The organism is Polynucleobacter sp. P1-05-14 (genome assembly GCF_018881675.1).
In the GTDB taxonomy this organism is placed as follows: domain Bacteria; phylum Pseudomonadota; class Gammaproteobacteria; order Burkholderiales; family Burkholderiaceae; genus Polynucleobacter.
The window spans coordinates 82,181-138,070 of record NZ_JACVPV010000006.1; the positions used below are offsets into that span (position 1 = coordinate 82,181).

Annotated in this window: 63 protein-coding genes (2 of these 63 only partly in view); 29 read left to right on the top strand and 34 right to left on the bottom strand. The window is 44.4% G+C overall.

Translation table 11 applies throughout. From position 1 onward, the window contains the following. Positions 1-226, bottom strand: the start of a protein-coding gene (gene ubiA / locus ICN37_RS04375; RefSeq protein WP_215320947.1) for a 4-hydroxybenzoate octaprenyltransferase. It extends 638 nt beyond the left edge of the window; 226 of the gene's 864 nt are visible here — the first part of the coding sequence; it begins with the start codon at positions 224-226; the stop codon falls past the left edge of the window. Between the two features lie 10 nt (positions 227-236). Continuing rightward, positions 237-2,324: an ATP-dependent DNA helicase RecG gene (recG, locus tag ICN37_RS04380; protein ID WP_216155154.1), complete on the bottom strand. Its 2,088-nt coding sequence runs from the start codon at positions 2,322-2,324 to the stop codon at positions 237-239. A gap of 30 nt (positions 2,325-2,354) precedes the next feature. On the opposite strand from recG, the gene queA reads away from it, so the two are divergent. From queA to secF, 5 genes are all read left to right on the top strand, one after another. After that, the gene (queA, locus tag ICN37_RS04385; RefSeq protein ID WP_216155156.1) at positions 2,355-3,401 is read left to right on the top strand and encodes a tRNA preQ1(34) S-adenosylmethionine ribosyltransferase-isomerase QueA; all 1,047 of its coding nucleotides are present in this window, start codon (positions 2,355-2,357) and stop codon (positions 3,399-3,401) included. Next, positions 3,398-4,555, top strand: coding sequence for a tRNA guanosine(34) transglycosylase Tgt (gene tgt / locus ICN37_RS04390; RefSeq protein WP_216155158.1), 1,158 nt, complete (start codon positions 3,398-3,400; stop codon positions 4,553-4,555). The genes queA and tgt overlap by 4 nt, the downstream gene beginning before the upstream one ends. A 134-nt stretch (positions 4,556-4,689) precedes the next feature. Next, a complete protein-coding gene (gene yajC, locus ICN37_RS04395; RefSeq protein ID WP_216155160.1) occupies positions 4,690-5,016 on the top strand; it encodes a preprotein translocase subunit YajC in 327 nt (108 codons plus the stop codon). Positions 5,017-5,041: 25 nt separating this feature from the next. After that, complete coding sequence (gene secD / locus ICN37_RS04400) at positions 5,042-6,901, top strand: protein translocase subunit SecD (protein ID WP_215320957.1); 1,860 nt, start codon at positions 5,042-5,044, stop codon at positions 6,899-6,901. Positions 6,902-6,904: 3 nt separating this feature from the next. After that, the gene (gene secF / locus ICN37_RS04405; RefSeq protein WP_072582798.1) at positions 6,905-7,879 is read left to right on the top strand and encodes a protein translocase subunit SecF; all 975 of its coding nucleotides are present in this window, start codon (positions 6,905-6,907) and stop codon (positions 7,877-7,879) included. Positions 7,880-7,894: 15 nt separating this feature from the next. On the opposite strand, the gene ICN37_RS04410 is transcribed toward secF, so the two are convergent. After that, positions 7,895-9,250, bottom strand: coding sequence for a 3-deoxy-D-manno-octulosonic acid transferase (locus ICN37_RS04410; RefSeq protein WP_216155162.1), 1,356 nt, complete (start codon positions 9,248-9,250; stop codon positions 7,895-7,897). Then, positions 9,247-10,626 (bottom strand): adenylosuccinate lyase, encoded by a 1,380-nt coding sequence (purB, locus tag ICN37_RS04415; protein ID WP_215320961.1) that lies wholly within the window; start codon positions 10,624-10,626, stop codon positions 9,247-9,249. Before purB ends, ICN37_RS04410 begins: the two co-directional genes overlap by 4 nt. 95 nt (positions 10,627-10,721) lie before the next feature. Here purB and ICN37_RS04420 point away from each other — a divergent pair, with 95 nt between their 5' ends. After that, complete coding sequence (locus ICN37_RS04420) at positions 10,722-11,336, top strand: glutathione S-transferase N-terminal domain-containing protein (RefSeq protein WP_216155164.1); 615 nt, start codon at positions 10,722-10,724, stop codon at positions 11,334-11,336. A gap of 75 nt (positions 11,337-11,411) precedes the next feature. Here the strand turns inward: ICN37_RS04420 and mnmA are convergent, their stop codons facing one another. Beyond that, on the bottom strand, positions 11,412-12,524 hold the full coding sequence (mnmA, locus tag ICN37_RS04425) for a tRNA 2-thiouridine(34) synthase MnmA (protein WP_216155166.1): 1,113 nt from the start codon (positions 12,522-12,524) through the stop codon (positions 11,412-11,414). Positions 12,525-12,701: 177 nt separating this feature from the next. Here mnmA and ICN37_RS04430 point away from each other — a divergent pair, with 177 nt between their 5' ends. The 4 genes from ICN37_RS04430 to ICN37_RS04445 all read left to right on the top strand — a co-directional run bounded on the left by ICN37_RS04430 (position 12,702) and on the right by ICN37_RS04445 (position 16,491). Then, positions 12,702-13,832, top strand: coding sequence for a Re/Si-specific NAD(P)(+) transhydrogenase subunit alpha (locus ICN37_RS04430; RefSeq protein WP_215320967.1), 1,131 nt, complete (start codon positions 12,702-12,704; stop codon positions 13,830-13,832). Positions 13,833-13,857: 25 nt separating this feature from the next. Continuing rightward, positions 13,858-14,196, top strand: a complete 339-nt coding sequence (locus ICN37_RS04435; RefSeq protein WP_011903634.1) for a proton-translocating transhydrogenase family protein — start codon at positions 13,858-13,860, stop codon at positions 14,194-14,196. Positions 14,197-14,229: 33 nt separating this feature from the next. Beyond that, positions 14,230-15,597: an NAD(P)(+) transhydrogenase (Re/Si-specific) subunit beta gene (locus tag ICN37_RS04440; RefSeq protein WP_216155168.1), complete on the top strand. Its 1,368-nt coding sequence runs from the start codon at positions 14,230-14,232 to the stop codon at positions 15,595-15,597. A 102-nt stretch (positions 15,598-15,699) separates the two neighbouring features. Beyond that, positions 15,700-16,491, top strand: a complete 792-nt coding sequence (locus tag ICN37_RS04445; protein ID WP_215320970.1) for a hypothetical protein — start codon at positions 15,700-15,702, stop codon at positions 16,489-16,491. Between the two features lie 10 nt (positions 16,492-16,501). Here ICN37_RS04445 and ICN37_RS04450 read toward each other — a convergent pair whose 3' ends face one another. From ICN37_RS04450 to ICN37_RS04460, 3 genes are all read right to left on the bottom strand, one after another. Next, entirely contained in the window at positions 16,502-17,236 is a 735-nt protein-coding gene (locus ICN37_RS04450) for a hypothetical protein (RefSeq protein WP_216155170.1), read from the bottom strand. Positions 17,237-17,357: 121 nt separating this feature from the next. Then, positions 17,358-19,007, bottom strand: a complete 1,650-nt coding sequence (groL, locus tag ICN37_RS04455; protein WP_215320974.1) for a chaperonin GroEL — start codon at positions 19,005-19,007, stop codon at positions 17,358-17,360. Between the two features lie 28 nt (positions 19,008-19,035). Next, complete coding sequence (locus ICN37_RS04460; protein WP_072582790.1) at positions 19,036-19,326, bottom strand: co-chaperone GroES; 291 nt, start codon at positions 19,324-19,326, stop codon at positions 19,036-19,038. 316 nt (positions 19,327-19,642) lie between these two features. On the opposite strand from ICN37_RS04460, the gene ICN37_RS04465 reads away from it, so the two are divergent. The 4 genes from ICN37_RS04465 to dacB are packed head-to-tail and all read left to right on the top strand — an operon-like array spanning position 19,643 to position 25,102. Further along, the gene (locus ICN37_RS04465) at positions 19,643-20,485 is read left to right on the top strand and encodes a diguanylate phosphodiesterase (RefSeq protein ID WP_216155172.1); all 843 of its coding nucleotides are present in this window, start codon (positions 19,643-19,645) and stop codon (positions 20,483-20,485) included. Next, complete coding sequence (locus ICN37_RS04470) at positions 20,485-21,108, top strand: response regulator transcription factor (RefSeq protein WP_072582788.1); 624 nt, start codon at positions 20,485-20,487, stop codon at positions 21,106-21,108. Before ICN37_RS04465 ends, ICN37_RS04470 begins: the two co-directional genes overlap by 1 nt. Before the next feature lie 6 nt (positions 21,109-21,114). Further along, positions 21,115-23,541, top strand: coding sequence for an ATP-binding protein (locus ICN37_RS04475; protein WP_216155174.1), 2,427 nt, complete (start codon positions 21,115-21,117; stop codon positions 23,539-23,541). A 31-nt stretch (positions 23,542-23,572) separates the two neighbouring features. After that, a complete protein-coding gene (dacB, locus tag ICN37_RS04480; protein WP_216155176.1) occupies positions 23,573-25,102 on the top strand; it encodes a D-alanyl-D-alanine carboxypeptidase/D-alanyl-D-alanine-endopeptidase in 1,530 nt (509 codons plus the stop codon). Here dacB and ICN37_RS04485 read toward each other — a convergent pair. The 7 genes from ICN37_RS04485 to ICN37_RS04515 all read right to left on the bottom strand — a co-directional run bounded on the left by ICN37_RS04485 (position 25,048) and on the right by ICN37_RS04515 (position 32,578). Beyond that, positions 25,048-26,154 carry an L-threonylcarbamoyladenylate synthase gene (locus ICN37_RS04485; protein ID WP_216155178.1) on the bottom strand — a complete coding sequence of 369 codons (1,107 nt, stop codon included), beginning with the start codon at positions 26,152-26,154 and terminating at the stop codon, positions 25,048-25,050. The two genes, dacB and ICN37_RS04485, sit on opposite strands and share 55 nt — an antisense overlap. A 2-nt stretch (positions 26,155-26,156) precedes the next feature. Beyond that, the gene (locus ICN37_RS04490) at positions 26,157-27,341 is read right to left on the bottom strand and encodes a 5-(carboxyamino)imidazole ribonucleotide synthase (RefSeq protein WP_216155180.1); all 1,185 of its coding nucleotides are present in this window, start codon (positions 27,339-27,341) and stop codon (positions 26,157-26,159) included. Positions 27,342-27,345: 4 nt separating this feature from the next. Beyond that, complete coding sequence (gene purE / locus ICN37_RS04495) at positions 27,346-27,840, bottom strand: 5-(carboxyamino)imidazole ribonucleotide mutase (protein WP_216155182.1); 495 nt, start codon at positions 27,838-27,840, stop codon at positions 27,346-27,348. Positions 27,841-27,889: 49 nt separating this feature from the next. Then, entirely contained in the window at positions 27,890-28,789 is a 900-nt protein-coding gene (locus tag ICN37_RS04500) for a phosphoribosylaminoimidazolesuccinocarboxamide synthase (RefSeq protein ID WP_215320987.1), read from the bottom strand. 7 nt (positions 28,790-28,796) lie between these two features. Further along, positions 28,797-29,861, bottom strand: a complete 1,065-nt coding sequence (fba, locus tag ICN37_RS04505; protein WP_215320989.1) for a class II fructose-bisphosphate aldolase — start codon at positions 29,859-29,861, stop codon at positions 28,797-28,799. Positions 29,862-29,927: 66 nt separating this feature from the next. Then, positions 29,928-31,364, bottom strand: coding sequence for a pyruvate kinase (pyk, locus tag ICN37_RS04510; protein ID WP_216155184.1), 1,437 nt, complete (start codon positions 31,362-31,364; stop codon positions 29,928-29,930). A 2-nt stretch (positions 31,365-31,366) separates the two neighbouring features. Continuing rightward, positions 31,367-32,578 carry a phosphoglycerate kinase gene (locus ICN37_RS04515; RefSeq protein WP_216155187.1) on the bottom strand — a complete coding sequence of 404 codons (1,212 nt, stop codon included), beginning with the start codon at positions 32,576-32,578 and terminating at the stop codon, positions 31,367-31,369. Between the two features lie 209 nt (positions 32,579-32,787). On the opposite strand from ICN37_RS04515, the gene ICN37_RS04520 reads away from it, so the two are divergent. From ICN37_RS04520 to ICN37_RS04540, 5 genes are read left to right on the top strand one after another with little or no spacing between them, the layout of a single operon-like run. After that, positions 32,788-33,711: a branched-chain amino acid transaminase gene (locus ICN37_RS04520; RefSeq protein ID WP_215320994.1), complete on the top strand. Its 924-nt coding sequence runs from the start codon at positions 32,788-32,790 to the stop codon at positions 33,709-33,711. 23 nt (positions 33,712-33,734) lie between these two features. Beyond that, positions 33,735-33,923 (top strand): zinc-finger domain-containing protein, encoded by a 189-nt coding sequence (locus ICN37_RS04525; RefSeq protein ID WP_072582777.1) that lies wholly within the window; start codon positions 33,735-33,737, stop codon positions 33,921-33,923. Between the two features lie 46 nt (positions 33,924-33,969). Further along, positions 33,970-35,010 (top strand): lipopolysaccharide heptosyltransferase II, encoded by a 1,041-nt coding sequence (gene waaF / locus ICN37_RS04530; RefSeq protein WP_216155189.1) that lies wholly within the window; start codon positions 33,970-33,972, stop codon positions 35,008-35,010. A gap of 17 nt (positions 35,011-35,027) precedes the next feature. Further along, positions 35,028-35,462 (top strand): nuclear transport factor 2 family protein, encoded by a 435-nt coding sequence (locus ICN37_RS04535; protein WP_216155191.1) that lies wholly within the window; start codon positions 35,028-35,030, stop codon positions 35,460-35,462. A 5-nt stretch (positions 35,463-35,467) separates the two neighbouring features. Continuing rightward, the gene (locus tag ICN37_RS04540) at positions 35,468-36,094 is read left to right on the top strand and encodes a DUF2946 family protein (RefSeq protein WP_216155193.1); all 627 of its coding nucleotides are present in this window, start codon (positions 35,468-35,470) and stop codon (positions 36,092-36,094) included. Here the strand turns inward: ICN37_RS04540 and ICN37_RS04545 are convergent. Further along, on the bottom strand, positions 36,091-37,782 hold the full coding sequence (locus tag ICN37_RS04545; RefSeq protein WP_251368463.1) for a M48 family metalloprotease: 1,692 nt from the start codon (positions 37,780-37,782) through the stop codon (positions 36,091-36,093). The genes ICN37_RS04540 and ICN37_RS04545 overlap by 4 nt on opposite strands. A gap of 32 nt (positions 37,783-37,814) precedes the next feature. Between ICN37_RS04545 and moaC the strand changes: the two genes are divergently transcribed. Next, positions 37,815-38,291 (top strand): cyclic pyranopterin monophosphate synthase MoaC, encoded by a 477-nt coding sequence (moaC, locus tag ICN37_RS04550; protein ID WP_216155195.1) that lies wholly within the window; start codon positions 37,815-37,817, stop codon positions 38,289-38,291. 55 nt (positions 38,292-38,346) lie between these two features. Here moaC and ICN37_RS04555 read toward each other — a convergent pair whose 3' ends face one another. From ICN37_RS04555 to dcm, 10 genes are all read right to left on the bottom strand, one after another. Continuing rightward, entirely contained in the window at positions 38,347-38,859 is a 513-nt protein-coding gene (locus tag ICN37_RS04555; RefSeq protein WP_216155196.1) for a pilin, read from the bottom strand. Positions 38,860-38,986: 127 nt separating this feature from the next. Then, positions 38,987-39,688, bottom strand: coding sequence for a TerC family protein (locus ICN37_RS04560; protein WP_216155198.1), 702 nt, complete (start codon positions 39,686-39,688; stop codon positions 38,987-38,989). Positions 39,689-39,777: 89 nt separating this feature from the next. Continuing rightward, positions 39,778-40,671, bottom strand: coding sequence for a succinate--CoA ligase subunit alpha (gene sucD, locus ICN37_RS04565; protein ID WP_011903666.1), 894 nt, complete (start codon positions 40,669-40,671; stop codon positions 39,778-39,780). 15 nt (positions 40,672-40,686) lie between these two features. Continuing rightward, positions 40,687-41,856: an ADP-forming succinate--CoA ligase subunit beta gene (gene sucC / locus ICN37_RS04570; RefSeq protein WP_011903667.1), complete on the bottom strand. Its 1,170-nt coding sequence runs from the start codon at positions 41,854-41,856 to the stop codon at positions 40,687-40,689. A 188-nt stretch (positions 41,857-42,044) separates the two neighbouring features. Beyond that, entirely contained in the window at positions 42,045-42,566 is a 522-nt protein-coding gene (gene recX / locus ICN37_RS04575) for a recombination regulator RecX (RefSeq protein WP_216155200.1), read from the bottom strand. 4 nt (positions 42,567-42,570) lie between these two features. Next, the gene (recA, locus tag ICN37_RS04580; protein WP_370623815.1) at positions 42,571-43,656 is read right to left on the bottom strand and encodes a recombinase RecA; all 1,086 of its coding nucleotides are present in this window, start codon (positions 43,654-43,656) and stop codon (positions 42,571-42,573) included. A 114-nt stretch (positions 43,657-43,770) separates the two neighbouring features. Continuing rightward, entirely contained in the window at positions 43,771-44,313 is a 543-nt protein-coding gene (locus ICN37_RS04585) for a DUF2878 domain-containing protein (protein ID WP_215321011.1), read from the bottom strand. A 224-nt stretch (positions 44,314-44,537) separates the two neighbouring features. Next, a complete protein-coding gene (locus tag ICN37_RS04590; protein WP_215275645.1) occupies positions 44,538-44,888 on the bottom strand; it encodes a hypothetical protein in 351 nt (116 codons plus the stop codon). After that, a complete protein-coding gene (locus ICN37_RS04595) occupies positions 44,888-45,781 on the bottom strand; it encodes a group I intron-associated PD-(D/E)XK endonuclease (RefSeq protein WP_215275647.1) in 894 nt (297 codons plus the stop codon). The genes ICN37_RS04590 and ICN37_RS04595 overlap by 1 nt, the downstream gene beginning before the upstream one ends. A 46-nt stretch (positions 45,782-45,827) precedes the next feature. Next, the gene (gene dcm / locus ICN37_RS04600; RefSeq protein WP_215275648.1) at positions 45,828-46,778 is read right to left on the bottom strand and encodes a DNA (cytosine-5-)-methyltransferase; all 951 of its coding nucleotides are present in this window, start codon (positions 46,776-46,778) and stop codon (positions 45,828-45,830) included. Positions 46,779-46,860: 82 nt separating this feature from the next. Between dcm and ICN37_RS04605 the strand changes: the two genes are divergently transcribed. The 4 genes from ICN37_RS04605 to ICN37_RS04620 all read left to right on the top strand — a co-directional run bounded on the left by ICN37_RS04605 (position 46,861) and on the right by ICN37_RS04620 (position 49,237). Next, positions 46,861-47,433, top strand: coding sequence for a hypothetical protein (locus ICN37_RS04605; protein ID WP_215275649.1), 573 nt, complete (start codon positions 46,861-46,863; stop codon positions 47,431-47,433). 198 nt (positions 47,434-47,631) lie between these two features. Then, the gene (locus ICN37_RS04610) at positions 47,632-48,075 is read left to right on the top strand and encodes a hypothetical protein (RefSeq protein ID WP_216155202.1); all 444 of its coding nucleotides are present in this window, start codon (positions 47,632-47,634) and stop codon (positions 48,073-48,075) included. Next, positions 48,072-48,548 (top strand): hypothetical protein, encoded by a 477-nt coding sequence (locus ICN37_RS04615; RefSeq protein ID WP_215275653.1) that lies wholly within the window; start codon positions 48,072-48,074, stop codon positions 48,546-48,548. Before ICN37_RS04610 ends, ICN37_RS04615 begins: the two co-directional genes overlap by 4 nt. Positions 48,549-48,562: 14 nt before the next feature. Beyond that, complete coding sequence (locus ICN37_RS04620; RefSeq protein ID WP_215275654.1) at positions 48,563-49,237, top strand: hypothetical protein; 675 nt, start codon at positions 48,563-48,565, stop codon at positions 49,235-49,237. On the opposite strand, the gene ICN37_RS04625 is transcribed toward ICN37_RS04620, so the two are convergent. After that, entirely contained in the window at positions 49,238-49,519 is a 282-nt protein-coding gene (locus ICN37_RS04625) for a hypothetical protein (RefSeq protein ID WP_215275656.1), read from the bottom strand. A 58-nt stretch (positions 49,520-49,577) separates the two neighbouring features. After that, complete coding sequence (locus ICN37_RS04630) at positions 49,578-50,153, bottom strand: site-specific integrase (protein WP_215276079.1); 576 nt, start codon at positions 50,151-50,153, stop codon at positions 49,578-49,580. A 526-nt stretch (positions 50,154-50,679) separates the two neighbouring features. On the opposite strand from ICN37_RS04630, the gene ICN37_RS04635 reads away from it, so the two are divergent. Then, positions 50,680-51,201: a hypothetical protein gene (locus ICN37_RS04635; protein WP_216155204.1), complete on the top strand. Its 522-nt coding sequence runs from the start codon at positions 50,680-50,682 to the stop codon at positions 51,199-51,201. Positions 51,202-51,294: 93 nt separating this feature from the next. On the opposite strand, the gene ICN37_RS04640 is transcribed toward ICN37_RS04635, so the two are convergent. The 3 genes from ICN37_RS04640 to ICN37_RS04650 are packed head-to-tail and all read right to left on the bottom strand — an operon-like array spanning position 51,295 to position 52,693. Further along, the gene (locus ICN37_RS04640; protein WP_215275660.1) at positions 51,295-51,843 is read right to left on the bottom strand and encodes a hypothetical protein; all 549 of its coding nucleotides are present in this window, start codon (positions 51,841-51,843) and stop codon (positions 51,295-51,297) included. After that, entirely contained in the window at positions 51,840-52,355 is a 516-nt protein-coding gene (locus tag ICN37_RS04645; protein WP_216155206.1) for a hypothetical protein, read from the bottom strand. Before ICN37_RS04645 ends, ICN37_RS04640 begins: the two co-directional genes overlap by 4 nt. Positions 52,356-52,360: 5 nt before the next feature. Then, complete coding sequence (locus tag ICN37_RS04650; protein ID WP_216155208.1) at positions 52,361-52,693, bottom strand: MarR family transcriptional regulator; 333 nt, start codon at positions 52,691-52,693, stop codon at positions 52,361-52,363. Between the two features lie 775 nt (positions 52,694-53,468). On the opposite strand from ICN37_RS04650, the gene ICN37_RS04655 reads away from it, so the two are divergent. The 4 genes from ICN37_RS04655 (at position 53,469) to ICN37_RS04670 (ending at position 54,788) form a co-directional block, all read left to right on the top strand. Next, positions 53,469-53,912, top strand: coding sequence for a DUF6641 family protein (locus ICN37_RS04655; protein WP_216155210.1), 444 nt, complete (start codon positions 53,469-53,471; stop codon positions 53,910-53,912). Positions 53,913-53,978: 66 nt separating this feature from the next. Further along, on the top strand, positions 53,979-54,125 hold the full coding sequence (locus ICN37_RS04660; RefSeq protein ID WP_215275667.1) for a hypothetical protein: 147 nt from the start codon (positions 53,979-53,981) through the stop codon (positions 54,123-54,125). A 1-nt stretch (position 54,126) separates the two neighbouring features. Then, positions 54,127-54,297, top strand: coding sequence for a hypothetical protein (locus ICN37_RS04665; protein WP_216155212.1), 171 nt, complete (start codon positions 54,127-54,129; stop codon positions 54,295-54,297). A 20-nt stretch (positions 54,298-54,317) separates the two neighbouring features. Further along, positions 54,318-54,788 (top strand): polyhydroxyalkanoate synthesis regulator DNA-binding domain-containing protein, encoded by a 471-nt coding sequence (locus ICN37_RS04670; RefSeq protein ID WP_216155214.1) that lies wholly within the window; start codon positions 54,318-54,320, stop codon positions 54,786-54,788. On the opposite strand, the gene ICN37_RS04675 is transcribed toward ICN37_RS04670, so the two are convergent. The 3 genes in view from ICN37_RS04675 to ICN37_RS04685 are tightly spaced (at most 58 nt apart) and all read right to left on the bottom strand, a layout consistent with a single transcriptional unit that may run on beyond the window. Continuing rightward, entirely contained in the window at positions 54,738-55,133 is a 396-nt protein-coding gene (locus tag ICN37_RS04675; protein ID WP_216155216.1) for a hypothetical protein, read from the bottom strand. The two genes, ICN37_RS04670 and ICN37_RS04675, sit on opposite strands and share 51 nt — an antisense overlap. Beyond that, positions 55,133-55,459 (bottom strand): hypothetical protein, encoded by a 327-nt coding sequence (locus ICN37_RS04680; protein WP_216155218.1) that lies wholly within the window; start codon positions 55,457-55,459, stop codon positions 55,133-55,135. Before ICN37_RS04680 ends, ICN37_RS04675 begins: the two co-directional genes overlap by 1 nt. A 58-nt stretch (positions 55,460-55,517) precedes the next feature. Further along, positions 55,518-55,890: the 3' portion of a site-specific integrase gene (locus ICN37_RS04685; protein WP_216155220.1), read on the bottom strand. Its footprint extends 929 nt past the window's final position; the window shows 373 of its 1,302 coding nt (coding positions 930-1,302); the start codon falls outside the window, past its right edge — the gene reads right to left on this strand; it ends in the stop codon at positions 55,518-55,520.

Below are 55,890 nucleotides of genomic sequence, written 5' to 3' on the forward strand. Positions count from 1 at the left end.
TAACATGACGATCAAAATCACGATCAGCATAGTCGTTGATTGCACAACCCGCACTACGCATTAAAAATGTGCCGACAGTAAAGATCAACAAAATAGATAAATCAGGCACACCACTGCTTGCCAACCAAAGAGCCCAGAGCGTAGGCCATAACAGTAATAGCGTACCAATCGGCTTATCTAGCCTGATTAGATGGCCATAAGAAATAAAACGATCTTTTACATTCATAAGGTAATTATCAAGCCTTTAGAAATTCCGCTCGAGATCCGAGCCAGCGCTCTAAATGACGCTCCACCAGATCTGCATGCTCAGCGAGCAAGCGCTCGGCCGCCTGTTGGGCTAACCCAATTAACCAGGCATCGCGTTGCAAATCGACAAAGCGCAACATAGCATCTCCTGATTGCTTCGCGCCTAGCAATTCACCCGGACCACGCAGTGATAAATCTCGCTCAGCAATCACAAAACCATCTGAGGTCTCACGTAAAGTTTGTAGACGTTCCTTGGCAGCCATTGAAAGCGGCTCGGCGTACATCAAAATACAGACCGAATCCGCAGAACCCCTGCCCACGCGCCCGCGCAATTGATGGATCTGGGCATAACCAAAGCGCTCAGCATGCTCAATCACCATTAACGCCGCATTAGGTACGTCTACCCCAACCTCAATTACCGTAGTCGCAACTAAAAGCTGAACCTCATTTGCCTTAAAGGCGGCCATGACTGCTGCTTTTTCTTCTGCTTTTAATCTGCCATGCACTAAGCCAACCTTAAAGTCAGGTAAAGCCTGAGTCAGTTGCTCGAAGCTCTCAACTGCTGTTTGCAATTGCAGTACTTCAGATTCTTCAATCAGAGGGCAAACCCAGTACGCTTGCAAGTCCTTGGATAACCAACTTTGCAAACCACCGATCACCTCATCACGGCGGCCGGCTTTAACTACCTTGGTAGCAATCGGTTTTCGACCAGGAGGCAATTCATCGATGACAGAGACATCTAAGTCAGCATAGTAGGTCATCGCTAAAGTGCGTGGTATTGGTGTCGCAGACATCATTAATTGATGGCAGTAAAACAATTCCGACCCAACGCGCTGCTGAATCTCTAAACGCTGCCTCACTCCGAAGCGATGTTGCTCATCAATCACTGCGAGGCCAAGTTTGGCAAAGCTCACGTTTTCTTGAATAAGAGCATGCGTACCAATAATGAGTTGGGCTTGCCCATTTTCGATTACCTCTTGTGCCAATCTTTTTTCTTTGGCTTTCAGACTCCCTGACAGCCAAGCGATTCGTACCCCTAAAGGCTCAAACCATTCCTTCATTTTGAGATAGTGTTGCTCAGCCAATATTTCCGTAGGCGCCATGATGGCAGCTTGATAGCCATGATCCATTGCCCGCGCTGCAGCCAAGGCCGCTACTACAGTCTTGCCGCTACCTACGTCCCCTTGTAAAAGGCGATTCATCGGGAATGATTGAGAAAGGTCATGACTCATTTCAGACCAAACACGATCTTGAGCATTAGTTAATTTAAAAGGCAACACTTTCAGCAAGCCCGCTTCAAAGCTTTGCCGCTCTTTCTTGCCCTTACTCTCATCTTTATTTTTTACAAAACTAGGTGCATGCCGCTCCCGACGAATCGCATGCGCACGCTTTAACGAAATTTGCTGAGCAAGGAGTTCCTCAAACTGCACTCGACGCCAAGCAGGATGAGTACGCTCTAGCAATGCCTGAGTATTGGCATCGGCAGGCGGTTGATGTAAATAGATAATCGCCTCTTGCAAGTTTGGCCAATCATGACTAGGCAGTAGCTCTGCCATCAGCTCTTTGGGCAAGAACTCAGCCAGACTATCTTGCAGGCTTGGGTCACGTAAGGCTTGTGACACTGCTTTACGAATAATGGTTTGCGAGACTCCAACACTTGCTGGATAAACTGGAGTCAAACTAGCAGGTAAAGGTGTATCTGGAGCGACAGCTCTCACCGTAGGGTGCACCATCTCTGGACCCTGAAAACCTTCACGCACTTCACCGCGGACTCGAATATTGACCCCGACAGCCATTTGTTTTTGCTGGCTAGGGTAGAAGTTCAGGAAGCGTAGATTTAAGGTTTTAGTCTCATCCTCGATGGTCACCACCATCTGCCTTCTGGGCCTAAATAAGACCTGATTGCGAATAACTACACCCTGGGTCTGGGCTGAGTTAAATCTACCCTGATGTATGGCCTCCTCGATCGTGAGCAGCTCGGTCTCATCCTCATAACGGGATGGCAAGTGCAAAGCAAGGGCCATAGGGCTGTCTAAACCCATCTTTTGGAGTGTACTTGGCGCTTGTTTAGTAGTCATCGTTAAAATCTAATACCTGATGGTAATGCTATGCAACTCTCCGACTTTAATTACGAACTCCCACCCGAACTAATCGCCCAACATCCTTTGGCGAATAGAACCGATAGCCGCCTCTTAGAGGTCAAGGCTGATGGGCCAAATCACGTCCAATTGGTAGATCGACAGTTTAAGGACATTCTGAGCATTGTTCAGCCCGGGGACTTATTAGTCTTTAATGACACCAAGGTTATTCCTGCGCGCTTACACGGCAAAAAGGAGACTGGCGGGAACGTGGAGCTGCTCATTGAACGCATTAGCGGCGAAAAGCAGGCCTGGGTTCAAATTAGAGCCTCCAAGGTACCTAAGACTGGAACCACTGTTCATATTCACAATCAGGCTGGCGAAACCTTTCCTGTAGAGATGATTGGGTATGACGGACGTTTTTATGAGGTTCGCTTTCCGGAAAATGTATTTTCCTTGCTTGAACGTTTTGGTGAGCTCCCATTACCGCCCTACATTGAGCATCAACCTGATGGAGAAGACGCGCAGCGTTATCAAACAGTCGTCGCCAAAAATCCAGGGGCGGTAGCTGCCCCAACAGCAGGCCTACATTTTGATGAATCTATCTTGCAAGAACTTAAGAAATTAGGCATTCAACAAGCAGCTGTCACACTACATGTGGGGGCAGGAACATTTACGCCCGTGCGCGAAGAAGATCTTTCAAAACATAAGATGCACTACGAATGGTTCTCCATTCCCAATGAGACATTAGAAGCTATTGAGGCCACCAAGAAAAATGGTGGCAGAGTTGTTGCGGTAGGCACTACCAGTCTGCGCGCACTCGAGAGCCAGGCTGCTAGCGGGCAAAGTAGCGGCGAGACCAATCTCTTTATTACCCCAGGCTACCAATTTAAAACTGTAGATTGTTTGCTTACCAACTTTCATCTGCCAAAATCTACCTTATTAATGTTGGTCAGTGCTTTTGCGGGAATGGAAAACATTCGCGCCGCTTATCAACATGCCATTCATCAGAAGTATCGTTTCTTCAGCTATGGAGATGCGATGTTTCTATGTCGACTCGAGAATCCAAAGTTATGACCAAACCTGTTCACTTCAATATCCTGGCACGCGACTCGCAAAGCCCAGCTCGCCTTGGTCAGCTTGACCTTCCACATGGCAGCGTGCAAACACCAATCTTCATGCCCGTGGGAACGTATGGCACCGTCAAGGCAATGACACCGCGTGATTTGAATGAAGCCAAAGCCCAAATTATTTTAGGCAATACCTTTCATCTCTGGTTAAGGCCGGGATTAGATGTGATTAAAAAACATGGTGGCTTGCATCGTTTTATGGGTTGGGACAAACCGATCCTCACTGACTCTGGCGGCTTTCAGGTATTTAGTTTGGGCGCGCTGCGCAAGATCTCTGAAGAGGGCGTGACCTTTGCATCTCCAATCAATGGCGACAAATTATTTATGTCTCCAGAAGTGTCAATGGAAATTCAGGCGGTTCTCAATAGCGATATCGCGATGCAGTTTGATGAATGCACTCCTTATGAAATCAAAGGTCAACCTACCTCGGAAAAAACAGCCCGTGCATCGCTAGAAATGTCTTTGCGCTGGGGTGATCGCTCCATTAAGCGTTTTCGCGAACTAAATACAGGCAACGGACTCTTTGGCATCGTTCAAGGCGGCATGTTCGAGAATCTTCGTGAATTTTCTTTAGATGCCGTAAGTCAGCAAGGTTTTGATGGGATTGCTATTGGTGGCTTATCAGTTGGAGAGCCTAAACCCGAGTTTGAGCGGATTCTCAATTTCACTGCACCCAAATTGCCAGAACATATGCCTCATTATTTAATGGGCGTTGGCACTCCAGAAGATCTGATATTGGGCGTTAGCCTAGGCATTGATATGTTCGATTGCGTGATGCCAACCCGCAACGCCCGCAATGGCTGGCTCTTTACCCGCTTTGGCGACCTAAAGCTCCGTAATTCTGGGTACAAGGACGATGATCGCCCAGTAGACCCTACCTGCGCCTGCTATACCTGCCAAAACTTCACCAGATCCTATTTAAATCACCTCCAAAAGGCGAATGAGATCCTAGGGTCCCAGCTAAACACCATTCATAACCTGTCCTACTACCTCCAGCTGATGACTGAGGTCCGCGAGGCTCTCAGCAAAGACCGCTTTAGCGCCTATCGTGAGGAATTTCATAGCAATCGCCAGCGTGGTGTTGAGCCTGGACAGGACTAATAGCCCTACAGGGGGCAAAACCCCCTGTAAATCACCTCCAAAGCCCCACACAGTTTAGAATTGCGGGTTACGGCCATCGGTTTAAAGGTCGAAAAATATCGCAGTTTTTAATTGGTAATTAACGGAGGTTTTGTATGTGGATTAGTAACGCTTTTGCCCAAGCTCCTGCAGCGGGCGCAGATTCCAGTGGCTTGATGAGCTTTCTCCCTTTGATTTTGATGTTTGCAGTTTTGTACTTCATCATGATTCGCCCACAAATGAAGCGTCAAAAAGAAACTAAGGCAATGCTCGAGTCATTAGGCGTTGGTGATGAGGTTGTTACTGTTGGCGGCATCATGGGCAAAGTAACGGCATTGAAAGACCAAATAGTTACCGTTGAAATTTCTGCTGGCACTGAAGTGCACATGCAAAAAGGTGCCATCACTACAGTATTGCCAAAAGGCACTCTGAAGTCTGCTTAATTTATTTGTTTAAAAGTATCTCAATATGAATCGCTACCCTCTCTGGAAATATCTAGTCATTGCCGTTGCATTACTGATCGGCGGACTATATTCATTGCCCAATTTCTATGGTGAGGCTCCAGCGGTTCAAGTCTCGTCTGCCAAGCCAACCATCAAGGTTGACTTGGCAACGCAGGCTCGTGTCGAAAAAATTCTGACGGAAGCCAACATTAGTAATACCGGTCTCTTCTTCGAAGTCGCTGGCAATGTAGGCTCTATCAAAGTTCGCTTCAATAACACTGACATTCAGTTGCGCGCACGTGATCTCTTGCAACAGAAATTAAATGTTGATCAAAATGATCCCAACTACACCGTTGCCTTAAACCTGCTATCCAATACACCGGGCTGGTTAAGTGCAATCAACGCATTACCAATGCCACTAGGTCTTGATTTGCGTGGCGGCGTCTATTTCCTCTTGCAAGTGGATATGAAGGGCGCAGTCCAGAAAAAAGTGACTTCCTTGGCAGGCGATATTCGCAGTCAATTACGTGACAAGAGCATTCGCCATCAAGGCATTGAGCGTGGCGCTGATTCCATATCGATCAATTTCGCCAATGTCGAAGATGCTGAACAGGCACGCTCATTGCTAACAACGGCACAACCTGAACTAATTTGGCTTATTAAATCAAATGGCTCGTTACCTAAGCTAGTAGGTGAATTTAAACCATCCGCCCTTAAAGCCATCCAAGATAACGCCGTTAAGCAAAATATCATTACCCTGAATAAGCGTGTGAACGAATTGGCGGTTAAAGAACCAGTGATTCAACAACAAGGTGCTGAGCGCATTGTGGTGCAGTTACCTGGCGTACAGGATACCGCTCGTGCCAAAGACATCATCGGTCGTACAGCAACTCTAGAGTCTCGCTTAGCTGACCCCTTGGCGTCTACCATCGGCTTAGGCGAAACTCCTCCTCCAGGCATGGATACTTTCCGCTTTGGTGAAAATCGCTTGGGTGTATTTAAAAAATCAGTGATCTTCAGTGGAGATCGCATTACGGATGCTAGCGCTGGCTTTGACCAAAACCAACGTCCTGCTGTAAACATCTCCCTAGATGCTGCTGGTGGTCGCGTTATGCAGGAAGTGACTCGCGAAAATATCGGTAAGCCGATGGGCATGATCTTGTTTGAAAAAGGTAAAGGTGAAGTACTCACAATCGCTACCATTCAAAGTGAGTTTGGCTCTAAGTTCCAAATCACTGGTCAACCAACTACCGAGAGCGCTAATGACTTAGCCCTCCTCTTGCGCGCTGGATCATTAGCAGCACCAATGGAAATCATTGAAGAACGTACTATTGGACCAAGCCTTGGAGCAGAAAATATTGAGAAGGGCTTTAAGTCGCTCTTGATCGGGTTTACTGCGATCGCGATTTTTATGATGGTCTACTACTTACTGTTTGGCACTTTCTCCGTTGTCGCTTTAGCGGTGAACTTGTTCTTACTCATCTCAGTGCTATCGATGCTGCAAGCCACACTCACTTTGCCGGGCATCGCTGCAATGGCCTTAGCTCTGGGTATGGCGATTGACTCCAACGTGTTAATTAACGAGCGTATTCGTGAAGAGTTACGTAACGGAGCTTCACCACAAACAGCCATTTCTGTCGGCTTCGACAAAGCCTGGGCAACGATTCTGGACTCTAACGTAACGACTTTGATTGCTGGTCTAGCCTTATTGGCATTTGGATCAGGCCCCATCAAAGGCTTCGCAGTAGTTCACTGTTTAGGTATTCTGACTTCAATGTTCTCGGCTGTCTTCTTCTCACGTGGCCTTGTTAACCTCTGGTATGGCAGACATAAGAAGATTCAAAAACTCGCTATTGGCCAAGTTTGGCGTCCACAGGAGAAATAAGCCATGGAATTTTTCCGAATCAAAAAAGATATTCCCTTTATGCGCCATGCATTGGTGCTTAATGCGATTTCTTTAGTTACTTTTTTAGCTGCAGTCTTTTTCCTCTGGCATAACGGCCTGCATCTCTCCATCGAATTTACTGGTGGAACGGTGATGGAAGTCAGCTATCCACAAACTGCACCCTTGGACTCTATTCGTACCAAGGTTGAGAAGTTGGGCTATGCAGATACTCAAATTCAGAACTTTGGTAGCTCACGCGATGTCATGATTCGCCTACCATTACAAAAAGATGCTGAAGGCAAATTGATTTCTTCTGCTGATCAGAGCACGGCAGTAATGCAAGCGCTTGAACCAGCAACGACTGGCGTGAAATTGCAGCGCGTTGAGTTTGTTGGCCCACAGGTGGGTCAAGAGTTGGCTATTGACGGCTTAAAAGCACTCATCTTTGTAATCATTGGCATCGTGGTGTATCTATCCTTCCGTTTTGAGTGGAAGTTTGCGCTTGCCGGCATCATTGCAAACTTGCATGACGTTGTCATCATCTTGGGTTTCTTTGCCTTCTTCCAGTGGGAGTTCTCCCTCTCAGTATTGGCAGCCGTTCTTGCGGTTCTTGGCTATTCAGTAAACGAATCCGTCGTGATCTTTGACCGTATTCGCGAGAACTTCCGCAAATATCGCAAGATGAATACCCGTGAAATCATTGATAACGCGATTACGAGCACCATTAGCCGTACTGTTATTACCCACGGCAGTACTGAGATGATGGTCCTGGCAATGCTGGTCTTTGGAGGCCCAACACTCTTCTACTTTGCATTAGCACTGACCATTGGTATTTTGTTTGGTATCTACTCTTCAGTCTTCGTGGCTGCAGCATTAGCCATGTGGCTCGGTGTTACACGTGAAGATTTGGTGAAGGGCGATAAAAAGCCAGATGATGATGCCCGCAAAGATGATCCGAACTACGGAGCGCGGGTCTAACTCAGTCTTTTTAGTTCAGCGACAGTTTTGTTGATCAAGGGCAGCTAAAATTCTGTTAGTTGCACCTTGGTGTTCAGTTGAATAAGCCTGAGCAGCGGCACCCATCTGTGCCAATTCATGAGTATTTAGAAGCAATTCTTTCAATGCATCCATTAAGGCTATTGGCTCTGTTAAAAGCAATTCACCATGAATGCGTTTAGCAGCGCCACTATCAATCGCATCTAAGGCAGCTTGTTGAAAGTTATAGGTATGCTCGCCCAAGAGAACAGGGCAGCCGGCTGCACAAGCCTCAATCAAGTTTTGACCTCCAAAGGGCAGCAAGCTTCCACCCATAAGTACTAAGTCAGAGGCGCTGTAATACATCGGCATCTCGCCCATGGAGTCGCCCAGAACAACATCCAATCCGGCACACTCACTCGGAATCCCGGCCCACTCGCTACGACGGCGAAACTTGAAACTAGCATTGTTAATTTGATCTGCTACCTCTGCGAAGCGCTCGGGATGGCGCGGGACCAAACAAAGTAATGGAGGAGTTTCAAATGCATTACTTAAGAGCAAATCTTTCCAAGCCTTCAGAATGATGGCCTCTTCTCCATCGCGCGTGCTGGCTGCACACACCATCAAGCGATTTCCTGCATGTAGCTCCCTCTGCCATTCTTTACCCTCAGCAAGCAGTTTTGGATCGAGTGGAACATCAAATTTCAGATTGCCAGTAATAACGACATTTTTAACACCTAGGCTACGGTAACGCCCAGCATCAAACTCAGTCTGTGCCAGGATTCCTGTAAAGGCCTGAAATAATGCGCGCCCCGCTTCACCAAATCGATTAACACGTCGGGCACTTCTCTCGGAAAGGCGAGCATTCACTAGAAATAGGGGTAAGCCAATTTCTTTGCAACGAAAGACCGCAGTTGGCCACGCCTCGGTTTCCATGAAAAGGCCCAGCTTTGGTTTAAAGGTCTGCAAGAAATGCTCCACAGCCCAACATATGTCATAAGGCAAATAGACTTGTCGAATTTGCCCAGCAGCAATCTCTTTAACAAATAACTGCTTGCCAGTACGGCGGCCATTCAAAGTCATGTGGGTGAGCAAAATAGATTCGCCCTTAGCTAAATAAGCCTCAATCAATGGTTGAGCCGCACGCGTCTCGCCTACCGATACCGCATGAATCCAAATAGAGCCTTGAGAAATAGGCTTGCTGTAGCCAAAGCCCAATCGCTCAGGAATGTGATGAAGGTAGGGGAAGGCGTGACGTGCACGCCAAGCCAGACGAATGAACGCTAAAGGCAATAAGAGATGCCATAGCAATTGATAAGCAGCAAACCAGATCCGGGGACGTACCCCGTATTCTGAATTGGGAGTCAAACTCACTTTTTGAGACGTTCGGTCAACTCGACCGCCTTACCTAAGTAAGAAGATGGTGTCATCTCCAACAAACGTGCTTTTGCATCCTCAGGAATCTTCAAACCACGAATAAAGGTTTGCAGGTCTGCTTGATTAATCCCTTTGCCGCGAGTCAATTCTTTTAACTGCTCATAGGGATTCTCAATGCCGTAACGACGCATCACCGTTTGCACTGGCTCAGCCAACACTTCCCAGCATGCGTCTAAGTCAGCAGCAATGGCAGCGTGATTTACCTCTAACTTACCAAGGCCGCGCAAGGCGCTGTCATAAGCCAGTACGCTGTGGCCAAAAGCAGGGCCTAGATTGCGCAAAACAGTGGAGTCAGTCAAGTCGCGTTGCCAACGAGAGATTGGTAATTTTTCAGCAAGGTGACGCAGCAACGCATTGGCCACGCCCAAGTTACCTTCGGAGTTTTCAAAATCAATCGGGTTGACTTTATGCGGCATCGTCGATGAACCGATCTCGCCTGCTTTAGTGCGCTGCTTAAAGTAACCAACGGAGATGTAGGCCCAGAAGTCGCGATCCATATCCAAAAGAATCGTATTAGCGCGAGCAATCGCATCAAAGAGCTGAGCCATACCGTCGTGTGGCTCAATTTGAATGGTGTAAGGATTGAACGTTAAACCTAGACGCTTTTCAACCACACTCTTGGAAAAATTTTCCCAATCAAAATCAGGATAGGCTGACATGTGAGCATTGTAATTACCCACTGCGCCATTCATCTTGCCTAGCAAAGGAGCGGCGGCGATAGACTCGATCGCACGTTCTAAACGCTTGGCAATATTGGCAATCTCTTTACCCAAAGTGCTTGGTGAAGCTGGCTGGCCATGAGTGCGAGAGAGCAATGGCACTTTAGCGTTCTCAATCGCGAGATCAGTCAACACTGAAAGTACTTTTCTGAGTTGGGGCAAGAGCACCTCATCGCGGGCACCACGCAACATTAAACCGTGAGAGGTATTGTTGATGTCTTCCGATGTGCAGGCAAAGTGAATAAACTCACTTGCTTTCAATAAATCTGGTCGTCCAGCAACTTTTTCTTTCAAGAAGTATTCAACTGCCTTTACGTCGTGGTTCGTTACTGCTTCGATATCTTTGATGCGCTGAGCATCTGCATCAGAAAAGTTTTCTGGGAGCGAAAGGAGAAAGGCTTCGTCAGCAGCATTAATTTTTGGGACATCAGGCAAGCCTGCAGCAGCCAAAGCCAAGAGCCAATGAATTTCCACAAAAACACGTTGGCGCATAAAAGCGGCTTCGGAAAGCCAGGGACGCAAGGCATCCAGTTTTCCGGCATAACGGCCATCTAGGGGGGAAAGGGCATTAAGGGTTGAAAGCGGCTGACTCACGAATATTGCCTTTGCATTGAATATGTCAATAAAAGCTGATTTTAATGCGTTCTGGAGTACAGCAAAGCCCAAATAGGATGGCTATACTTGAGCCCATGAAACTTATCGGATCCCTAACCAGCCCCTATGTACGTAAAGTACGCATTGTTTTTAACGAGAAAAAGGTCGATGTTGACCTCGAATTAGAGAATGTTTGGGCTGCAGACACCAAAATAGCCCTTAACAACCCCCTAGGGAAGGTTCCTTGCCTTATGGCTGACGATGGCGAGGCCATTTATGACTCCCGCGTCATTGCCGAATATGCCGACGGCCTCAGTCCAGTAAGCAAGCTTATTCCTACTGATAACCGTGAACGTGCTGCCGTGAAAACCTGGGAAGCACTAGCAGATGGAATTGTCGACGCGAGTATTTTGGCTCGTCTAGAACTTACATGGCGCCCAACTGAACAACAAAGCCAGGCATGGGTTGATCGTCAGATGAGCAAAATTGATGTGGGGCTGCGTCACATGTCCGAGCAACTGGGTGGAAATGCCTGGTGTCATGGCAATCAACTTACATTGGCAGATATCGCCGTAGGTTGCGCAATCGGATATTTATTATTTCGCTTTCCGGAAGTGAAATGGCAAACCCAGTATCCAAATTTAGATCGCCTGTATCAAAAATTATTACAGCGACCTTCCTTTATTGAAACTGAACCACCGGCCGCCTAATTCACTTACCGCTTAATTAAAAAATGCCAATCAAAACTGATTGGCATTTTTGTATCCGCTGCTTGCTGATTAAAATTATGAAGAAATAATTCCACCACCTAAACAAACGTCTCCGTCATAAAGAACAGCGGATTGTCCAGGTGTAACAGCCCACTGCGCTTCTGGAAAACTCAAGTCAAAACTCAGCGCTTCATTACCAGAACTCAATATACAAGCAGAATCTGCTTGCCGATAACGAGTCTTAGCAGAATAACTTCCAGGTGTTGGTACCACACCAGAAACCCAACTGGCATCCATGGCAGCAAGCTGATTAGCCAATAGCCACGGGTGTTCGTGGCCTTGGGCCACATACAAAGTGTTATTAGGAACGTCCTTGCGCGCCACATACCAAGCGTCACCATTGCCGTCTTGACTGCCACCCAAACCAATGCCCTTGCGCTGACCTAAGGTAAAGAAGGCTAAGCCCATATGCTCACCAACCGTCTTACCTTCGGGAGTTTTAATCGGGCCAGGTACGCGCGGTAAATAACGATTTAAGAATTCTCTAAAAGGACGTTCACCAATAAAGCAAATACCGGTGGAGTCTTTCTTTTTAGCGTTGTGCAAACCAATTTGCTCTGCAATTTTTCTGACTTCCGTTTTGGGAATTTCTCCAAGCGGGAACATCACTTTTGCTAATTGTTGCTGCGTTAAACGATGCAAGAAATAACTTTGATCTTTACTGGCATCAACAGCTTTTAACAACTGCACCCTGCCACCTTCATGCCGCACGCGCGCATAGTGGCCAGTAGCAATCGCATCCGCACCCAAACTCATGGCGTGATCTAAAAAAGCCTTGAACTTAATTTCGGCGTTACATAAAACATCGGGATTGGGTGTTCGCCCTGCGGCGTACTCACGCAAGAAATCAGCAAATACACGCTCACGGTATTCGGCAGCAAAATTGACTGCTTCGACGTCTATTCCGATCATATCGGCGACCGAGACCACATCGAGCCAGTCTTGACGAGCAGAACAGTACTCGTCGTTATCGTCATCTTCCCAATTTTTCATAAAAAGGCCAATAACTTCAAAGCCTTGCTCATTTAGCATCCAGGCAGCAACTGACGAATCTACCCCTCCAGACATGCCAATAACGACTTTCTTGGGCTGTGAGGGCGGGATTGAGGAAGAATTGAGCGGGATCATCAAAAAATGCGAGAATTCAATATAAGCTTACAGACCATATTGTAGAAGTCTTAGCCTGATTCCACAGAATTTCGGGCAAAAACCAAGCAAAAGGACTTAGGGGTGAGTAAATAGGCGCAACAAGCCCTATTTAACTAAAATAGATTTTTTATAAATTTTTGCTTTTGGAGACATGCCATGCGCATAGGAGTGCCACTGGAAACAAGGCCCGGGGAAACTCGAGTAGCCGCCACACCAGAAACCGTTAAAAAATTAATTGGTCAAGGTCATACCGTCGTGATTCAAAAAGACGCCGGGGTAAAAGCCAGTCAACCTGACTCTGCATTCGAGGCTGTCGGCGCAACCATTGGCAGCGCTGCAGATGCATTCGGTGCTGAGATTGTGCTCAAAGTACGTGCGCCTGAGGCGGCTGAACTCAAGCAAATTAAATCCGGTGCCGTGCTCTTAGGCATGCTCGATCCGTTTGATAACGACATGATTGCAGCCATGGCAGCGCAAGGCGTTACTGCATTCTCCTTGGAGGCTGCACCACGCACAACCCGCGCACAAAGCATGGACGTTTTATCTTCGCAGGCAAATATTGCTGGTTACAAAGCAGTATTGGTTGCCGCAAATGAATATCAACGCTTCATGCCAATGCTGATGACTGCTGCGGGAACTGTTAAAGCGGCTCGCATACTAATCCTGGGTGCTGGTGTTGCAGGCTTACAAGCAATCGCTACAGCAAAACGTCTTGGCGCTGTGATTGAAGCATCTGATGTTCGTCCAGCCGCTAAAGAACAAATTGAATCATTGGGCGCCAAGTTTGTTGACGTTCCTTACGAAACTGATGAAGAGCGTGAAATTGCAAAAGGCGTTGGTGGCTATGCCCGCCCAATGCCTGAGGCCTGGATGAAGCGTCAAGCGGCCTTGGTTGCAGAGCGTGCGCAACAAGCTGACATCGTGATCACAACCGCATTGATTCCTGGACGTAAACCTCCAGTCCTATTACATAGCGACACTGTTGCCAATATGAAGCCAGGCTCGATCGTGATTGATTTGGCCGCTGGCAAAGGTGATAACGGTTCAGGTAACTGCCCGTTAACGCAAGCAGACAAAGTAATTGATGTAAATGGCGTGAAAATTGTTGGCTACACCAACTTAGCTAGCATGGTTGCCGCAGATGCTTCTGCACTGTACTCACGTAACTTGCTCGATTTCATGAAACTCATTGTGGATAAAGAAGCCAATTTAGTTATCCCAAGTGATGATGACATCGTTACTGCTTGCTTAATGTGTCGTGATGGCCAAGCCGTCCGCAAAAACTAATAGTAAAAAATACTAAGGAAATACTATGGATCTCGCTGCCTTTCAAAGCATCCTCACCGTTCAAAACATTACCGTGTTTGTATTGGCCATCTTTGTTGGCTATCACGTCGTTTGGAATGTTACGCCAGCATTGCATACGCCTTTAATGGCGGTGACCAATGCCATCTCCGGCATCATCATTGTTGGCGCATTGCTCCAAACTGAAGTTATCGGTGGCGATGAAATCACCCTCACCAGCATTATTGGTGCAGTAGCGGTATTCCTCGCGTCTATCAATATTTTTGGTGGCTTTATGGTCACCCGTCGCATGCTTGAAATGTTCAAGAAAAAAGCTCCCAAAGCTGATGCGGCTGGAACCAAATAAACCTAGAACAAGACCTATATAGAGACCAAAACTATGTCAAACATAACCGCTATTTCTTATCTCATTTCATCGGTGTTGTTCATCCTCGCTTTGCGTGGCTTGTCTTCACCAACCACTTCACGTCAAGGCAACACCTTCGGCATGATTGGTATGTTGTTAGCAGTCATCACCACTTTCTTCATTCCTGATTTCAAACCAGTCATCTCTTTGATCGGCGTTGCCATTGTTGGTGGCGCGATTATTGGAACCATTGCCGCTAAGCGCGTGCAAATGACTAAGATGCCTGAGTTGGTTGCTTTGATGCACTCCTTCGTAGGTTTGTCAGCTGTGTTAATTGCGATCGCTGCTGTATTTAATCCAGCGCATGACCATACTGGTGCACAGAAGATTGAGCTCTTCATCGGCGCATTCATTGGTGCTATTACCTTCACTGCATCCGTGATTGCATTCGGCAAGCTATCTGGCAAGGTCAGTGGTAAGCCAGTGACTTTTGCTGGTCAACATTTGCTGAACTTGATTTTAGCTATTTCGATGGTTGGTGCCGGCGTTACTTATTACATGGGTGACAGCCACGCAGCCTTCTTGGCAATGTGTGCCATTGCCTTGATATTGGGCGTAACCTTAATCATCCCTATCGGCGGTGCTGATATGCCGGTGGTTGTATCCATGCTGAACAGCTATTCAGGTTGGGCAGCGGCCGGTATTGGCTTCACCTTAAACAACCCAGTATTGATTATTGCGGGTGCTTGCGTAGGCTCATCTGGTGCGATTCTGTCTTACATCATGTGTAAGGCGATGAACCGCTCCATCCTGGCTGTATTGCTTGGCGGCTTTGGTGCTGAAGCTGCTGCAGGCGGTGGCGATGATGGCGGCCCTAAGAACTACAAAACAGGATCGCCTGAAGATGCGGCTTTCCTCATGGAAAATGCTGACACTGTGATCATTGTTCCAGGTTATGGCTTGGCAGTGGCTCGCGCTCAACATGCATTGAAAGAATTGACTGAAAAGTTGACTCATCATGGTGTGACAGTGAAGTATGCGATTCACCCAGTAGCAGGTCGTATGCCTGGTCATATGAATGTACTCTTGGCCGAAGCTGAAGTTCCATACGACCAAGTATTTGAGATGGAAGATATCAATAGCGACTTTGGTCAGGCTGATGTTGTATTGGTGCTTGGTGCAAATGACGTGGTAAACCCTGCTGCACGTACGCCAGGTAGCCCAATTTTTGGTATGCCAATCTTGGAAGCATTTAAAGCTAAAACCATCATCGTGAACAAACGTTCGATGGCGGCTGGATATGCCGGCCTAGATAATGAACTCTTCTACATGGATAAAACCATGATGGTCTTCGGTGATGCGAAGAAGGTAGTTGAAGAGATGGTTAAGGCTGTTGAGTAAGTCAACCCTTCAGGTCATTAAATAATTAACCGCCTTCGGGCGGTTTTTTATTACACTAAACAAACTTATCAATATAGCCACACCACCCTACGAGAGCTTGGTATGAATTATTTTCTTGGGAATCACCTCGGCATTGTTAAATATGCGCCCCTCATATTTTTTTCATCCATCCTGACATTCTTATTGATAGGTTGGCTATATGGCAGATATCGGGCTCGCACTTCCGAACATGTTGTTGTCCGCGATTCATTGGCAACAGCAATTTTTGGGCTTTCAGCGCTAGTGCTTGGCTTTACTTTCTCAAATGCTGCCGATCACTTTGATACTCGAATGCGTGTCATACGTGATCAGGCAAATAGTGCGAAGCAAGTCTATCAATCTAGCAGTTACCTAAACCCTAAAGATCAGGCTATTGTTAAAGATACATTACAGCAAATGATTACCTTGAGAATTTCTGTATACGAAGACATCAAAACATTTGATGATCTCGACGGCAAGCTCGATGCCATGGGAAAACTATTAAACAAGTTAAATAAAGAAATTAATGAGTCAATACCTCGCGCACCAGCTAGTACCAAGGATTTAGCCAATACCGTTTTAAGACCCCAGCTCACTCACCTTTTAGACATTTACCAAGAGGGGATACTCAATGCAAAACACCATCCCCCTGCAATTATTGAACGCTTTTTATTTGCTCTACTCTCAATAGGGGCCTTGCTAAGCGGCTACTCGATGGCAGTTAAGAAAGAGGAGGACTGGTTCCTGACGGCCCTGTACTTAGGTTTGATGGGATTTGCACTGTATGTGATTTTTTCTTTGGAATTTCCACATCAACTACAGAGCTCGGAATACATTAATGCCGACTTTTTGAGACTTCAAAAGGCTTGGCAGTAACATCACAACACTACCTTCTCTGGTAGCTATTGGATAAATTGTCCTGCAGTACATAGGCAATGCCATTGGCTACCAAAGAAAGCTCTTGATCGAGTACTCGGCTGCGGTAAGTCCAACCAGCAGGTAATTTCAACTGCTCGCCCAATACTGGAAGATCTTTCATATTGAGAGCAGGATTAACGATTTGTGAATAAGATTGCATCACATACACGTCACCTCCAGGGGAGGTGAGTTCATATACAGCGCTACCAACTCTATAAATGAAATTAGTAGTACGAGAAATTTCATTGGGGGTGTATTGTTTGCTACCCATCAATTGCTTGAGCAAGCTCAACTGGATAGTTGCCCGTAAATTCATCTCTATACCATCAAAGGATTCTTTGACGTCATTGACAGTGCTGCCTGCCGCCTGTATTTCATCCATCGTCCAATAACGAGGACCATTTAACAGGACAAAGGACGCATCAAATTTTTTAGAAATAGAGTCTTTAGTTAACTCTTTCCACTGGGCTTCAGGGCAAAGATTAAGTCCTTGCGTATTAAATACCTTTACTTCCAAATTGAGCCAAGCTCGCTTGCCCACCAGAACTTCGCAATAACGCTGATTACGCAGATTTGAGACACTTTTCTGAAATACCAGCTGAGAGTCAGCGGATTGAGCAATTACACCCCCACAAAGAAGGATAGAACTCAGAAAGAGTGAGCCCATTGAAATGAGGAGACTTGCTTGAGTGCGACCGGTCATCTTGAAGCCCGTTCCAGTGGTAATGTTGGGTAAAGCTTACTCCTATAAAGAAAAAGCGCCTGGTCTTTTGAACCAGGCGCTCTTATTTCTACAGCCAGAAAGCTGTGGAAAGTAACAGCTATTACATCATGCCGCCCATTCCACCCATTCCACCCATTCCACCCATATCAGGCATACCACCAGCAGATTCATCTTTTGGTGCTTCGGAGATTGCGCAATCAGTTGTCAACAACAAGCCAGCAACAGAAGCAGCATTTACTAATGCAGTTTTTGTTACCTTAGTTGGGTCGATAACACCTTGTGCAACGAGGTCGCCGTATTCACCAGTAGCTGCGTTGTAGCCGTTATTGCCTGTACTTGCTTGTACTGCATTAACAACCACACCAGCATCTTCACCAGCATTGCTAACGATCGTACGCAATGGCTCTTGCATAGCGCGCAATACGATGCTGATACCAGCGTCTTGATCAGCGTTATCGCCTTTCAAGCCCTTAATACCTTGCATTGCACGAATCAACGCTACGCCACCGCCAGGAACAATGCCTTCTTCAACTGCTGCACGAGTTGCGTGCAATGCGTCGTCAACACGAGCCTTCTTCTCTTTCATTTCTACTTCAGTAGCAGCACCAACACGAATCACCGCAACACCGCCAGCCAATTTGGCTACGCGCTCTTGCAATTTCTCTTTGTCGTAGTCGCTAGTTGCTTCTTCGATCTGAACACGAATATTCTTCACACGAGCTTCAATCGCTTTAGCATCGCCAGCGCCATCGATGATGATGGTGTTCTCTTTGCCTACTTCGATACGCTTTGCTTGACCTAAGTGCTCAAGAGTTGTTTTCTCGAGTGTAAGGCCGATTTCTTCAGCGATTACTGTGCCGCCAGTCAAAATCGCGATGTCTTCCAACATGGCTTTACGACGGTCACCGAAACCAGGAGCCTTAACAGCGCAAGTCTTGATGATGCCGCGGATGTTGTTCACCACCAAAGTTGCCAAGGCCTCGCCTTCAACATCTTCTGCAATGATCAACAATGGACGGCCAGACTTTGCTACTTGCTCGAGTACTGGGAGCAAATCACGGATGTTAGCGATCTTCTTGTCAAACAAGAGTACGTATGGGCTTTCCAATACGGCAACTTGTTTTTCTGGTTGATTGATGAAGTATGGAGAGAGGTAACCGCGGTCAAACTGCATACCTTCAACTACTTCAAGCTCGTCTTCTAATGACTTGCCATCTTCAACAGTGATAACGCCTTCTTTACCTACTTTTTCCATGGCTTCTGCAATGCGCTGACCAATGCTGTGGTCGCTGTTTGCAGAAATAGAGCCTACTTGAGCGATTTCTTTAGTAGTGGTGCAAGGCTTGCTGATTTTTGCGAGTTCTTGAATAGCAGCTGCAACAGCCTTATCAATACCACGCTTCAGGTCCATTGGGTTATGGCCCGAAACAACATACTTCATGCCTTCGCGAACGATAGACTGCGCCAATACAGTAGCGGTAGTTGTACCGTCACCAGCGATGTCAGCAGTTTTGGAAGCAACTTCCTTAACCATCTGCGCGCCCATGTTCTGGAGCTTGTCTTTGAGTTCGATTTCTTTTGCTACGGATACACCATCTTTAGTGATCGTTGGTCCACCGAATGAACGCTCGATTACTACATTGCGACCTTTTGGTCCCAAAGTTGTTTTCACTGCATTAGCAAGAATGTTGACGCCTTCGACCATCTTGGTGCGGGCGTTATCTCCAAATACAACGTCTTTTGCTGCCATGATTAAATTCCTCTCTTAAATACCGAAATTACTTCTGTACAACAGCCATGATGTCGTCTTCACGCATCACGATGAGTTCTTCGCTGTCAACTTTTACTGTTTGACCTGCATATTTGCCAAACAACACGCGATCGCCTACTTTGACGTCAGGTGCGTTTAATTTGCCGCTGTCATCGCGCTTGCCCGGTCCTACTGCCAAAACTTCACCTTGATCAGGCTTTTCTGCAGCAGCGTCAGGAATAATGATTCCGGAAGCAGTTTTTGATTCTTGATCTAAACGCTTGATGATTACGCGATCATGTAAGGGACGCAAATTCATCTCTTCTCCTATATTAGTAAGTGTTAACTATTTAAATAAACTATATAAATCAATGCTTTGTAATCTCTCACACGCAAACTAAGGCTAATTTATCTAAAAACCAGCTGTTTTAGCACTCGCGTGTAGGGAGTGCTGATTATATAGGTCTCATTCCTGGGATTTCAAGGGCGGATCACCATAAATTCTTTAAGGATTTAGCCTATTTTTATAATGGGGACAGGCTGGTAGGCCGATTCCTACAGATAAATCAGCCTAAAGCCCTTACCGCTCCAATCCGTCCTGCCTAGACTGGATAGCCACCGACTGGAGAATGCTGATGAGCCCGAAATCCCGGCTGTACACGCTTGTAAAGGCATGGAAGAACAAACCCTTCCAAGAAGTACGAGACGCCTGTGGCGACCCCTGGCTTGGACTTAGTAACCAAGCCCTTGAAGAACACCAATCCTGGTCTAAACGACAAGCGATTAGTTATGAACCCATTTTTAACTGCAAGGGAACCAAACTGACAGGATCTTTATTTAGACCATTACTGACTGCCTCTGACATGCAATTGCTGCGCCTTTTTATGGAAGGCTTAGACACCATCGCATATTGGTATCGCAGTGGTCGCTTTATTCCTGGCATTTTGCCAATACCAACACATGCCATAGCCTCAAGCCGCTACGTGGATGCAATGAGTGAACTCATTCTGAACTCACGCCTACCAGTGGGCTTGGTAAGTATTGGCATTCAAACAATTCCTGAGCCTGACATCGCCGATGCTTGTAAAGAAGGGTTGCTGCGTTTACGACGGCTTGGCATCTTGCTACATTTTCTGAAATTCACCGGAAGCATTGAAGAGTTGCAGTGGATCACGGAAATGCAATTAGAGGGCGTTCATATCGATATGAGTCAAATACGTGAACGCGAGCTGGCAAGCAATGTGCTTTCTCAACTCAGACAATCGCCCTACTCACCAACACAATTTTATGCCAGCAATATTGGGTTAGTAAAGGATTTAGAAAACGCTTCCACTCTGATTGCCGACCATTCCTATGGTGGTCTCATGATGTCGCCTGTAAGTCGCCATCAGATGCTGCAGATTAACGATAGTCGTATCGCTAAAGCCATTTTTTCGCTGCACCCTCATCCACACCCAAACCAAAACGGAGACAAGTAATGAGAAAACGCGTGATGTTGGTAGATGACCATCCGGCAATGCTGATGGCTCTTAAAAGTATGTTGCAGGACCAGTTGCTTTTTGAGATCGCAGGGCAAGCCCAGAATGGTGAGGAGTGCCTTAGGTCCATGAAGGAGGTGAACCCCAATATGGTGATCCTGGATCTCGATATGCCCAAGACGGATGGCTTTGACGTCATACGCCGTATCGGATTAATGTATCCCGAGGTTCGAATGCTTGTTCTTTCCAGCATGGACGAGGCTGTTTATGGCGGGAGAGTACGCTCATTAGGCGGGCATGGTTTTGTAAACAAAACTGCAGGTGCAGATGTCATCCTAGCTGCTTGCGTTGCCATATCCCAAGGCTATAACTTTTTCACTCATGGCAAAAATGGCAATAGCTCATTAAGTGACAACGATAAGCTTGCGCTAATTTCTGATCGTGAGTTACAGGTTATGAAATATCTAGGCAAAGGTAACTCCAATCAGCAGATCTCTGAAATGCTGCATATCAGCAATAAGACAGTAGCTACTTATAAGACCAGAGTCTTTGACAAACTAGGCATTAACAATATTGCAGACTTGATTTTGTTCTGTCGCATGAACAATATTATCGAAAGCTAATTGAGCATGCGTCGGTCCATCACCCGTATTGCCCTTTTTATCCTATTAAATGGGATATTAAACAATACCTATGCGAACTTACTGAATTCAGCAGAGCAAAGATGGATCGATGCTCATCCCATAGTACGTTTTAGTATTCATGAAAAATATGCGCCTTACTTAGATGTGAATGGAAAGGGTGAGTCTGGAGTTTTTCATAGCCTTCTAAAAAAGCTCAGCGAATTTACCCAACAGGAGTTTTTACCGACGTGGCGAAAGAGTGATCAGGAGGGGCTTGAGCAACTAGCCAATGGAGAGGTAGATTTCATCATTGATCCGCCCGCTATAGATAATGAGTATCTGATGTTTGGGTCCTTATCAGAAGCAATCTTTTGGGGGCATGACGCTATTCTGACTAAACGGTCAAAAAACGATACGCCTATTGAGCCAATTAATATTGCCTACTTTGACCGTGGCTTTGAAAACCCGCCAATACCCAATCACCCCCAAGCTAGCGTATCCGGTCATGCAGAAAAATTAGTATTTGATCTTCTCAAAAACGATATTGAGGCGCTTGTCATACCGCTTCGTCTTGCGCAACAACTGATTCAGAAATTTAACGTAGATAAGTTACAAATTGATGGGCTTTACAGAAGAGAGCCCTTCAAATACCGTTGGCTTATCTCCAATCAAGATGAAGCTTTGCATGGAGTGCTTGAGCATTTTCTCAATAATCTAGATCCAATCGCATCACGAGGTCTTTTTAACATCAACGCATCTACTTTTGAAAGAGTCCACCCATCTGCACCCAACCATTTACCTTGGCTCTCCACTTTGGCAATCCTAGTGATAGGCTCTACCTTGCTTTGGCGCATGCATCAGAAACAATCACTTCAAAAGGAAGAGGCTCAAGAACTCATTTCATCGAAAGAGCAGGCAGAAAATGCAAACGCCGCAAAGTCTGCCTTCCTTGCCACCATGAGCCATGAAATTCGCACGCCCATGAATGCCATTTTAGGGGTGCAGGAGTTATTGCTTAGCAGCCCCCTACCTACAAATGAAAAAACTTTACTCAAGAGCGCGCACTCTTCAGCAGAATCTCTTCTAGGAATCCTAAACCAGGTTTTGGATCTATCAAAGATAGAGGCAGGCAAGCTTACGCTCAATATTGAGCCCTGCAATCTCAATGCTTTGATTGATGACATCGGTTCGGCATTCTCGACCGTGGCCCATAGACAGAGTCTCAAGCTACATACCTCAAAAGATCCACGCATTGCAGAAGTCTTGTTGTTAGATTCTTTACGTCTACGCCAAATACTGCAGAACCTGATTAGTAATGCCATTAAGTTCACCGATCATGGCGAAATCTACTTCTCTATCAGCGTGCTTGCAGATGATCATGCGGGGCAACTGATTGAATTCAGAGTCATTGATACCGGTGTTGGCATGTGTACAGAAGAAATTACCCTAGCACTGCAAGCTTTTGAGCAAATTCCGGGTAATAACGAACAAGTGAATGGCACTGGGCTTGGCCTAACCATTACCAATCACTTAGTTACCTCCATGAACAGCCAACTCTACTTTGAGAGCGCGCCTGGCTTTGGTAGCAATATTCATTTTTGCGTTGCGTTCCCACGTACCAGCATTGCTGCAACCAGAGCCTCTAGACCTGAACATTGCAATATATCCAGAAAGCTTGTCTCCAAGTGTGCTCAAAATAATGAGCGTCCATTACAAGCATTAGTTGTTGAAGATCATGCCGCAAGCCGCCAAATTATCTTTCTTCAACTTCAGGCGCTGGGTATTGAAGTATCAGTTTGCGATAACGCTACCACAGCTCTGGATCTCATCAGTCAAAAGTATTTTGATCTTCTGCTAACCGATCAGTCTATTCCAGGCATGCAGGGTTCAGAGCTTGCCAAACACATACGCAATACAGGCAATCAAGATCTCATCATCATCGGCATTACGGCAGATATCTATGCACTAGATTCGCGTCATCAATTCTTGGAGGCTGGCATGAATGGTGTTCTGATCAAACCATTAAGCCTCATGACTTTAGAGAATGAGCTTACTCGCTATTTCCAAGTCGAAGAATTAACTGGACCTCCAACTCAAACCAGAGGTCTGGAGGAGTATTCATTTGACGCCTTCGGAAATCTCCTCAGAAATAGCCCAGAGTACATTCTGGTCATTCTGGAAGAAATTAAAAAGGTGCATGATGAGACCCTTCTTTCACTGAGAAATGAAGCCGTAGATGAAGACGCCTTCAGAAGTATGATTCATAAAGTCAAAGGAGGGGCACAGCTCCTCAATGCCGAATACTTTACTAGAGCATGCGAAGCCCTAGAGCAAGAGAAGAATTTAGATACTCAAATTACCACCTTCATTCAATTACTGGAGGACCAAAATCTAATTATTACTAGGTATCAATCTCAATATGCAAAGCTTTAATCTTTGATGCGGTGGGTTTATCCTATGGGGGATGCGTTTTTCTCTTCTTCGCCCATCCGCTTTTATCGCAATCCTCCTTTGGACGGCTAGTTCTTTAGCCTTTGCCGGCGAGACTGCATCCCCAGTAATTCCACCATCCGTAGCGAGTAGCCTCGAGCGCAATCAAATACCTCTTGATGCCGTAAGCATTTCAGTTGTCGAGATCGAGCCTGCTCGCCCCGGAAAGAATGTAGCTAAGAAAGTTTTAGATTGGCGCGGTGGCGATCCAATGAACCCCGCTTCAACGATGAAGTTATTAACAACGCTTTCTGGTTTAGATGTCCTGGGTCCGCAATATCGTTGGCGCACTAATGTCTATACAGATGGAGTGATTCGTCAGGGGGTATTGAAAGGCAATCTCTATTTACAAGGTACGGGTGATCCAAAACTCGTTCCGGAAGAGCTAGCCAAGATGATGAAAGACCTTCAGGGTCTTGGTATTCAGAAGATTGATGGCAATCTATTCTTTGATCGTAGTGCTTATGCAGCTAGTGTCATGGAGCACAACACTATTGATGGCGAAGCTCTACGTGCATACAACGTTCCGCCAGATCCTCTGCTCTATGCATTTAGAACCCTGTCGTTTCAACTAGGTAAGTCACGCACCGCGAATTTTATTGACATTAGCTACACCCCTCCCCTCTCCCAGCTAAAGGTATCTAACCAAATGCAGTTGGTTGATCGCTCATGCGATAACTGGAAAAGCAATATCCGCTTTAATTTAGATCCGGAAGGTGTCACCAATACTGCTCAGCCTTTAACTGCACAGTTCTCTGGGGCGTTCCCAAGCTCCTGTAAGGGAGTGAACTTTAACGTTGTTGCGCTTGATGCCAACACCTTTCTAACGCAAGGATTTGCTGCTGCCTGGGAATTAGCTGGTGGCAGCTGGGCACAAGCTCCTATCGGCAAAGATGGCTCAGTTCCTTTAGCCGCTCGACTTCTATTGCAATTTGAAGGCAGCAAACTTGCCGATGATGTTGTAGACATCAACAAGTACTCCAATAACGTCATGGCTCGCCAAGTTCTTTTGACTATGGCTCTAGATAAGATGGGCAAACCTGCAACCACTGCCAATGGTGAGTTAGTCATTCAGAGCTGGCTCAAACAAAATGGTTTGGACTTTGAGGGCCTGGTGATCGAGAATGGTTCTGGCTTATCTCGCAATGAAGCAATCTCTGCAAGTCAGATGAATCAGCTCTTGCTCACTGCTCGCAATTTACCGGTAGGTGATATTTTTTATAGCAGCTTACCAATTGCTGGCACTGATGGCACGATGCGCAATCGACTGATGGTTCAACTGCGCAAGTTTTTACATCTCAAGAAAAAACCAGAAGCCAGAATTAAAACGGGCTCTCTTGCAGATGTGCGAGCGATCTCAGGCTATGTAATGAGTAAATCCGGAAAGATGTATGCAGTGACTTCATTCATCAACCACCCCAATGCCTGGAGGGGTCTAGAGGCGCACGATCAGTTGCTGTCGTGGCTGCTTGAAGATGGGCCAGAACCAAAGCATGCGCGCTGAAGACGATCTCTAACACCATCCCACTCCTCGCCCGCTGGCGGCTCAGGGAACAAAATCAAATCCCAGCCTTGCTGATCTAAATCACGCAAGGTGCGATATAGCTTGCTAGCAAATGCGGTTGGATCGCTAGACACAATCACCTCTTCAACATCTGTTGAAGGATGGTCCTCTAAAACCAAAGAAGACTCAGAATCCCATACCGCTACAGCGACGCGCGATTTAATATCCGGATATTCACTCAAGGCATCCAAGACACGACCTGGTGCATATAGGCGCAAAGGGGTAGTTGGTGCGTAATGGGCTTTGAGACTTCCAGATACCCTTGGTACATCTGCCGCCGCTTCATTGGCCGCTTCATTCCCTTTTACTTCTCCAGGCTGATAAACCTTCACACCTGTCTTAGCAAAGATTTCACTTGGAGTGATCGCGCCGGGTCTGAGTAGCACAGCCTTATCGCCAGATGACAAATCAATAATGGTTGACTCGATCCCGACTTCACAATCGCCACCATCTAGGACCATTAAATCCAACATACCCTCGAACTCATTACGGACGTCTGCAGCACTCGTAGGAGACACCTTACCAAAGCGGTTGGCTGATGGCGCAACAACTCCGCCTTTAAATTTACGTAATAACTCTTGAGCAACAGGATGAGAAGGAGCCCGAATCGCTACCGTATCTTGGCCGCCAGTCAGCTCATTTAAAACACTTTTATCTTTCTTGAAGACCAAGGTTAATGGTCCCGGCCAAAAAACATTAATGAGCTTTAAAGATTCCTCGGATAAATCTCTTACCCACGGCGCCAAGAGCGCAACCCAGTCAACTTGAGTTTGATCAAATTTATCTGGCGCAGCTACGTGAACAATTAAAGGGTGATTTGATGGACGACCCTTAGCGGTAAAGATTTTCTTAATCGCTTCAGGATTTTTAGCATCCGCGCCCAAGCCATAAACAGTCTCAGTAGGAAAGGCAACCAACCCACCGTCACGCAAGCTTTGTACTGCCTCATTAATCACTACAGTAGATTGCAAGTGGTTACTGTCTGCGGACATTTCTAGGGCTCGATCCCTAATTCAGTAGCAACAGCTGCGCAATTTTGGCGAGCTTCATTGAGGGCTTCACCTAAGCAGTTAATGTGACCCATTTTTCTACCAATGCGTGGCGCAGACTTGCCATATAGATGCAGCTTTGCATCGGGGTGAGCGAGTACTTTATTCCAAGCAGGCTCTTTTGGTTGGTCTTCACTACCTTCAAACCAAAGATCGCCCAATAAGTTCAACATGGATACGGGCGCTAACTGACGGGTATCACCCAATGGCAGCCTAGCCATGGCTCTCACCTGCTGCTCAAACTGGCTGCTCACACAAGCATCCATGGTGTAGTGGCCTGAGTTATGTGGGCGTGGCGCGATTTCATTAGCGACGATGTCGCCGTTCTTCAGTACAAAGAATTCCACACAAAGAACACCAACGTAATCGATCTTCCGAATGAGCGCCTTTGCTGCATCAATGATTTTCTTTTCTTGAGCAGGCTTCAGTGAAGGGGCTGGCACAGTCGAGGTATGCAAAATACCATCGCGATGGATGTTTTGGGCTACCGGATAAGCCACCACAGCATCATCATAACCACGCACTACCAAAGCCGACACTTCAAAATCCAATTCCATGCGCTTTTCTAAAACGCAAGGTACGCGCCCGAACGCATTCCATGCAGTAGTTAACTCTTCTGCGCTATACACAGTCGCCTGACCTTTACCGTCATAGCCCATGCGCGCAGTCTTTAAGATTCCGGGAAAGAACTCCTTTGGAGTATGGGCAATATCAGCCTCATGCTCAATCACAAAGTTAGGAGCCGGACCAATATTGGTTTCTGACTTCCAAGTGGCTAAGAAATTTTTCTCAGCAATGCGATTTTGGGCAAGAGAAACACAGCTACTGCGTGGCGCCACAAATACACCCAAGGATTCCAACTCATCCAAGGCTTGTGCTGGAACATTTTCAAATTCAGTGCTCACTGATGAACACAATGCAGCCATCTCTTTTAAAGCGGCGCTGTCAGTGTATTGCGCTTGAATAAATTTTTCGGCAATGGAGCCTGCGGGACTATCAGAACCAGGGTCGAGCACGCAAACCTTGTAGCCCATTGCTTGAGCGGCCTGAGTAAACATCCGCCCCAATTGACCGCCACCTAAAATTCCTAAATACGAACCCGGCAAAATGGGTTCCATACGATCTGCCATGTAATTAATATCCCGGCAAATTCATTGAACGCGCGGTATCAGACTGCTTGGCACGGAAATCTTCTAAGCGCTTTGCTAAATCAGCATCATGCAAAGCTAAACCAGCAATCACATGCAAGGCAGCATTCGCTGCACCAGCTTCACCAATCGCAAAAGTAGCAACCGGAACACCTTTAGGCATCTGCACAATAGAGAAGAGAGAATCTTCACCACGCAAATATTTACTGGCAACAGGTACGCCATAAACAGGAACAATCGTTTTTGATGCGAGCATGCCTGGTAAATGGGCCGCACCACCTGCTCCAGCAATGATTGCCTGCAAGCCATTAGCTTGGGCTTTTTCTGCATACTGAAACATATCATCTGGCATGCGATGTGCGGAGAGTACTTTTGCCTCGTGCGCAATACCAAATAGCTCAAGCATTTGAGCAGCGTGCTGCATGGTGTCCCAATCTGAATTGGATCCCATCACTATTCCGACGATTGGCTTCTTGCTCATTTACCTCTCCAAATGCCTTATAACCATTAAGGGCTCTATTATCCCTGACTCAAGAAGTCTCAGTAAGACGGGTAAGCGCTTCACGATACTTCTGGGCAGTCTTTTCAATCACATCCGCTGGCAATTGCGGCGCAGGAGCGGTTTTAGGCCATAACTTACCATTCACCATAGCAGTTTCAAGCCAATCGCGCACAAACTGCTTGTCATAAGAAGGTGGGTTTGAACCTACATAGTAGGTCTCCGCAGGCCAAAAACGTGAAGAGTCAGCCGTCAGGATCTCATCCATCAATACCAATTGTCCATTGGCATCAAGTCCAAATTCAAACTTGGTATCGGCAATGATGATTCCACGAGTAGCAGCGTACTCAGAAGCCTCTTTGTACAAACGAATACTGACTTCACGAATTTGATTGGCTAACTTTTCACCAATGAGTTCGATGACTTTTTCAAATGAGATATTTTCATCATGCTGACCAAACTCCGCTTTAGCTGCAGGAGTAAAAATAGGCTCAGGTAATTTCTGGGCATTCTCCATGCCTTCCGGCAAAGCAATACCGCAGACCTTGCCAGTTTCTTTGTAGTCTTTCCAGCCACTACCAGCTAAATAACCACGAACTACTGCCTCAACCAAAATTGGCTTTAAGCGTTTAGCAACTACCGCACGACCTTTGACTTGGCTAATCTCATCCACTGCCACTACAGTAGCTGGATCAATACCAGTTAAATGATTGGGAATCACAGCAGCCAATTTATCGAACCAAAAATTAGCCATTTGATTGAGAACTACGCCCTTCTCTGGAATGGGCTCGCCCATCACCACATCAAACGCAGAAAGACGGTCAGTAGTAATCATCAGCAACTTGTCGTCATCTAATGCATAAACATCGCGCACTTTGCCTTTAGACAACAAAGGCAATGACTTAATAGAGGTAGCGTACAAAGCGGACATATTTAAATCACTTCACAATTTGAGTTAATTTGCCGCTCTTATATAGCTCAGCCATCTTCTCTAAAGAAATCGGTTTAATTTTGGAGGCTTGACCAGCAGAACCAAAAGCCTGGAAACGCGCAATACAGACCTTCTTAGCGGCTTCACGGGCTGGCTTCAAATAATCGCGTGGGTCAAACTTGCTTGGATTTTCAATCAAATAACGACGAATTGCACCAGTCATTGCTAAGCGGATATCCGTATCGATATTGATCTTGCGCACTCCATTCTTGATGCCCTCTTGAATCTCTTCAACAGGTACGCCATAGGTCTCTTTCATATCACCACCAAATTCACGGATCTCAGCGAGCAACTCTTGCGGAACACTAGAAGAACCATGCATTACCAAATGTGTATTGGGAATACGCGCATGAATTTCTTTAATGCGATCGATTGCCAAAATATCACCTGTTGGCTTTTTGGTGAACTTGTATGCCCCATGGCTAGTACCAATCGCAATAGCTAAAGCATCGCACTGAGTGGCCTTCACAAAATCAGCAGCCTGCTCAACGTCAGTCAGTAATTGCTCACGAGTCATCTTGCCGTCAGCGCCATGACCGTCTTCTTTGTCACCTTGCATAGTCTCTAGCGAGCCCAATACACCTAATTCAGCCTCAACCGTAACTCCAATAGAGTGAGAGAACTTCACTACTTCTTTGGATACGTCGACGTTGTACTCGTAGCTAGCAACACTTTTACCATCGGCCTCTAAGGAACCATCCATCATCACACTGGTAAAGCCACTCTTAATCGCAGCCATACACACTGCCGGGCTTTGGCCATGGTCTTGATGCATCACAACCGGAATATGCGGGTACGCCTCAACCGCAGCAGAAATCAGGTGGCGCAAGAACGCCTCACCAGCATATTTACGTGCGCCTGCTGAAGCTTGCATGATGACTGGGGAGTCTGCTTCATTTGCTGCTTCCATAATCGCCGTTACTTGCTCTAAGTTGTTCACGTTAAATGCTGGTAGGCCGTAACCGTTTTCAGCAGCATGATCCAAGAGTTGTCTTAAAGATACTAAAGCCATGATGTTCTCTTAATAAATAGTAATGAAGTTAAAAATAAATCTGTTTTGAATCTTTTTCAATGTGAATTACTTCACATGAATAATTTTGAGCGTATTGGTACCACCGGGCTCACCCATGGGCTCACCTGAAGTGAGCACAACGGTATCGCCCTTTTTGACTGCGCCCGATTTTTGCAAGCAGGCCTCGACCTCTTGCAAAGCAGTGTCACGATCCTTGGTGTAATCCAAACCGATCGGAGTGACGTTGCGATAAGTGCTTAACGCCCTCTGTGTGGCGATCTTGGAGGTCAATGCAAAAATCGGGACGTGAATATTGTGACGACTCATCCAAATGGCTGTTGAACCAGAGTCAGTTAAAGCTGCGATAGCATCGGCATTTAAATGATGGGCAGTAAACAGGGCTCCCAGGGCAATCGTTTGATCGATGCGAGTAAAGGTCTGATCCAAGAAGTCGGTGTCGAGTTTCACGCGATCTGACTTTTCTGCTTCAACACAGATCTCTGCCATCGCTTTAATAGTTTGCACTGGATACATGCCAGCAGCAGACTCAGCAGACAACATGACTGCATCAGTGCCGTCCAATACTGCATTAGCAACGTCGCTAACTTCAGCACGTGTTGGTACTGGCGCATTAATCATCGACTCCATCATTTGCGTAGCGGTAATCGTAAATTTGTCCGCCTCACGCGCCCAAGCAATCATGCGCTTTTGTAATGCAGGCACTGCTGCATTACCCACTTCAATAGCGAGATCCCCACGAGCAACCATGATGCCGTCACTCTCAGCAATAATGCTTTTAAGGGCTCCAGGCTCAATCGCTTCAGCGCGCTCTACCTTGGCAATGGTTCTGACTTTACCAACACCATACTTAGCGCTAGCGGCATCAGCCAACTTACGAGCATAGGCCATATCAGCGCCATCCTTAGGAAAGCTGATTGCTAAGAAATCTACGCCCATTGAAATTGCGGCATCTAAGTCAGCAATATCTTTTTCGGTAAGCGCAGGTGCAGTCAAACCACCACCAGCACGATTAATACCTTTGTTATTGGAGAGTGGTCCACCCTGCTCAACGAGAGTAAATATCTCACCACCCTTAACGCTCTCAACTGTCAGCACCACTAAACCATCATTTAACAAAAGACGGTCGCCCGGCTTTACATCGCCTGGTAACTCCTTGTAGTCAAGACCAACGCACCCTTGGCTACCCATCTCGCAATTAACATCGAGAGTAAATTTGTCCCCTACTTTCAGAAGGATTTTGCTATCCGCAAATTTACCCACACGAATTTTGGGGCCCTGTAAGTCGGCCATGATGCCAACCTCTTTGCCCACTTCAGCGGAGATAGTTCGCACCAAGTCATGACGAGCTTTATGGTCAGCAACGGTACCGTGAGAGAAATTCATGCGCACTACATCTACACCCGCACGAATCATGTCACGCAACACTTCAGGCCTCTCAGAAGCAGGTCCTAAGGTTGCAATAATCTTGGTTGCTCTCAACATATTTAGTCTTTCGCTCTTTCGGCAAGTACTGCAAAGGCTGGCAAAGTTTTACCTTCCAAGAATTCTAAGAAGGCGCCGCCACCAGTGGAGATGTAATCCACTTGATTCTCGATACCGTACTTCGCAATTGCCGCCAAAGTATCGCCGCCACCAGCAATCGAAAATGCAGGTGAGTGCGCAATCGCAGCAGCTAACATCTTGGTGCCACCGCCAAATTGATCAATTTCAAATACACCCAATGGGCCATTCCAAACAATCGTGCCAGCATGAGCGAGCATGATGGATAAACGTGCAGCTGTCTTTGGGCCAATGTCCAAGATCATGTCATCTTCTGTAACCTGATCCGCAGGTACGCGGTTTGCACGGGCTAACGGAGACAATTCATTTGCAACCACAACATCCTCCGGAATCGGCACATGAGCGCCACGCTTTTCCATGATCTCCATAATCTCTCTCGCTTCATCAACTAAATCAGGCTCAGCGAGGGATTTACCAATAGGCAAACCTTTGGCCAGCATGAAGGTGTTCGCAATGCCGCCACCAACGATGAGCTCATCCACTTTCTCAGACAAGGCCTTCAAAATAGTAAGCTTGGATGAAACTTTAGACCCAGCAACAATGGCAACTAGAGGACGTTTTGGGCTGGCTAATGCGCGACTCAGCGCATCTAATTCGGCAGCCATCAAAGGGCCGGCACACGCTACTGGCGCAAACTTTGCTACACCGTAGGTAGTAGCCTCAGCACGATGTGCAGTACCAAATGCATCGTTGGCATACACATCACACAATGCAGCAATTTTTTTGGCCAGCTCGTCACTATTTTTTTTCTCACCGACATTCAATCGGCAGTTTTCCAGTAGGACTACCTCGCCTGGATTGACTTCAAAGCCACCATTTACCCAATCACTAATTAATGGAACTTTGCGATTCAGCAAAGCGGCAATACGATCGGCCACAGGCGCCAAACTATCTTCGGGTTTAAATTCTCCTTCGGTTGGACGACCTAAATGCGAAGTCACCATCACTGCCGCTCCAGCATCCAAACACATCTGCACAGCAGGCATCGATGCCCGAATACGCGTGTCTTCTGTAATGTTGCCTGCCTCATCTTGCGGAACGTTCAAATCGGCACGGATAAATACCCGCTTACCCTTTAATTGACCTGATTGGGCTAATTCACTTAAACGCTTAACTTTAAATAAGGATTCCGGCATGAGTTTTGGTAAATAAGTGGTTTATGGGGAATGTTCCATTCTAAAGGCTGTGGCCCATCCACACCCGAGGATCCAAGCCGACAGACTCCCCTGCCTGCTCTACAATAAGGACTTAAATGCATTCTGGGCCGGAAGACCAAAAACTGCCAGCCTAGTGCTCTGCTTAAACCGCTTTTACAGATACTTAATAGACACAAAAGGTAAAGAAAATGTCGATGTCCGACCGCGATGGCTTTATTTGGACTGATGGGAAGCTAATTCCTTGGCGCGAGGCCAATATTCACGTGTTAACCCATAGCCTGCACTATGGAATGGGCGTATTTGAGGGTATTCGAGCCTATAAAACCCCCCAGGGAACTGCGATTTTCCGCCTCCCAGAGCATGTAAAGCGCCTTTTTAACGGCACTAAGATCTTCCAAATGAACATGCCTTATAGCCCAGAAGAGATCACCAAGGGCATTATTGACGTGGTCAACAGCAATAAGCTCGAAGCCTGCTATATCCGCCCAATTATCTTTATCGGCTCCCAAAAACTGGGAATCTCCCCTAAAGGCAACAGCATCCACACCTCAATCGCCGCTTGGGAATGGGGTGCCTATTTGGGTGAAGATGGCCTAAATAAGGGTATTCGGGTTAAAACCTCCTCATTTACACGTCATTTCGTCAATTCTTCACTAGTTCGTGCCAAGGCATCGGGCTACTACATCAACTCCATTTTGGCCAACCAAGAGGTGACAGCCAATGGATATGACGAGGCTTTATTGCTTGATACCGAAGGTTACGTATCTGAAGGCTCCGGTGAAAACCTCTTTATGGTTCGCAACGGAGTTGTTTACACACCAGATTTAGCCTCATGCTTAGATGGCATCACACGTGACTCCGTTATCCAGATCGCCAAAGATCTTGGCTATGAAATTCGTGAAAAACGTCTGACTCGCGACGAAGTCTATTCTGCTGATGAGGCTTTCTTCACTGGTACTGCTGCTGAAGTAACTCCTATTCGCGAATTAGACGACCGCACCATTGGTGATGGCAAGCGTGGTCCTATCACTGAGAAAATTCAGAAGACGTATTTCGATGCGGTGTACGGCAGAAATGACCAATACAAATCTTGGCTCACTTACGTTAAATAATTTCAGCAATTAGGAAACAGCACATGACTCAAGCTCAAGTGGTTATGGTGGATGGCAAAGATTTACCTTTACATTGCCCCACCAATAAAACCCCAGCATGGAACTCACATCCACGCGTTTTTCTAGATATCACTGAGACCGGTGAAGCCAAGTGCCCATACTGTGGCACTGAGTACAAGCTCATCCCCGGCACTGAGCCGCACGGTCACTAAGCCTTATCAGCACCTCTTCTTGAGGTGCTGAGTCGGGATACATCACATGCACGGTATTCTGATCATTGCCCCAAACTGGATTGGGGATGCTGTGATGACTCAGCCATTATTGGCATCCCTCAAAGAACAATATCCAGAAGCCAACATTGATGTACTAGCCAGCACTTGGGTTGCTCCAATTTATCGTGCCTGCTCTGAAGTACATGAAGTTATCGAAGCTAAGTTTGAACACAAACAGCTACAGTGGAACTTACGCAAACAACTAGCAAAAGAGTTAGCGACAAGAAAATATAAAGCCTGCTTTGTTTTACCTAATAGCCTTAAGTCAGCACTCATCCCCTGGCTTGCTAATATTCCTTTTCGGGTTGGCTATCGCGGTGAATTACGCTTTGGCTTAATTAATTTATCACTAGATAACCCAAGTAAGGTAAATCGCCCACCTATGGTGGAGCACTATCTTGCATTAAGCCAACTTCTCAATGAAGGGCAGATTGCATCAACAGTCAGCAATTTTGTACCCAAGTTAAATGTATCCGCTACCGCCGATCAATCGGTACAGACCAAATTACTCAATGCCAAAGTTGATCCAACTAACCTCTACTTGATGTGCCCAGGCGCTGAATACGGCCCAACTAAACGCTGGCCCACAAGTCACTTTGCACAATTGGCGCAAAAACTCATTGCAAGCAATCCCCGTAGTCAAATCATTCTTTTGGGTAGCAAAGGTGACCACGCACTTGCCCAAGAAATTCAGTACGAGACAAAGCAAGATAGTCACATTCATAACTGGTGCGGGGATACTTCGCTTGATGAGGCGATTGCCCTGATTGGCATGAGTAAGGCGATTATCAGCAATGACTCCGGCTTAATGCATATTGCGGCAGCCCTCAGAACCCCTCAAGTTGCCATTTTTGGATCAAGCGACCCAGCCCATACCCCACCCTTGTCAGACAAAGCTAAGGTAATTTGGTTAAACCTCCCTTGTAGTCCCTGCCATAAAAGAGAATGTCCACTGGGTCACTTAAAGTGTCTAAACGACATCTTGCCGGAACAAGTATTCGCTACACTCAATACATCGCAGCAATAACTCAGGAACAGTAAGCCATGACCAAACTTGCCAGACTCTTTCATAGTGCGGATGATGTTGTTGAGGCATGGCGAGATGCCTTACGTCATCGTGATATTCAAGGTGCTTTGGATATTTGGTTGGATGATGACTCCATTACCTGCGTTCTACCGGAAGGTCATCGCCTAACAGGTCATGCAGAAATTCGTGAAGGCCTAGAGAGACTATTAGCCAAGCAACCTTTATTCTTAGAGCCTATTGCCTGTATTAGCCATTCCGTTTTAGGTGCTGCGGTATACGACACTACTGAAGCAGTTCATCTGAGAGCTGATCAAGTGGAAGCAGAATTTTTTCTGAATATCACTCTCGTGCTTTTACAAGACAGTCAAGGCTGGCGTATCGCGCATTTACATGCCAGTCACTCCACAGAAGATACCTTTGACGCGCCGTCTACACCACACGGTTTGCATTAAACATCATGGATGATCAAGTGCTTCGGTCACTCATAAAGTGGCCTAATGTACCTGATTGCTATGGTTGGCTTGCTTTAGATCGCCGCGGTCAATGGCGCATGCGGGATGAGTTCACGCAACAAAATTATCTTCCTGGGCAAGTGATTCAACATGCTAGCCTCAATGAATTCATTATTCGAAACTATGCTTGCGATGAGATTGGCAGATACTTCTTCCAGAATGGCCCGCAACGCGTTTTTATTACCCTAGATGCAACCCCTTGGATAGCTCGAATCATCCCAAGTGAAACCGGTCAGCATCTGATAAATCAATGCCATCAAACCATGGAGCCTGCTGCTGCACTAAGCGATGAAAAAGGCAATATTTATATTGTTGGCACAGTAGATCAAACGATTTATGGCAACAATAAAAGCATTAGCAATAACAATCAATTTATTAGAAGAGATAGCCAAACGGTCGCCTTATTGCATGACCATGATTTAGAGCATTTTTCTGAGCTAGCTAAGTTACGCGAAGAGGCTTGTAGCTTTGGCGGCTCTTGGAATTGGCAAGGAAAACAACTGCCTCTAGACCCCATTCATTCTGATGAACTCGCCTCTCGCTTTAACTATATAGCGCAGCCACGGCCTTAGCCAGGCATCTGCTTGCCTTGCTCCTTGAGCTCATCTTGATACTGGCGCTGCATTTCTCGTAAACGGGCATCAATGCTCGAGCCTTGATAAAAATCGGCGCCACCTGCTGATCTAGCAATACGGAGTTGTTCAATTGCCGAAGGCCAAGCGCCCTCAAGAGCGTATTTTTCTCCGAGCGCGTAATGACGCATGGGAATATTGCCGGCTTGATCATAGGATTGAGATAGTAGATTCCACCACACTACTTCGTTAGGCTGAGCTCTCGTGCGCGCCTTTAACCAAGTAATCGCATCATTGGTGCGGCCGAGTTTTAAATCCGCATTAATCATGGCGGCACCAGCAGCGTATGACTGGGGGTAAGCACGCAAAGTCGCTTGGGCTATTTGCAATGCCTCCTCCCCTTTGCCTTTTGCCAGGGCAAGCTCAGAGGCAGTGATATCCAGAGATAGACTCTGTCTTTGAATAGGTGATCCTGGTGCACTTGCCTTCTGAGCTAGATTGCGGGCTTGCTGCAAATCAGCCTCTGCTTGGTCTATTTTTCCTTGACGTTGCGCTATCAAGGCTAGTCCATAAAAACCCTCTAACTGCTTACCAATCGGCTGCTGTTTACTCAAACTCTCAAAGGTATTTTTTAAGTCGTACATTCCACTAGATGTTCCAGCCTGCTCCATGCGCGCACGAGCCTTAATGAAATAGAACTCGACCGACGTAGGCACATTACGCGTTGCAACAGTGCGCGCCCTATCTTGCATATCTGCAATACGGTCGGTTGTTAAAGGATGGGTGCGCACATAAGTAGGCACCCCCTTATCCATAATGCCGGTGGCTTTTTGTAAGCGTTGAAAAAATCCTGGCGCGCCATTGACATCATATCCACTGGCATCTAATATCTGAAAGCCAACACGATCAGCCTCGCGCTCGGCGTCTCTCGAATAAGAGAGTTGATTATTCACTGCCACTGCTTGCCCACCTTGCATCAAGCCAGCTCCGGCCTGCGGGTTGCGAGACATTGCCAATGCACCGAGCACCATACCGGCAATGGCAATCATGGTATTGGTTGTTTGCTTATCCATCTGACGTGCCAAATGGCGCTGCAAAACGTGGCCAGTTTCATGACCCATTACAGAGGCAACTTCAGAATCCGATTCGGCACTCACAATCAAACCCGTATGAAATCCAATAAATCCACCAGGTAATGCAAACGCATTTATGCTGCTGTCTTTAACAGCAAATACCTCAAAGTTATAGGCGCCACTTCCCTGTTCATTAGCGCCACCAAGTTGTAACTTTTTAGCGGCTTGTAATAAGCGACGCTCCATCTGATTTAAAAAATCGTAGAGCGGCAAATCATTTGAATAATCGGGATCTGGACGAATCTGGCGCATGATCATCTCGCCATACTTACGCTCGTCCACTCGACTTAAGGCATCGCCACCTGGATCACCCATATCTGGCAAAACAATAGTGGGCTGACTTTGAATCGTGCTACGCGTCAGCGCATTAGTAGGGCGAGCGTCTGGTGATTGCATTGCCCTACCGATATTCTGAATAGCGGCTGAATTACCCTCTACTGACACATCACCAGCAGGGGTAGCTGCATATGCAGGGAACCCAGAGCAAGCCAATCCCAGCATCAGCTGAATAGCCAAAGCGCGGTACAAAAAAGAGGTTTTTGGAACTGACTTCATGTCTTGCATCTCTATATGGTAAAACTTATCCCATGAACAAACTAACTCATTTTGATGCCAGCGGGCAAGCCCAGATGGTAAACGTTGGCGATAAACCGAATACCCACCGCATAGCCATTGCCACCGGCAAGATCACCATGTTTCCCGAAACCTTCAAGATGGTAGAGGCTGGCACCCACAAAAAGGGTGATGTTTTAGGAATCGCCAGAATTGCAGGTATTCAGGCATCCAAGAGAACATCAGACCTCATTCCTTTATGCCATCCGCTTGCGCTAACTCACGTTAGCCTGGAGTTCCAAACCAATCCAAGTGAAAACAGCATCAGCTGCCAAGTCAGAACAGAAACCACCGGGCCAACCGGCGTAGAAATGGAAGCGCTCACTGCAGTCCAAGTCGCCCTTCTCACAATCTACGATATGTGCAAAGCAGTAGACCGAGGGATGGTCATGGGTGATGTCAAACTACTTGAGAAAAGTGGCGGCAAGAGCGGGGAATGGAAGGCCGCTTGAATTCTCCAATTCAACAATAAAAAGCCGCTCATGAAGCGGCTCTTTATTTAGTTCCTTATTTACTTATTCTGCATTCTGAAGGCAGTAACTGCGGTATCAGATTAGTCTCCGAAGACCTACATGACCAACCACCCGCCCAAGTTGCTCCCTCTGGCCTGGACAAATCAATGGGCTTAGGCGAATTTGCATCCGGCTCGTTAGTTGGCACTAAATGAAGTGTATTTTTACCTTCAGGCGCCACGCTGACTTGATAGTCAATCGCAATCGCACCCGAGGGTGTGATCTCAATTAACTTAACGCTGCGTGTTGGCGTAAAAGTAAAAGCGCCATTCGTTGCATCATCCATCGGAACAGTGCCGCGACTTGCAAAAGCTTCTGTCACCGCAAGCTTAGCGCTTGAGGATAAATTCATACCTTCTACAACCCTACTTCGAGCAATGTAGTCTTGATACTGAGGAACGGCTACCGCAACCAAAATGCCAATGATGGCCACAACCACCATTACCTCAATCAAGGTAAATCCAACTTCTTCACTGTTTTCTAGTTTTTGAATATCTTGAATCTGCATATTTTCTAGCTCCCGGGGTCAAATGCCTCATCATCGAGTCTAAACCTTTAATTCTCAAGATATTCAGTCGTAAAAAAAGCCAGCTTTTATCGCTGGCTTTTCTGATTCGGGAGAAGGCTGAAGAATCTTATGCTTTAGCGCGATTCTTTTTCTTCAAATAGGTACCAAGCAAGATCACAATAGCAACTCCAATGCCCTCAAAAATCATGTGAGCATCTTCCATTGCGCCTTGAATAGAATCTTTGATTGCCGGGTCTTCCACCAACATACCGCCAGCCAATAGACCTAATAAACCAGCCCCCAAAGTAATGATGACAGGGAAGCGATCCATCACCTTTAAAAGCATAGTGCTACCAAAGATGATCAACGGGATAGAAAGACCAAGACCAATGATTAAAAGGGCTAAACGAGTTTCTTCAGGACCCTTTTGAGCAGCGGCAGCTACAGCAATAACGTTGTCCAAACTCATCACTAAGTCAGCTACCAATATTGTGCGTATCGCGCCCCAGATATTAGAGTGGCCATCCATCTCAGCTTCATCATCGCTATCAGCTAATAATTGCACGCCAATGTAGACCAGCAAAATAGCGCCAACGATTTTTAGATAAGGAAGACTGAGGAGTTGTACCGCAGTGATTGTCAAAATCACACGTAAAATAATGGCTGCTGCACTACCCCAAAAAATTGCTTTCTTTTGTTGATTTGCTGGCAGATTGCGCGATGCCAATGCAATCACTACTGCGTTATCACCAGATAACAAAATGTTGGCAACAATGATTGACAAAAGTGAAGCCCAAAATGCAGGGCCTGAAAATACTGAAAAATCCATGAGTCGTCTCCCTACGTTATTTTTATGTTTTAACTGCTGACACTACAAAAAGGATGCTGTTTTATCAGCACCCTTTTCCTTATTACTAATTACAACATTGCCTTTAGTAAAGCAGCCATCTCTGAAGGGTTCTTCGTTACTTTGAAGCCACACTCTTCCATTACAGCAAGCTTGGCATCCGCAGTATCCGCACCACCAGAAATCAAGGCACCTGCGTGACCCATACGCTTGCCTGGAGGCGCTGTGACGCCGGCGATAAAGCCAACTACCGGCTTCTTCATATTTTCTTTGCACCAGCGAGCAGCTTCCGCCTCGTCTGGACCGCCGATTTCGCCAATCATGATCACAGCATCTGTTTCTGGATCTTCATTGAACATTCTCATGATGTCGATGTGCTTTAAGCCGTTAATTGGGTCGCCACCAATACCAACTGCTGTGGACTGACCTAAGCCAATAGCTGTCAACTGACCAACTGCTTCATAAGTCAATGTACCGGAACGGCTAACAACACCAATGCGGCCTTTCTTATGAATATGGCCAGGCATGATGCCGATCTTGAGTTCGTCTGGAGTGATGATGCCTGGGCAGTTAGGGCCCAGTAATAAAGTCTTCTTACCTCCAGCAGCTTCCTTAGCATGCATCTTGTTACGCACTTCAAGCATGTCGCGTACTGGAATGCCCTCAGTGATACAGATCACAAAGTCGAGGTCAGCTTCAACAGCTTCCCAAATCGCAGCAGCAGCACCAGGAGGCGGAACATAGATAACGGAAGTCGTTGCACCAGTTTGCTGAGCAGCTTCTTTAACAGTCCCATAAATAGGAATATTAAAAATAGACTCACCCGCTTTTTTAGGATTTACACCTGCAACAAAACAATTTTTACCGTTTGCGTATTCCTGACATTTTTCAGTATGGAACTGACCGGTCTTACCAGTAATACCTTGTGTAATGACTTTGGTGTTTTTATTGATCAAAATAGACATATTGAAATTCCTGGATTATTTGTTTTTGGCAACAGCAGCAACTACCTTGGTAGCAGCTTCAGCCATTGAATCGGCGCTAATAATTGGCAAACCAGAGTCTGCAAGAATTTTCTTGCCTAGCTCTTCATTTGTACCTTTCATACGCACAACCAAAGGTACTGTTAGGTTGACTGCTTTACATGCAGTCACAACGCCGTCAGCAATCACGTCGCAACGCATAATGCCGCCGAAGATGTTGACCAAAATTGCCTCAACACTCTTGTTCTTCAACATGATCTTGAATGCTTCAGTTACTTTTTCTGCTGTAGCACCGCCACCAACGTCCAAGAAGTTCGCTGGCTCGCCACCGAACAACTTAATGGTGTCCATTGTCGCCATCGCCAAGCCTGCACCGTTCACTAAACAGCCGATATTGCCGTCTAATGAGATGTAAGCGAGGTCAAATTTAGAGGCTTCAATTTCAGCAGCATCTTCTTCATCAATGTCGCGGTACGCAACGATTTCTGGATGACGGAACAATGCGTTTGGATCAAAGTTGAACTTCGCGTCCAAAGCCTTGATCTTGCCGTTACCCTCAAGAATCAATGGGTTGATTTCAACCAGTGAAGCATCGGTATCCCAGTAAGTCTTGTACAAGTTCTTAAATACATCGCGAGCCATTGGGATGGATGCCTCGGGCACGCCAATACCTTTAGCAACGATATCGCAATCCGCATCTGTCAAGCCAACCATTGGATCAACAAATACTTTAATAATTTTTTCTGGATGAGATTCGGCAACTTCCTCAATATCCATACCACCTTCGCTAGAAGCCATGATCACATTCTTCTGTGTTCCGCGGTCTGTAACGATGCTGAAGTAATACTCTTTTTTAATGTCAGCGCCATCCTCAATGAGGAGACGATTTACTTTTTGACCTTCTGGTCCAGTTTGATGCGTCTTGAGTTGCATGCCCAAAATTTCAGAAGCGTATTTTTTCACTTCATCCATGCTTCTTGCTAACTTCACGCCGCCACCTTTACCGCGACCACCAGCATGAATCTGGGCCTTCACAACCCATACTGGGCCACCCAGTTTTTCAGCAGCCTTCACCGCCTCATCAACACTGAATGCAGGGATGCCATTAGGAACTGGCACATTAAATTGGCGAAGAAGTTCTTTGCCTTGGTACTCGTGAATTTTCATAATTACTCCGAAACGGTATCTTTTTTAGCAAGCGATGAGGATTAGTTAAACCGATGTTGCCTTGCTCCCATACTTACTCTAGAAATAGCTAAATTAGCCAAATTTGAATAAATGCGAACGGCTTGACCGACTTCATAAGTCTAGCATGCTGCAATGCCGCAAATTGCCTCTACGGATCCGTAATTGCCCTAATCTGGGCATTGACCGCCAATCACTTTTGCCACCACTTCCGAGCCAAAACCCTTCGATGCCAAGAAGCGGTACTGCCTAGCCCTCTCCTTTTGGTCCTGAGCGCGTATGCCGTATTTCCTGGTCCAGAGATCAAAGGCGCGCTGAAACTCGGTCTCTTTTAAGGCCCCAAGAAGTACAGCTGACTTTTTGGCATCCACCCCAGCCCTATCGAGTTCATCGGCAATCTTTCTCATGCCGTAGCGCTCGCTACGGCGGCGAACCAGCGCTTCAGCAAAACGCTCGTCAGACAACCAGCCTCTTGCCTCAAAGTCGTCCAAAACCGCTTCAATCTGAGAATCTCTGGATTCAGGCGTTTGCTCAGCCTGCTCACCGCCTAACTTACCCCATCTTGCTTCTGATTCTGCCAACTTTGCGGCTAAGCCTTTGCGACTGTATTCTCGCTGCGACAAAAGGCGCAAAGCCCGAGCTTTGAGACTCGGGCTTTGTTTAACCTTCTGATTACTACTTAACTCTTGCATCGAATTATTCGACTTCCTCTTCCTCGCTCAACACATCCGTTACTACTGCTGAACCGGATTTAACGCCTAATTTCTCGCGAATTCTTGCTTCGATATCTTTAGCAATGGCTGGGTTCTCTTTTAAGAACTCGCGCACATTGTCTTTACCTTGACCAATGCGATCACCGTTATAGCTATACCAAGAGCCTGACTTTTCAACGAGGTCAGCTTCTACACCCATATCAATAATTTCACCCTCTCTAGAGATGCCAGCACCGTACATAATGTCAAAAATTGCTTCGCGGAATGGAGGGGAAACTTTATTCTTCACAACCTTCACACGGGTTTCATTACCAACAACCTCATCGCCTTTTTTGATGCTACCAATACGACGGATGTCTAAACGCATAGAGGCGTAGAATTTCAGCGCATTACCACCAGTAGTAGTTTCTGGGGATCCGAACATCACACCAATCTTCATACGAATCTGGTTAATGAAGATCACAGTAGTGTTGGTACGCTTGATAGCACCAGTTAACTTACGCAAGGCCTGACTCATCAAACGGGCTTGTAAGCCTGGTAAAGAATCGCCCATATCGCCTTCGATCTCAGCCCTTGGAACCAAAGCAGCAACAGAGTCAATGACGATTAAATCAATAGAACCTGAGCGAACTAATGCATCTGCAATTTCTAATGCCTGTTCGCCAGTATCCGGTTGAGAGATCAACAAATTATTTACATCCACGCCGAGACGAGATGCGTACTGCACATCTAATGCGTGCTCTGCGTCAATAAACGCGCAAGTGCCGCCAAGCTTTTGCATTTCTGCAATCGCATGCAATGTCAAAGTAGTTTTGCCAGAAGATTCTGGGCCGTAGATTTCAATCACGCGACCGCGCGCAAGACCACCAACTCCAAGAGCGATATCTAATCCGAGTGAACCGCTAGACACCACCTGAATGTCTTGGCTAATTTCGGCATCGCCCAATCTCATGATTGAGCCTTTACCAAACTGTTTCTCAATTTGTGCCAGTGCTGCAGTTAATGCTTTTTGCTTGTCTCCGCTCATTCCTTCAAATTCTGAAGAGGCTGATTGCTTTTTGTTATCCAAGGCCATTTTTTATTCCCTTTTCGCTATGTACTGGGCTTTTTCCCGAAGTTTTATCTACTGTGTAACAACTTAGGAGTTACTGTATATAAAAACAGTGGTCTTTGCAAGCGTCTTTTAAACTGAATTTACGGATTTTTGACTAGGTTGCACTTGATTGACTCGGTCCCAATAGAAAAAGAGGGGTATAGCAACAGCCCAGACCACCCCTACTAGGATAAATCCAGTGATTTCGCCACCAGGAACCCAGGATCCGGCGCCCATCCGAATACCAGCCTCATAGGACATCGGACCAGCAATACCTCCTAAAACAGCCCCTAAAACAGGTCTGCCGCGCAACCAAGTCAAGGAGCCATTAATGGTGGTTGCCACCAAAACCCACAAGACCCACATCCAGAGAGGCGACAAGTACGGTGACGGCCAATCATTCCGAAAATCCAGGTAGCCCAGATGCATGATGAGAGTATCGGCCACCAAACCAAAGACAAAGGCTTTAAATAAAAGGCTGATTTCTGTTTTGGGAGAAGGTGAGCGCCAGGCGTGGAAAGCAATGTAGGCTAGGGTAGCAACTACCGCCCAAAGCACATCTTTATTGGCTGCGCCCAATACACAGGCAAACCAACCAAGCTGGAAAATAACAAAGTTCCAAAATTTAGCCATATACCTAGCAACCTAAGAAAAAGGCCACTGCCGAGGGGCAATGGCCTTTAGATTTGGTGGCGAATCAGGGATTTGAACCCCGGACCTGCGGATTATGATAAAAGATACGCTGTTTAAGCTGTTGATTTACAAGGACTTTATTTTGGTGTGTAGTAAAGTGTGTAGTCAATTTGTTCTTTTATTACATTCTGCATTGCCAAAACTACATCATACAAGACAGAAAATTAGTCTGCACCTTCGTCGTAGTCTTTCTCTGCCTTTTTCCACATTGCCAAGTATTCATCACTCATTGGCACTTGCTTGTTGTCGTTGTCATCCATCATCTCTGTCCAACTTCTGCCTTTAACAGTTTCCTTTAGCCATCTCTGCTTAGCTTCTTCAAACTGTCGTGTTCTATCCCACTCAAAACCACAAGACATACAACGATAGACAGGCTGATTGGTTTCAATTACACAACCACCTAAAGCAATCTCACCTAACTTAGCTCTCTCAGCCAATTCAATGCTAGGTTCACCATAAACGATATCAACACCCGTGTTCTCATTACAAGATGGGCAGATATATTTTCTAGTCATTACTGAGTTGCAACATCAATAATTGTTTGCCATCTTTCTAAATAGTTGGCAACCTCACTTAACTTCACATTCTTCGCGTCTTCTGCATCCAATCCATCAGCAAATGTCATTGGAATTAAGTAGCAAGTGCCAACTTGCTTATCAACAGCTACATAGATATCACAATCAGCTTTAGTAATTCGCTGTCCTCTGTTGCGTTCGTGTGTATGGTCAATTCCTTGTCCACCTCTGTCCCTATCAAAGAAGGAAATGTTGCTACCTGCTGTAATGCCTTTAACTTGAATTCTTATTAACTTGGAATTGAAATCAACTATAGCGTCATAACGACTTGAGCGAACATCAACATTGGAGCAATTGAATCCTGCCAACATAGCTCTAGCTATAAAAAAGAACTGTGCTGAATCGCCCTCGTTAGCAACTCTGAGTCCGTAGTCTGTGTGCTGTAAGTCTGCTGTGAACCCACCTTGTGATGCCACATACAAACACTTTGAAACTAAATTCTTCAAATTAGATTTAATGAATTTAATTTCTAAATCATCAATAGTTGGAACTTCGCTAATGTAATCAATAGTTTTATTTGCTAAATCATCAATACCAAGTTTAGAGAAAACTTTGTTAAAAACAGTAGCTTGAAAATATTTCTCTAAGTGAGGTTTGTATAAGACAAATTTATTAGCGATATCCACTATTTTTGCTTTTACATAGTCATTTGCTATCAAATCACACAAAAGCAAGTCTGCGGTTGTCTCATTTTGCAAGTCTTTACTTAATTTAGCTTGCAGGTAATTCTTAATATCTACATCAATGTATTCATTGGCACGAGCATCTTTAAAGGCATTGATACCTGAGTTGATTTTGACGATATTTTGTTCAACGAAGTCTTCAATTGTCATTCCTCCAAATTTACTATAGTTATGGAGGAAATGGCAATAAAGATACTTATAGAACTTTAACTATTTGTTTAGCTATTTTGGCAATCAATGGAACAGTGACGCTATTACCAAATTGGTGATACAGCTTACTGTTCGCTAACTTAGGCAACTTATAGGTTTTAGGGAAGCCTTGAAAGTTGGCTGTTTCGCGTGGAGTTAGCTTACGAATACCAAAGTCATCCTTAACAAGTGGCACATTGTGTCCACCTGTTCCCATATTTGCAGTCAATGTAGGACAGGCATTACTTTTATTTTCACGCACATACTGTCTTCTCCATTGATAAATGGTATCACGCGACTTAATGGACTTTTGAATTTCAGCAAAACAATCATAACGATTGTCGTAGTAGAACTCTTTTGCCACCTGCACAGTCTCTAAACAATCGTGTATTGTTTTTGTCAGTGGAACTTCTGTAGGGTAAGTAAATTTCTTTAGCTTCTCTGCGTCCTTAAATCCAACTAAGAAAACACGCTCTCTGTTTTGAGGAACATTAGCGTATTCCATACTATTAAGAACTTTGTGAGTTGTAAAATATCCACAGTCTTCAAGCGATTTCTTCATAAACGCAAAGGTTTCACCTTTGTCGTGATTAAGCATTCCCTTTACATTCTCTAGTAAAAAAGCATCAGGCTTTTTCTCTTTTAATATTTTGAGAATGGAAAGAAACACATCGCCCCCACGCTCATCTTTTAATCCTTTTCGTAAACCTGCAATGCTGTAGGGTTGGCAAGGAAAACCTGCGACAAGAATATTGTGTGCAGGAACAATATCTTTAGTTAGGGTAAGAATGTCATTGTGATAAGTATGGTTGGAATTGCTCTTAAAGTTTGCTTTGTATGTAGTTAAAGCATCTTCATTGATTTCACAAGTCAATACACATTCTGCACCTGCACTTTCAAATGCAATACGCATTCCACCAATGCCTGCGAATAAATCAATGAATTTCAAGTTTTTCATATTGCTGAGTTTCGTTCCGTATCTTATATTGCTAAAGTATAGCTAAGGCTTAGCTATCTCGCTACCAACCCCAAAAACTAAAATGCCCAAGCTAAATATCACCCATTTACCTGCAAGACTTAAGGAGCGTTTAGATAAGTTGGAGCGTGGTGAAGAAGTGGCAATAAAGGACATAAAGGCTTTATTGGAAGATGAGCAAATAGAGCGTATGGAGTTAGCTTGGGAAGAGCAAGTGAAACTACGCAAAACACATAAGCGTCCAAAAACAAAAGAAGAAGCAGATGCAATTGGTTGGAAGACTAAATTGGAAGTGCGTATTGATGCATATAGGCAGGCATTAGAAGAAACACAAGATGGTTTAGTGAGTGGCATACGAAAGCTACAAAGACAACGAGAGGCTAAGGCTGCCAAAATATATTTAGATGCTTACTTTAATGCTGAAGATGGCACCAATAAGGAAAGTGCAGGCAACATTGCCCTAACAAGAGCAGGTTTTAATAAAAGTAATCCAACTATTGCAAATAGAAATAAAAAGGTTTTGGCAATAGAAGGTGCATTGCAGGAAGAGTTAGAAAGGAATTTGAGTAAAGAAGAAAAGGAACAGCTTGAAATACTCAAAGAGCATAAGCAGACACTGAAAAAAAGGAAAAGGTAAGGGTTTATCAAAAAGTATGGTTTTTTACCCCTATTTTTCAAGTTAAAAAACCATACTTTTGCTTAAACCCCATATCCCATATACCTTAAAACCATCAAAACCTTACCAACCAACTAAACCAACAAAACCTACCAACCAACCTTACCAATATGCTGTAATTGCCAATACCAATCGTTTGCACCTCAAAAAAGGAAAGCTATGGACAAAGGCATTCAAAAATTAATTAAACATCTTCGTAAAAAAGGATGGCAAGTAGATGCTGAATTAGGTAAGCACTACAAAATTAATCTCAGCAAAGAAAACTTTAAGTCTAAAACTCTTGTTGTTTCAGCCACTTCCTCAGATGCAAATAACACTCGCATTGTTGTTGGACAGTTTAGAAAAGCAATTCAAGCAGGTGGCTTTGATACTTTAGACAGCTATCACAGCTACTTTATTACAGAGCACGAATTTGATGATGTATTGGAAGCTGTTGCAGAGCGTTTAACAAATATTGCTGATGCAGGTGGAACTTATGAAGAAGCTACAGGGCATATGGAAATCTTCAAAGAGTTATTGAATGTCGCAGGTGATGACTTTTTTACAGACGATAAAGAAGCAGTTAAAGAATGGGTAAATTTTAGAAAAAGAAAAAAGATTTGAAGATTGAATTTGATAAAAGTGAAATAAGTGTGGGTGCTTTACTTGGTTGCTTCTCCATTCCAAGTAATGCAGAGTATTTAATTACTGAAATTGGTATAGCAACTCACTTTTATAAAAATTTAGCTGTTGATAAGAATTTGCTTAAACCCTATCAAATTGATGCTTACGATAGCAATAGAATTCATACGCTTTTTTCAATGTTTTCCAACCCCAATCAAAAGCAATTCATTGCAAACTATATTCCATCTGCAAAACTAGTAGTAAGCAATACAGAAGAGATAACAAAGAATTGGGAATTTATATGCGAATTTATTTGCTCGCAATTCAATGGTGACTTAATTACGCTCAATATTAAATTCAACATAATAAAAGATGACTTAGATATTACATTTGTATCTGCAAGTAGCAAAGTAATGAATGAAGATGAAATGCGTAGCTTTCCCTTAATTCTCTCCTTATTAACTCCTAGCTGAAATGAGATATTAGAATGAAAAACAAAATTGCTGAACTTGAAAGTAATTTAGAAAACTTACTTAATGACAATGTTATTGATACTGTAAAACTTATAGAAGTAAGCATTGAAATTGGCAAGCTCATTCAGTCGCAAGGACTTACTGACTATGAATGCATACCACTCAATAAACTAAAGTCTTTGATTAGAAGCAATCAATCGCAAAGAGTTAAGCAAGAATTGATTGATGATTACTGCGAAAGAATAGTTCTATCTGCATTCAAAGCATATTTTGATGCTAATACTGATGGGGATGGATTTGAAATTATTGAAAACGGGAGAGCCGTTAAGTGCGATAAATTTAGCACTGAGATTGCTGAAAGAGTAGGTGTGCAGGTTGTTGATGCAATTGTGGATACAGATTGGGATAATGACTTTAAGGTTGAATTCAATGCTGTTGGGGAGTTTGGCAAATTGCTCACCAAATACAAAATCCCCACTCTACTCACTACTCACTTTAGAAATGAATACGCTGATTACTACAGAAGATTTAACGATATTGAAGAGGTAGTTGGTGGAATGTGGGGTTTAAATTTAAGTGATAGAGGACTTTGGGTATACAGCGAAGCAGAGATTGATGAATTTATTTTAGGGTTAGAAAAAATTGTTAGCTTCCTAACTCTCGCATACCCATTACCAAGTAGACGCTAATTACTTGTCCTCACCAACCTCAAATATGTCATTAAATTTGGATTTTTCAATCACATAGTTTGTTTTGCCATAAACAGATTGAAAATCTCCTAGTTGACTTTGTTTAAGATTAAGCACTCTTTGACACTTAGAGCACTTGCCTCTGTAAATTCTTTTTGTCTCATCTGCAAGTGCCAATACAAACTCATTAATTGTGAATGTAAAGTGCTGTCCACAGTCAGAAAGTGGGCAAGCCACTTTCTTTTTCATATTTTCTAACTTTTGAATTTGTTGCTTGTTCATTTTTGATTACCTTAATCAATATTGACTTTACAAGTCTCATATTAAGGTAATCAGTGTGTTATGCCAACTCAATAGCCTTTCGCTTCATTTCATCATTAACATCTATATAGCATTGGGTGGTGCTAATGTTCTTGTGTCCTGCTAAGCTAGCTAACACTCTCACGCTGATACCCTTATTTGCCAAATTTGTAATGAAAGTGCGTCTACCTGAGTGTGAGCTAGCACCGTCAATTCCACTTTGCTTGTATAGATAGTGAAAGAACTGCGTAAGAGTATTTGCCGTAAACCCATCACTCTTAGCTTTTTGACTGTAAAAGAACTTCAGGTTGAAATCCTTTGGTTTGTATATTGATACATACCTCTCCAATTCCTTGCTTAACTTTTCGCTTACAAATACAACACGAGCTTCATTGCCTTTTGTTTGTTCTGCACTTAGCCTAATTTCGTTGCGTATGTTGCCATCAGCATCAACCACATCCTTGTATCGCAAACTAGCTAATTCAGCAACTCGCATACCACTCAAATAAGTTGTCATCAACATCGCTCTGTTGCGTAAGCTGTGTTTGCGTGTTGCTATGTAATCTAAAACTCTGCGTATTTCTACCTGCGTGAGTGTCTTTGCTTGCTTTGCCATAGTTTTCTTTCCTAAATAAAGTTTTGCTATAGCAATATGTTGTTTTCTTTGATTGTTTTTTCCTACCTCTTTTTGCCAAAAGTTCGTCAAATTAAAATCCTTCCAATAATCAATGCGATACAGACGAGAACCACTGTTTTAATAGTGAAACCAAAGGTTTTATGTATTACCTTTGGTATGTGTATTTAGTGTATTTGTCGTCTATCTCCCACAGAATTTGGAAGACTTGCGTATAGCGTCTACACGCTGTTTGAGCACTTCTCTGCTGTGTTGCTATTCGCTGTGGTGCGTTGTTTGCTTGTAAGGGGTTTTTGAGTGCTATGTTTTTATGAACACAAATAGAAATTGGCTCCAACACGACTATCTACGCTGTTGGATTTATATGAAGGCGACTCGCTTCATAGGCACGCTTTATTCTGACACAACTATAAATTTGAGGCAAATTGAGACAGGCAATGCTGTAGTTTTGGGTGCTATGCTTTTGTAAACACAATTTATCCACCTTAAATAAAGGGCAATTGTTGATATGAATGAATTTCCAAAATTAGTTATTTTTTCAAATAATGCAATTCCTCGCGTCAAAAGCACCTACAAGGGAGCGACTGTTGATGTTTATAACTTGCGAAATATTGCCACTAAAGGTGATGACAATATTGAATCATTACTTAACATCTCTCAATATTTTGATGAACTAATACACAAGAAGGCTACCGTAATTAGTGGAATTACGGATGAGCAACTTACCTTCTTTAAGTTAAGTAACACAGCTTATGCATACTTAATGATTGAAAATGAAAATGACTATATTATTTTGCCTGCATTAGATGATGCCTTACATAGCTTACACAATAGAACTGATGCAATTTCCCAACTTGAAGAATCTACATCAATAATATTCAGTATCTTCAAATATTTGGAAACATTACATTTGAAAAGATTGATTAAGAAACACGATGTGACGCTTGACAAGGCATATGATGTTTCTGCTGATATGCACTACACCTTAGAAGCCGTTTATTTTGGTTGGTTTGAAGTTCAGATTTTGTAGCTTATGACTAATCTACATTGCCATCTTATGAGAACCATTGGTTTTGAAAGCAAATATAAGAATTTATAAACTACAAATTGAGTTAACCATTTACTAAACCAATCCATCCAATATCTTCTCTACATATGACACGGGCAACATATGTCCTGCATTAGGAACGATATTTACTTTAATGCCTAACATTGCACCTAAGTTCATTACACTTTTTGGATTGCTTTGCCAATCATCTTCCCCAACATAAATTTCACAATTCTTTGGGGTTGGTAATTTATCAGCTTTAGCAAGCTCAAATAATCTACCTGCACGAGGTGGCACAAATGTAGTTAAGGTTTCCTCGTTTGAAAATTCACCAACAATTGGAGATAACAAAATTACCTTACCAATATAGGGTTTCATTATTGCCTGTGCATTTAGAAACAAATAGGCACCAAATGAATTGGCAATAACACAGCAATTCTCATCCCAAAACAAATTAGTTAAATCTTTTGCAATTAGCTCAACTTGAAGTTGGAATTCATACTTCCTAAAGTCTCCATAAAGCTCCCTACCTTTTACATTGAATCCTTTTTCCAACAAGCCTCTACCCAAACCCTTATCTAAGCGTCCACCCATACCCGTTAAGTAATAGACTGTTTTATTCATTTATCAAACATCACTGAAATTTTGTAGATATCTTCTTTAATTACTTTTTCACTAAGTCGCTCACCAATCTTTTTATCATTGCAAGCAACTTCAATCCTTAAACTTAACTCTTTGTTGGAGTTAATGGCATTTGCGATGCCGTTCAAATACTCCATACTTTCCACTTGCCAAGTAATAAATGCTTTGTCACCACTTATGGATATGTCGTGTGGGGATGGGCTACTACTCTGCCACTCTTGTCTGCCGTAGCAAATTACTAATTGTGCTTTTAATTTAGAAAATAACTTATATGTATTTGGTTCTTTCTCGTTTAGCCAATTAACTGCCACATACTCCATATCATCTATGTCTATGCAAGCTGATTGTCCTTCCCATTTATCCATAAATCTTTTGACTTTTGAATCAAAGGATAAATTCACACCACTTGCATCTAATTTCTTTTTGAAATAAACAGCTACGCAAGCCATTTCACCAACTACATAACTGTTTGTTTCGTCTTTTATTTGTCGCATACTTTTTATTTGGTTTTAATGACAGCAGCCTCAATAGCATTGCTTAGCTCCTCATATCGCTTATTAGCAAGTTTGGTTAAACGAACCTCCTTAAGTCTGCCATCTTCTTTTGTAATCTTTAATTCAAGTAGCTTTTTATCAACAAGGCTTGATAGTGCCTTATGTAATGTTGCTTGTGATGCTATTTGATTTAGTGTGATTAAGTCTTTTACATACATCACTCTGTCATTGTGTATTGCTGATGCAACCACATCCAATAGCAATCTTTCGTCATTGCTTAATTTGAACTTCTTATTGCTCTTATCTAATACAGCCAGATATTTGAAATAGCTATCCATTTGTCTCGCTTCTTTATATTTTTTATCATTTTAGATTGAATAGTATGAAAAGCAAACTACTTCGTAGTCTGCTTGTGTCTGCACAAAAGCTAACGCTTTTGTTTGCCACATCTTCTCTTATATCTCTTTTTATTGATTTTGCTTTTGCTCCCTTTTGCTAGGGCTCATAAGCCACGCTCATTTAAGAGCGTAGCGATAAAGAAACCTTTTGCTGAGGTTTTACATAACTGATATACACACAACTTGATTTAACAAGAGAAGGTAGGTTTTGCTATCACCTTTTATGTGCTCGTCTAACGCAACACTTCCACAGCCTATATCAGTAGCTTTGTGGAGTGTTTGTGGGTTTAATTGTGGCATCCCACTCACTTATTCGCGTATTGCTACGCTACCAACCATTACAGCATCGCAAACGCTTCTACACAGTGGTGTGGCATTTAAGGCATCTAGCATTTAGCTAGGTAGTGCGATACAGCGAGTAATGAGCAACCCTATTGTTTACCGTCACACATCAGAACGGATTTAACAGCACTATTACATTCAGCGTGCCAACTTTTATGTCTCATTTGTATAGATATTTATGCAATACCAAATACTTCCTAGCTTTTTCATACCCATATGTTTGGTTATTGGTGGAAAAAACAGGTTGTCCAAGTGCGTAGGCTGAAACTACAGTAGATATATGGGGTTTAAGGAAAAGCAGGGTTTTTGTTTCAACAAAAAAAGTCTGCTTTTTGTAAAACCCATACTTAAATATCTACTTTGGAGAGTAAAAATGAGCACATTAAATGCCCTTAAATTAGTTGTTAGTAAAAAGCATCAATCAGTTGCACCTATTGTTATGCGTCGCAATAAGCTCTGTGCCAAGCTACACGAACAAATTGAGCTTTGTGAGGCACAAAAGACAGGAAATACTTTTGCACCAAAACGCTTAAAGACATACATCAATAAACAAACAGGTGAAAAGATGACTGTTGAAACAGTCAAGCGTGTGCGTGAATGGTATTGGACTGGTGATACAGGCAAGATTAATTTGGCTGTTAAGTATGGTGCAAAAACTTTGCCCCTTAATAAAAAGGGAGCAAACGCAATTGAACTTAGCAATGGTGATGAACTTATTGCTACGCTCAAGTCGCTAAAGGTTGCTGTATTAAATGGCGAGCTTGACGATGCTATTAACGATATGAGCTTAGCTACACGACAGGCATTTGGTAAGTGAGTTATTTACACGCCCCATCTAATAACTATTTGGGGCGTGTAAATGTAAGGAAAAATAAATATATGTATGAAGAGATATAAAGCAATTGTTAATGCAAGTGGTATGTGGGTAGAAACGATTTTGTATGCACAGAATCAAGCACAGGCATACAAACTATTTCAAGCTATCTTTGGTTCTGCCAATGTTCCTCATCAACCACAACAGATTGCCTAATATGCTCATAAAAGAAATAGCCACAATCAAACCCTTAACACCTGAAAAAGCTCGTATCAATGCTTTGAAAACACAAAAAGACAATGCTAATAAGGCACTCAAAGCTGAACGAGATAGGCAAAAGATAGCAAAAGCACAAAAAAACCTCAATACAGCATTGCACACACAGTAGCATTACTACTAAGGCAAAGTTTGCCTAAATTCCGTATCATTCAAGCTATGGCAGATAAAGAAAGAATAATTACGAAGTATGCAAGTAGAAGGTTATATGACACCTTTGAAAGCGAATATATTGCGTTCAAAGACTTACAAAATCTAATTGCTAAAGGCATTCCATTAAAAATTATTGATGCCAAAACTAAAGAAGATGTCACTCGTTCTGTAATGGTTAGTCTTGTATTGGAAAACACTGAGTTGTTTAGTCAATTCTCCAATGAATTCCTAATAAAAATTATTTGCCTCTACAAATATAACGAAGAGCAAAGAGAAATGTTTGGCAACTACATTCAAAAGTCTTTGGATGCGTTTATAGGTTCAAATACTAAATTCTTAAATCCACTAAGTTCTGATGCAATGGATTACTTAAGTGACTTAGGCAAAGAACATCAAATGCTAACTGAAAAGTTTATGAAAGAAATTTCGAACTTTGGCAAGCAAAGTTAATTTAGGTTTAGTGCGAGCACGAGCACCAACTGAGCCATTGTGTCTTAAATAAGTATCTATTTCGTCTTGAAATTGCTCTGCTTGTTTTATTTCCTCTTCAGTTTTTTCTCTGTAAAAATCTTTTGTAAATTCTTCAAGCGTCTGTGGTTGCCTTCCTGCCTTTACCTCAAACTCTTTGTGCACCGCGTAGCAACTTAATAAGAATTCTTCGTCACTCTTTTCAAATATCTCAGCAAGAATATCTTTTGGCATTGGTGATTGAGTTGTAGTGCTTTGATTGAGACTCTCTACAACTTCCTCAGCAAACTTTAAGGAATGTTGTTTATGCGTTTCCTTTTCCATCATTACATTCCGCGTGGACTACTTGGAAACATTGGACTTGTTGGAAATGTAGGTGCAGATGGAGCATTCATTGGTGCTTGTTGAAATTGCTGTATGGGTTGTGGTGATTGTGCTGTGCCCATTGGCATTCCGTTTGCATTGGAATAGTAAGTTGTATTACCACTTTGCTGTGCTGTGCCCATTGGCATTCCATTAGCGTTTGAGTAATAGGTAGTGTTGCCACTCTTTTGTGCTGTGCCCATTGGCATTCCGTTGGCATCAGAATAGTAAGTAGTTTGAGCAATAGAGACAGACGAAGCCAATGTTAGCAATATAAAAACATATTTCATTACGCACCCCTTAAATGTATTACCCTCTGTTCATCTTAGCCTAAGCCCAATCAATAAGCTATTTGACAACCTTTTTCTTTTCCCTGTATGCATATTTGGCATCTACAACACTATCTGCCTGTATTAAAGCTCTGCTTTCCTCACCCCTTAATTGATGAATTGCTTTGATTGCCTCCAAATGACTGTAATGCTTTTCCAACATACCAATACTAGTGCCCATTTGTTTAGCTAATGTGTGGGGTGGAACTTTATCGTGTGTAAGCATTAGAGTGGCATAGGTATGACGCAGACTATATGGTTGACGCTTTTTACCACTAACAGGATGGTGTAAAAGTCCGTGTTCGCTTAGGTAGGTATTGAATAACTTAACAAAACTTGTTGGTTTAATAAACTTAGGTTTCTTACCTGCCTTCTTTTCATCATCATTCAAA

Excerpts from the sequence above, each read along its gene's own strand:
- fba (WP_215320989.1), bottom strand. The coding sequence starts at position 29,861 with ATGGCTTTAGTATCTTTAAGACAACTCTTGGATCATGCTGCTGAAAAC.
- yajC (WP_216155160.1), top strand. The coding sequence starts at position 4,690 with ATGTGGATTAGTAACGCTTTTGCCCAAGCTCCTGCAGCGGGCGCAGAT.
- ICN37_RS04515 (WP_216155187.1), bottom strand. The coding sequence starts at position 32,578 with ATGCCGGAATCCTTATTTAAAGTTAAGCGTTTAAGTGAATTAGCCCAA.
- ICN37_RS04590 (WP_215275645.1), bottom strand. The coding sequence starts at position 44,888 with ATGACTAGAAAATATATCTGCCCATCTTGTAATGAGAACACGGGTGTT.
- ICN37_RS04450 (WP_216155170.1), bottom strand. The coding sequence starts at position 17,236 with ATGACCGGTCGCACTCAAGCAAGTCTCCTCATTTCAATGGGCTCACTC.
- sucC (WP_011903667.1), bottom strand. The coding sequence starts at position 41,856 with ATGAAAATTCACGAGTACCAAGGCAAAGAACTTCTTCGCCAATTTAAT.
- ICN37_RS04635 (WP_216155204.1), top strand. The coding sequence starts at position 50,680 with ATGAATGAATTTCCAAAATTAGTTATTTTTTCAAATAATGCAATTCCT.
- waaF (WP_216155189.1), top strand. The coding sequence starts at position 33,970 with ATGCACGGTATTCTGATCATTGCCCCAAACTGGATTGGGGATGCTGTG.
- ICN37_RS04445 (WP_215320970.1), top strand. The coding sequence starts at position 15,700 with ATGAATTATTTTCTTGGGAATCACCTCGGCATTGTTAAATATGCGCCC.
- ICN37_RS04665 (WP_216155212.1), top strand. The coding sequence starts at position 54,127 with ATGCTCATAAAAGAAATAGCCACAATCAAACCCTTAACACCTGAAAAA.
- ICN37_RS04440 (WP_216155168.1), top strand. The coding sequence starts at position 14,230 with ATGTCAAACATAACCGCTATTTCTTATCTCATTTCATCGGTGTTGTTC.
- recX (WP_216155200.1), bottom strand. The coding sequence starts at position 42,566 with ATGCAAGAGTTAAGTAGTAATCAGAAGGTTAAACAAAGCCCGAGTCTC.
- tgt (WP_216155158.1), top strand. The coding sequence starts at position 3,398 with ATGACCAAACCTGTTCACTTCAATATCCTGGCACGCGACTCGCAAAGC.
- sucD (WP_011903666.1), bottom strand. The coding sequence starts at position 40,671 with ATGTCTATTTTGATCAATAAAAACACCAAAGTCATTACACAAGGTATT.
- ICN37_RS04650 (WP_216155208.1), bottom strand. The coding sequence starts at position 52,693 with ATGGATAGCTATTTCAAATATCTGGCTGTATTAGATAAGAGCAATAAG.
- ICN37_RS04525 (WP_072582777.1), top strand. The coding sequence starts at position 33,735 with ATGACTCAAGCTCAAGTGGTTATGGTGGATGGCAAAGATTTACCTTTA.
- ICN37_RS04420 (WP_216155164.1), top strand. The coding sequence starts at position 10,722 with ATGAAACTTATCGGATCCCTAACCAGCCCCTATGTACGTAAAGTACGC.
- ICN37_RS04490 (WP_216155180.1), bottom strand. The coding sequence starts at position 27,341 with ATGGCAGATCGTATGGAACCCATTTTGCCGGGTTCGTATTTAGGAATT.
- ICN37_RS04605 (WP_215275649.1), top strand. The coding sequence starts at position 46,861 with ATGCCCAAGCTAAATATCACCCATTTACCTGCAAGACTTAAGGAGCGT.
- ICN37_RS04655 (WP_216155210.1), top strand. The coding sequence starts at position 53,469 with ATGAGCACATTAAATGCCCTTAAATTAGTTGTTAGTAAAAAGCATCAA.
- moaC (WP_216155195.1), top strand. The coding sequence starts at position 37,815 with ATGAACAAACTAACTCATTTTGATGCCAGCGGGCAAGCCCAGATGGTA.
- ICN37_RS04555 (WP_216155196.1), bottom strand. The coding sequence starts at position 38,859 with ATGCAGATTCAAGATATTCAAAAACTAGAAAACAGTGAAGAAGTTGGA.
- pyk (WP_216155184.1), bottom strand. The coding sequence starts at position 31,364 with ATGTTGAGAGCAACCAAGATTATTGCAACCTTAGGACCTGCTTCTGAG.
- ICN37_RS04645 (WP_216155206.1), bottom strand. The coding sequence starts at position 52,355 with ATGCGACAAATAAAAGACGAAACAAACAGTTATGTAGTTGGTGAAATG.
- ICN37_RS04545 (WP_251368463.1), bottom strand. The coding sequence starts at position 37,782 with ATGAAGTCAGTTCCAAAAACCTCTTTTTTGTACCGCGCTTTGGCTATT.
- ICN37_RS04595 (WP_215275647.1), bottom strand. The coding sequence starts at position 45,781 with ATGACAATTGAAGACTTCGTTGAACAAAATATCGTCAAAATCAACTCA.
- ICN37_RS04640 (WP_215275660.1), bottom strand. The coding sequence starts at position 51,843 with ATGAATAAAACAGTCTATTACTTAACGGGTATGGGTGGACGCTTAGAT.
- ICN37_RS04620 (WP_215275654.1), top strand. The coding sequence starts at position 48,563 with ATGAAAAACAAAATTGCTGAACTTGAAAGTAATTTAGAAAACTTACTT.
- ICN37_RS04475 (WP_216155174.1), top strand. The coding sequence starts at position 21,115 with ATGCGTCGGTCCATCACCCGTATTGCCCTTTTTATCCTATTAAATGGG.
- ICN37_RS04560 (WP_216155198.1), bottom strand. The coding sequence starts at position 39,688 with ATGGATTTTTCAGTATTTTCAGGCCCTGCATTTTGGGCTTCACTTTTG.
- ICN37_RS04430 (WP_215320967.1), top strand. The coding sequence starts at position 12,702 with ATGCGCATAGGAGTGCCACTGGAAACAAGGCCCGGGGAAACTCGAGTA.
- ICN37_RS04660 (WP_215275667.1), top strand. The coding sequence starts at position 53,979 with ATGAAGAGATATAAAGCAATTGTTAATGCAAGTGGTATGTGGGTAGAA.
- ICN37_RS04485 (WP_216155178.1), bottom strand. The coding sequence starts at position 26,154 with ATGTCCGCAGACAGTAACCACTTGCAATCTACTGTAGTGATTAATGAG.
- ICN37_RS04470 (WP_072582788.1), top strand. The coding sequence starts at position 20,485 with ATGAGAAAACGCGTGATGTTGGTAGATGACCATCCGGCAATGCTGATG.
- ICN37_RS04625 (WP_215275656.1), bottom strand. The coding sequence starts at position 49,519 with ATGAACAAGCAACAAATTCAAAAGTTAGAAAATATGAAAAAGAAAGTG.
- purE (WP_216155182.1), bottom strand. The coding sequence starts at position 27,840 with ATGAGCAAGAAGCCAATCGTCGGAATAGTGATGGGATCCAATTCAGAT.
- dacB (WP_216155176.1), top strand. The coding sequence starts at position 23,573 with ATGCGTTTTTCTCTTCTTCGCCCATCCGCTTTTATCGCAATCCTCCTT.
- ICN37_RS04435 (WP_011903634.1), top strand. The coding sequence starts at position 13,858 with ATGGATCTCGCTGCCTTTCAAAGCATCCTCACCGTTCAAAACATTACC.
- ICN37_RS04610 (WP_216155202.1), top strand. The coding sequence starts at position 47,632 with ATGGACAAAGGCATTCAAAAATTAATTAAACATCTTCGTAAAAAAGGA.
- recG (WP_216155154.1), bottom strand. The coding sequence starts at position 2,324 with ATGACTACTAAACAAGCGCCAAGTACACTCCAAAAGATGGGTTTAGAC.
- groL (WP_215320974.1), bottom strand. The coding sequence starts at position 19,007 with ATGGCAGCAAAAGACGTTGTATTTGGAGATAACGCCCGCACCAAGATG.
- secF (WP_072582798.1), top strand. The coding sequence starts at position 6,905 with ATGGAATTTTTCCGAATCAAAAAAGATATTCCCTTTATGCGCCATGCA.
- secD (WP_215320957.1), top strand. The coding sequence starts at position 5,042 with ATGAATCGCTACCCTCTCTGGAAATATCTAGTCATTGCCGTTGCATTA.
- ICN37_RS04535 (WP_216155191.1), top strand. The coding sequence starts at position 35,028 with ATGACCAAACTTGCCAGACTCTTTCATAGTGCGGATGATGTTGTTGAG.
- queA (WP_216155156.1), top strand. The coding sequence starts at position 2,355 with ATGCAACTCTCCGACTTTAATTACGAACTCCCACCCGAACTAATCGCC.
- ICN37_RS04500 (WP_215320987.1), bottom strand. The coding sequence starts at position 28,789 with ATGTCCGCTTTGTACGCTACCTCTATTAAGTCATTGCCTTTGTTGTCT.
- ICN37_RS04540 (WP_216155193.1), top strand. The coding sequence starts at position 35,468 with ATGGATGATCAAGTGCTTCGGTCACTCATAAAGTGGCCTAATGTACCT.
- ICN37_RS04585 (WP_215321011.1), bottom strand. The coding sequence starts at position 44,313 with ATGGCTAAATTTTGGAACTTTGTTATTTTCCAGCTTGGTTGGTTTGCC.
- ICN37_RS04520 (WP_215320994.1), top strand. The coding sequence starts at position 32,788 with ATGTCGATGTCCGACCGCGATGGCTTTATTTGGACTGATGGGAAGCTA.
- ICN37_RS04680 (WP_216155218.1), bottom strand. The coding sequence starts at position 55,459 with ATGAAATATGTTTTTATATTGCTAACATTGGCTTCGTCTGTCTCTATT.
- mnmA (WP_216155166.1), bottom strand. The coding sequence starts at position 12,524 with ATGATCCCGCTCAATTCTTCCTCAATCCCGCCCTCACAGCCCAAGAAA.
- ICN37_RS04460 (WP_072582790.1), bottom strand. The coding sequence starts at position 19,326 with ATGAATTTGCGTCCCTTACATGATCGCGTAATCATCAAGCGTTTAGAT.
- ICN37_RS04675 (WP_216155216.1), bottom strand. The coding sequence starts at position 55,133 with ATGATGGAAAAGGAAACGCATAAACAACATTCCTTAAAGTTTGCTGAG.
- dcm (WP_215275648.1), bottom strand. The coding sequence starts at position 46,778 with ATGAAAAACTTGAAATTCATTGATTTATTCGCAGGCATTGGTGGAATG.
- ICN37_RS04465 (WP_216155172.1), top strand. The coding sequence starts at position 19,643 with ATGAGCCCGAAATCCCGGCTGTACACGCTTGTAAAGGCATGGAAGAAC.
- ICN37_RS04630 (WP_215276079.1), bottom strand. The coding sequence starts at position 50,153 with ATGGCAAAGCAAGCAAAGACACTCACGCAGGTAGAAATACGCAGAGTT.